Here is a 55,194-nt window from a genome sequence, read left to right on the forward strand (position 1 = left end):
GGCTTGCGATTGTAGAAGCGGGCTCAGGTACCCTTTATGATGCGCGTATTGTCGACGCATTGAAAAGATCGGTTGTACATTATCCGAATGGCTTAATCTTAAAATTATCAGATGGTCGTCGAGGAATAGTCTCAAAACAAAATAATTTGGATTCCTCCTTGCCATGGATTCGAATTTTTGAAGAACAAGATGAATTACTCACAGCGACCTATGAAATCAATTTAGTGGACTATCCAACTGTAACAATCGATAGTATTGAAACCGATTATGTCGTACCATCGAGAGTCGTATAATTTGCTCCTCCTGTTCATACGTTGTAGAACAGGAGGAGATTTTTTTGTTTATCCCTCGAAAAAGGATGAAATTGCGAACGAATAACAAAAGAGGTATACAGCTAAATCGTTTAACCTTACTAATTGTTGCAAGTATCATTTGTATTGTACTTTTTCTTTATTTCTTAAATGAGCGGCTGAAGCCAACCTATTTGGAGTATGCGGAAGTACAAACGAATAAAATTGCATCGTATGTTGTCAGTAAAGCCATTAATTCACGTACTTCTAACGTATTAGACGTTAATGATATAATCGAAGATGTACCATCTGGTACGTCCGTAACGACAAAATTTAATACGGAAATTATCAATAGAGTACGTGCAGAAACATTGGAGCTTGTAAAAATGTATTTAGAGCAGGCTGAACATGGAGAATTGTCCCATTTACCTGACTTAGATAATGTCGAATATGATGTCAATAAAATTCAACAAGGGGATGGTATTGTTTTTTTCGTCCCGCTCGCACAGGCAGCTGATTTACCTTTGCTCGGCAATTTGGGGCCGAAAATACCAATACGTTTTCATGTAATTGGCAATGTCCATAGTAATGTAACTTCTGACATTAGGGAATTTGGTATTAATAGTGCTTATGTGGAAGTAGGAATTCATATAGAAGTGAATGTCCAAATAATCGTCCCATTTGCCAGCAAATCAACGACAGTATCTCAAGATATCCCAGTAGCAATGGGATTAACGAGAGGTCCAGTACCAAATATTTATACAAATGGCGGAGATGCCGTACAGCCATCTATCGAAGTGCCAGTACCTTATCAGTAGAAATGTTAAATTGAGAGTAAATGCTAGTTGTTGCCGTTCGTGTAATATGATACATTGACAACAGTGATGGTAGATAATATTCAACAAAAGATAACTTTGATAGGGGCGAATTTGTATGACATCCTGTAAACCTACTAGCAATGAAAAAGAACAACATGTAAGAAAACCGGATTGGTTAAAAATTAAATTAAACACGAATGATGAATATAAGGGTTTAAAAAAGCTAATGCGTGAGAAAAACCTTCATACAGTATGTGAGGAAGCACGCTGTCCAAATATTCATGAATGCTGGGGTGAGCGCCGTACAGCAACAATGATGATTTTAGGATCGGTTTGTACACGTGCTTGTCGTTTCTGCGCGGTAAAAACAGGTTTACCAAATGAGTTAGATCTTGCAGAACCAGAACGTGTTGCAGATTCTGTCGCAATTATGAATTTAAAGCACGTTGTAATTACAATGGTAGCACGTGATGATTTAAAGGATGGCGGTGCAGAAGTATTAGCTGAAACAGTGCGTGCGATTCGCCGCAAAAGTCCTTTCACGTCTGTCGAAGTTTTACCTTCTGATTTAGGTGGTTTGAAGGAAAATCTTCAACTTTTAATGGATGCTAAACCAGATATTTTAAATCATAATATCGAAACGGTACGCCGTTTAACGCCAAGAGTACGTGCGCGTGCAAAATACGAGCGTTCTTTAGAATTCCTTCGTTTAGCTAAAGAAATGCAACCTGACATTCCAACAAAGTCATCATTAATGATTGGCTTAGGTGAAACGCATGAAGAAATTTTAGAGGTAATGGATGATTTACGTGCGAACAACGTAGATATTATGACAATCGGTCAATATTTACAGCCAACGAAAAAACATTTACCTGTAAAAAAATATTATTCACCAATTGAATTTGGAAAACTGCGCAAAATTGCAATGGAAAAAGGCTTTAAGCATTGTGAGGCGGGCCCACTTGTACGCAGTAGTTATCATGCCGACGAGCAAGTGAATGCTGCAACGAAAGAACGACAATTGCAAGCTGAAGTATAATAGGAAAAGTTAGACGAGAAAGGTGGTGTCACTTTGATAATTATCGATGGATATGAATATGAAGTAGTTGAAGATTACCGCGAAGCTTTTCAAGAAGAAGCATTTAAGGAACGATATTCAGATATTTTAGTCAAATATGATTATATTGTAGGCGACTGGGGCTATAATCAGCTCCGTTTAAAAGGTTTTTTTGATGATAAAAATCAAAAATCTACGTTTGATACGAAAATTAGTACGCTTCAAGATTACCTATATGAGTATTGTAATTTTGGTTGCGCCTATTTTGTATTACGCAAATGCGGTAAAGTGATTTTGCAACCAGACGTTGTAATAAATGAAGCAACCGAAGTGACAGAACCAACTGACAATGAACAGATAATCGAATAACAATTATGACCTGATGCCATGTTTGCATCAGGTTTTTTTATTTTAGAGCGTTTAACTATTTGAGCGTACAAGATTCATGTTTCTAAATGTTCTTTTTCGACTTCATTTTTTCTAGCCCATCAATTAGAATACCGATACTAAATAATATCCATCCTATTGCAAAAGAGTATTTAAAATAAAAAGAGCTACTATAGCCTAGTTGGTAAACTAGACCAATCAAAGTGAGGATAACACCAATAATAAAAAAGCTATTCCCAATTTTCATTCATAGCGCCTCCTTGTTGTTTAATTGTTGAACTTTTCCCTATTTCGTCCATCAATTGAAATCCATAATTTCCTATCTACTGAAGTTTACTATACATGCATTGATAAGTTGAGCCAAAATGGGGAACGATATAAAAGATTTGTATGAAAGAAAGATGTGATGACTATAAAAACAGCCGTATTTTTGGACCGTGATGGGGTTATTAATGAAGTATTGACTAAAAGAGTGAAATTTGTGAATAAGCCTCAGCAACTGTTTTTCTTACCTGGTGTACCGCAAGCGATAAAAAAGTTAAACGAGTTTTTTGATTATGTATTTGTTGTAACCAATCAAGGTGGTGTTGGATTAGGCTTTATGAAAGAAGAACAGCTAAAGAACATCCATGTCCATATGGCAAAAGAATTAAAGAAACAAGGTGCAATCATTGATGAAGTTGTCTATTGTGCGCATAAACCGAAAGCTGGCTGTGCGTGTCGTAAACCAAACAGCAAGTTAATTGTAGACCTCGCTGAAAAATACAATGTGGATTTAGCAAAATCCTATATGGTGGGGGATACAGATACAGATATCATTGCAGGAAAAAGGGCAGGTACAAAGGGCGTTTTTCTAGGTAAACATGATGCGCTAGCAGATGCCGTATTTCCCGACTTATTACGAGCTGTTGACTGGATCATAGAAGATGCACATGGTCCTTATCGTAATCAAGTATAAATCTGTTGAAAAAGGATAATTTAAAAATTGGAGGTGATAATGATGGCTAACGACAAACAGAAGAAAAAAACATTAGACCGTGAAGAATATGGCTACGGCTTTGATATTAGTGTGGATGATTTAGCTGTGATTGGGCAAAATAAACAAGCTAAAAAACAAAATGATAATGAAAACAAAAACAAACCACATAATAAAGACAACCCTTCAACTTTAAATAAATAACGATGTCTGGGTTGTCCTTCTCATACCGATAAGATTTCCACAAAAAAATTTCGCTAAATATTCCAGTGGGCTGCTCATTTCCGTACTTACGACGAACGGATGTCACAAGGAAATAGATAAGCGGAATTTTTTTGTATGGTAATCTTAATTTAGTAATTCTCGTAAGTATTCACGCAGTTCTACCGTATCTTCTTCAGAACGATTGTATACGTGCTCAAGGTAGCCGGGTTCTTCTACATCGTCTGGCCCAATAATCGCGAAGCGGCCAAATTGAATATCCATTACAAGTACTTTGCCGAAAAAGCGGCTAGATTGTAAAATAGCTAAGTCGTAGCGCAATTTTTGTCCTGCGAAACTAACAAAGCGGGTTTTTGTATCTTCTACATCATCATATAAGAAAAAACGTTCCATCTTTTAATCTCCTTCCAGTCCTATAGATATGGTACTATAGAAGAGAAAAGACTATCAACTTTAAATGATTTGAATGGGGGCTTTCCTTGTGTATTTTGTAGATCGTAATAAAATCACAACAAACTTACAGTACTTAGATAAACTATTAGCTATTTTTGAGGCAGAGGATAACTGGCTTCAAAATGATATTTCGAAATTAGCTCTTGAACGAATCGGTCATAATGTGATGGAATCAATGATGGATGTAGGTAACTTGATGATTGATGGCTTTATTATGCGTGATCCAGGTAGCTATGAGGATATTATTGATATTTTAATCGATGAAAAAGTCGTGTCATCTGACATGGAAGCATCGTTAAAAGCCGTTGTAGGCTTGCGTAAAATGCTCGTTCGTGATTTTGTATCTGTAGACATTACTGAAGTTGTGAATGTTCTAACGGCAAGCTTACCTGCTTTAAAGCAGTTTGCACCAGCTGTGAATAGCTACTTAACAAATGAGTTAGGTCCCGTATCAGCATTTTTACCTGAGGATCATCAATGAAAACCTATAAGGCATACTGCTTTGATTTAGATGGTACAGTTTATCGCGGTAAGGAGGGCATTCCTTCTGCGGTTGCTTTTATACAACGTTTACAGCGACAGGGAATTGAGCCGTTTTATGTGACCAATAATTCCTCTAAAACAAAAGAGCAATTACAAGAGGCTTTACGAGCTATTGGCGTAGAGGCACCACTTCATCATATTTATTCCAGTGCTTTAGTAACGGCAAAGTATGTAGCGCTGAATTATCCAGGCAAAAAAGTAGCGATGATGGGATCCGATGGAATTAAGTTGGCGTTGTTAGATGAAGGAATTGATCCTGTAGAAAACGAGCCAGATGTATTTGTAATGGGCATAGATCGCACATTGGATTATATGGCATTAGCAAAGGCTACAATTGCTGTGCAAAATGGCGCTGTATTTATCGCGACAAATCAAGACATTAAATTTCCAACAGAGTACGGATTTTTACCCGGAAATGGCTCCTTTGCACGTTTAGTCGGAGAGGTAGCAGGCGTCGAGCCGATTTACATCGGAAAGCCGTCCCCTGCAATGCTTGACGTTATTGCCAAAGAGCATCGTTTTACAAAAGATGAGATGGTGATGATTGGTGATAACTATGATACAGACATTATGTGTGGAATTCGTTTTGGCTGTGATACAATTCATGTCAACACAGGCGTCACACCGACTAGTGTTGTTCTAGAAAAAGAACAGCAACCAACTTACTTAGTAGAAACGCTAGCTTAACATGAAAATAGCGTTTGTCATAAACAAAGGACGTTATACCAATTTAAGGTATAACGTCCTTTTTTATATGTGTAATGTTTATTCGTTCGGACTCGACATCCATATTACCATAATGGATTTTCTTCGATAAATTGATATATAGCTTTTGTCAGCTCATCAGGAGAAGCCGCTTCTACTAAATCTCCATTTACAATTGCGTAAAAGGATTCGGAACACTTCGTACAGTAGCTGAGGCAGCCATATTCCAAAACGTCGATATTCGGATCGCGTTCGAGTATTTCATACGTTTTTTGTGAGCCATTTGCTAAATTACTTACACAAAATTCAACCATTGGATTCATATGTTCACCTCACCATTGTTATGCTACTCGCTTTTAGTACGTTCGTCAATGTTTTAACGTAAGTCAATAAAGCTAAAAGTAGTTCCTTAGATGTTTGCAATCGCCAGCCATCTTTGATGTGAAATGTTACTGGCAATGTCACATCTATTAAGCAGTACTTTTCATGCATGCTTATAAAAAATCTGGATGCACAAAGCTCGAGGTGTAATCGATCTTGTATGAAATGTTGTTAAAAAACGCAAATAAGGTATCAATATTGTGAAATCCTTCACAAAAAATGCAAACTTATATTGTGAAACTTCTCACAATCGGTTATACTCAATTGTGGATACTTTGTGAACAATTATTATTAGATACATTAAAGGAGACTATTATGGGGAAATTAGTACTTTTAGGTGGCGGCTACGGCAATATGCGTGTCATGCTTCGACTTTTACCAAACAACTTACCTTTGGACACGGAAATTGTGTTAGTAGATAGAGCACCTTTCCATAGTTTAAAAACAGAATTTTATGCATTAGCAGCAGGGACTTCGACAGACAAAGAAATTCGTGTAAGTTTCCCGGAGCATGAGCGTTTAACGGCTGTGTATGGTGAGGCCGTTGGCATTAACCGTGCAGAAAAAGTAGTCATTCTAGAAGATGGGCAACGTATTGAATATGATGATTTAGTAATTGGTCTAGGCTGTGAAGATAAATATCATGGTGTACCAGGTGCAGAAGAGTACACATACAGCATTCAGACGATGGCTAAATCACGTGCAACATTCCAAGCGTTATGTGGTTTACCAGCGGGCTCAACTGTCGGCATTGTTGGTGCTGGTTTAAGTGGTATTGAGCTAGCGAGTGAACTGCGTGAAAGCCGTGCTGATTTAAAAATTAAACTATTCGACCGAGGTTCACGTATTTTAAAAGACTTCCCTGAGAAGCTTAGTAAATATGTGAAAGATTGGTTTACAAAACATAATGTAGATGTCATAGCAAATTCTAATATTACAAAAGTAGAACAAGGTAAAATTTTTAATCATGAAGAGGAAATTCCGCTCGACACAATTGTATGGACTGCAGGGGTACAGCCCGTTAAGCTTGTGCGTGATCTGGATGTTGAAAAAGATCGCCAAGGTCGTCCAATTGTGACACAGTACTTTAATGTGTTGGACGATGAGCATGTCTATGTTGTAGGTGATTGTGCATCTTCAGATTTTTCTCCAAGTGCACAATTGGCAGAGGAACAGGCAGAGCATATCGTTAAAGTATTACGTATGCGTTGGAAAGGTGAGCATTTACCTGAAAAAATGCCTGATATTAAACTTAAAGGTTTCATGGGTTCGTTAGGGAAAAAACAAGGATTCGCTTACCTAGCCGATACAACTGTCACAGGTCGTATTGCTCGTTTAATGAAATCAGGTTTACTATGGATGTATAAATATCAAAATGATTAATATATTGCGCTCATAATGTTAAGCAAACAATAATAAATAAAAAAAAGGGGATTGCTCAAAGCCACAGCTTTTGAACAATCCCTTCCTTCTATCATTAAACAGTTTCGTCTGGTGTAAAGCCAAGGTTTTCAAGTGCAGTGAAAACAGGTTTTAATTGGATATAGCCTTCTCCCACGATTTCATCATTAATTAGTACGAGCGGATAGAAAAATTCATCGTCTTGAATACGTGTAGCATAATTTTGATCACGTTCATTCTCAATTGGACCTTCAATATCGACATAACGAATAGCATAAGCTTGGTCTGGATATTTTCGATCAATGGCAGCTTGTAGCCACTCATATGTATCCTTAGAAGATGGAGCATTGACACAGCTAGCACAGATGACAGCTGTGCCGTAAATTTCGATAATTGGTTTTGATTGACCCATAGTATTTTTTCTCCCCTGTATTCTATATTGGATTTTTTCTGTTGCTAACATTATAATCATTATAAGGAAAGGAGTCGAGACAAATGGCAGAAGCAACAATTAACGACCAAGTTCAAGAAGTATTAGATAAATTACGTCCCTTCTTACTACGTGACGGTGGAGACTGTGAATTAGTAGATGTAGAAGATGGTGTTGTAAAACTACGTTTATTAGGTGCATGTGGTAGTTGCCCTAGTTCTACGATTACACTAAAAGCAGGTATTGAACGTGCATTATTAGAAGAAGTTCCAGGAATTATTGAAGTAGAACAAGTTTTCTAATCATTGCCGATAAAAAGTTCTAGCTGATATTCCGGCTAGAACTTTTTTGTTTACACTTGTCGAGCTTTCTCCTCACGAATTAGGGTCCATTGTTCCTTAGCCATATCGATAATTTTCGCTTCACCACCATGGCTTTGCTTTTCGATAACTTTCGAAAAGAAGCGCGTCGCATTTTCGATATCACCAATTCGACGAGATAATTCAGCAATCATATACATAATGCGAACATCTGACATTTGTGTCGCACTATAATCCTCATTAGAATAGGACTCCATATAAAGATCACGAGACATTTTCATAAAACGCTCCTCTTGACCGGTGTTATTTAAGGAGCGGTATAGCCAAGCAAGTCGTAGCGTCAGACCTGCTGTCGCGACAAATTTTTCTTTTTTAATGGAACCACATAAAAATGCTAATTTATAAGCTTGGATGGCTTGGAAGATAGTACGTTCACCTTTGAAATCATGGTGTATCCATTTTTCAGTAATTTGCGTCTTAATATCTTCTTGTACGCCAGGCGCAAAATATTTTGTGAAATCTTCAGTAAAGGAGAAGCCACAATGCTCACAAACGAAAACATTGTAGTAAAGAGCGTTGACATCGTCTGCATATATCGGCTGAAAATCGGTTTCTGTATGATCTACTTTTATAAATTTAGAGCGTACTTTTAAGGTTGGAAATTCTTTTTTACAATTAAGACATTGAACTTTCTTTTCGTAATACGGTGAAATCTCCATAATATTTACCTCTTTCATCGATGTAATTATAACTATTATACCAACCCGTATTTTTAAAACATGAATAAATTATACTAATTAAGTGAAAAAATCGGGAACTTTACTAATATTCTACTTGGAGCTGAATGTTTGTCATACAATAGTCAAAATTGATATGATAAGTAAGAAGGAAGGTGATTGGGATGACAAGTTTAAAGCAAGTAATAGAAGTAACGGAAGCTGCAGTATTTCATATTAATGAAATGATGGAGCATAATGAAGAACGAGGTTCATTTTTACGTGTAGTTGTCAATGGTGGCGGATGTAGTGGTCTATCGTACGGCATGCATTTTGATAAAGAGAAAAAAGAAGACGATTTTGAAGATGTACAACATGGTTTAACAGTTCTTGTTTCCCGCGAAGATGCGCCTATTTTAATGGGAACAAAAATTGACTATAAACAATCGCTAATGGGCGGTGGCTTCACCATCGATAATCCAAATGCAATTGCATCTTGCGGCTGTGGCACAAGCTTTAAAGCTGCAACACGTGAAGGTACGCCTGAGGTTTGTGACTGATAGAATGAACGGACAGTAGAACGTCATGCTTACGTATTTATACCGACTATGTGTTAGTTGGTTTTTATCGGATATTTGAATATTAACGCTAAATTGCGCTTTCTTACGTATTGAAAAACGATACGGAAGGGAGCGCTTTTTTTATGTCTGAAAACCGTTCTATAAAGCGACGTAGAGCAAGAGTGGAGAATCGTGAAAATGAATCGATTTCGACCGTTCATAGAATCGGACTGTCTGACGCATGGAATTATTTCATTACAGCTAAGATTGGCGAAGGAATCCGAAGAAGGACGCAAGAGGATTACTCGAATACCTGGCGGTATTTTACCGAGTGGCTATTCGAAGCTGACTATAAAGTTAGGTATGTAAACGAAATTACTTCGACAATGTGCCGTGATTACATTCGTTATTTAACGGAAGAAGCACCGCGTTTTAAGAATCATAAATTCATGAGCGGTGATTATGGCAAAGGTTTATCGTCTGCAACTATTAATATGCGGATTAGAGCTTTAAAGGTTGCCTTTAATTTTTGGAAGGCGGAAAACATGGTGCGTATAAGTCCGATGGATAATATCAGATGCCAAAAAGATGATGTAGATAAAATTGAATCGTTTACAGATGAACAAATTGAGGCATTAATAAACGCCTGCGATCAACGTACTTATGTAGGTTTCCGCGATTATGTTTTTCAAATTTGTCTACTGGATACAGGAATGCGAATGAATGAATTGCTTTCGATAACACCCGAATCAATTGACGTTAAGACTCGTTGTATTCATTTGGGTGCGGAATTTAATAAAAACCGCCGATACCGAGTCGTGCCGATTTCGCAGGATACATTAAAACTTCTATTTGAGTTGGTAGACGAGAACAAGCAGCATTTTCCGGAATCAAAACGTATCTTCTTATCTTGTTACGGTGAAGAAGTGCGGGATACGCAGATGAATAAGCGGTTGAAGTATTACGGAGATGTTACCGGAGTTGGTAAAGAAATTAGAAGTACCGCGCATACCTGGAGGCATACGTTTGCCCGCAATTTCATCTTAAATGGTGGTGATCCGTATACGCTAATGCGAATTTTAGGCCACTCAAGTATTACCATGACTCGTAGGTATGTGCAGATGACTGACGGTGATATACAGGTTAAACATTTTGAGTATTCACCTTTAAGGAAATTGAGAACAAAAATACGTAAATAGAAAAGAAAAAGCCTAGCGCTCGCAACGCTAGACCTTAACTTAATACGACTAACACTAAAACGTTTCCCGACGCAAGTGTTTTATTAGGCTTCATTATATCCGAAAAAATCGGTTGATGCAAGTTCTGTTAAATTCGCTCTTTTTCAGTGTTAATCCGTCTTGGTGGCCCACTAACAGACGTTAAAGACACTGGAAAGGTTTGTCGTACCGATGCACAAAAGCGACTATATCACAGGTCAAGCCGTTTCCTTGTTTACGGTTGTGATGAAGGCGCGCATCTGCCAATTGAAAAGGTGCGGTGGATTATCGGCTGTTACGGCAGGGTAATCGCACTCACGCGGACAAGCTTCACGACAACCGCATACGCAGGACGATAATTGCGTAAGAGTGTGACAGACGAAAGTCTGCTACGAAACAAGGCGACGAGCAACCTCAATGATACTCCATGACGTTGAATGATCGCGTAGTTACTTTATGTCTATTCCTCTTTTTTGAGTTTTAGATATAAGGTAACAACTTTCTCCGATTTCCTAATTTCATCAGCCATTCTGTTGAAAAATCGGGCTCGTTTGTCAACCTTATTTTATTAACTATTCTTCAAATAAGAATTAGTTGGTTATTCAACACATTGTAAATGTGTGCTCTCAATATATGAGTTTTTATGGAAGGAAATTCCCGGTATTTGTCGAAATGGTATGTAGGAGTATTTTAGGAGGGGTAAAGTCATGTCTAATTTGACGGAAACATTTATTCGGGAAATAGAACATTCTCTAATCGGAGAACATTTCTTTTTAGAAGATTTTATTATTAAAACGGTAGATTACACTAATTTTGTTGGGTTAGATATACAATATATTTATTTACCGCAGTACAAATTTGAAGGTAGGATTTTTAAAGACCAAGGGAAATTTCACGCGGAATTTATCCCTGGAAAGGTAACTCTTACAGTCAAAAAAGAGAATTTATCAAAATACGAGTTTCTGTCAGCTATACGTGAATGGTTAACTAATACTTATAGTGAAATGACTAGAACGCCAATTGAAAGAAAAGTAAAAAAGCACGATGAAATTTTAAAATCATGGCAAGAAAAAATACATTCAATGGGAGAAGAAGGAGATCACTTTTTCACAAAAGAAGAAGGGGAAGCATTACGAAAAAAGTTAAATGAATTAGAAGATTTGCTGAAAAATGAGATTATTGAAAATCAAGAAAATAAACAATTACAGAAACGAGATTTGGATAAACTTCAAAACGAAGTGAATACGTTAAGAGAACATTCGAAAGTATTATCTAAAAAAAATTGGTTCCTTTCATTTTCAGTAAGGCTTTTTAATTGGATTAAACGCAATCCTGATATGACTAGACGAGTGGCTGGTTTTTCTAGAGAATTGCTCCCGGATGAAGTCAAAAATATTGTTTCTCAAGAAGCATTGGACCAATTATTACCCCCGAGTAATTTAGAAATTGCTGCAGGTTCTGAAAATGAATTATAAATTGTTGTTTTAGTTATTAGCGCAGCCAATTAGATGGTTTGCGCTTTTTCTACGAGGATTAATATTGTTTATAAATTGTATACTTAGAATGACTTCTTCAAATGAAAAAACGCCTCACTGCGAGGGCAGCAAAGCGTAAAATTTCGGAAAAAGCTAATAGCCTGTCGTTGCTATATAGCTTATGAAAAGCATACTGCGTTTTAGAACTAACTTTTGATACTTTTTAAAAAGTCGCGAATCTCGACGGCATGAGCTGCTAGTAAATATCCACAACAACAAGCGATTAATAATTCTATAGCTTTACTTCGGTGGCCTAGCATCCAAGAAGCGCCAGCAAACACGATGACCAATACGACGCCTTGATCGAACAGTGTCATAACTGTATCGTAAATTTTAAAGAACGTGCTTCTTCCGTCATTCGCATACGCAATTCCTGGCGTCAGTAATAAAGGGACCGTTAAATAGGTAATTTTATGAATACTTTTCCAAGGTTTTACTTCCGGCACAATTTCCTTTGGCTTACGGACTATTAACGGACTAAAACTTTCTTTCAATTCCCAAGCAATTTCCACAGTTGCACCTCCGAATATTTTTTACGAATACGGGTTAAAGTAATAAAAAATATAGCGAGGTGTTTTAGATGCTATTTGTGGTTGGAATGGGTCTTGGTGTTGGGGCATATGTAGTGCTACATCACGTAATTCCATCGTTATTTAATTAATAATTGAAAGAGATTGAACACAGGTAAAGACAACCTGTGTTTTTTATTTCTCATACACAAAAATATCCTTTATATCGTAAGTGCGCGTCGTATCTAATTCATTCATTGCGTCTAGGATTTTATTTAATGTTTCAAAAGTGATTCCTTTAGATTTTTCATTTACTATTTCATGAAGTGTTGCTGGTCTGATTCCGGCTTTAACTGCGATTGCATTGCGTGTTAATGTAGTGTTTTCTAATGTCTCTTTTAGTGTAATTTCTATTGTCATAATATCACTCCTCGCTCGTAGTATAGCATGTTTGAAAACATTTTAAAACTTTTCCCGTATTACGCTTGACGTATCATATGCAAGGTGTTATATTTATATTACGGATAAGGTAATACTTTTTAAGTAATAAAAACAAATATTACTTAGTGATGAATTTACAAAATGAGGAGGTTTTACAGATGAATCAAAAGATTGAGCACGTACTATTAGATGTTGACTATTCGGTGAAAATGGTAACAACGCACCTATTTGAAGGGGTGCAGTTAATCGTCTGCGAAGAAGAAGGCGAAGCAACGCTTATGATAAATGACGCAGATATAAACCTCAAATATACAGAGGAATTGGCGTCTATTCTTACGAATTTGAACGACTACACGGCGGAGCATCTACTTATGGTCCTAGCGCAAGTTGATCGTTTAGCTTCGTAATACGTAATATCTAACCGGATACTACGGTATCGGTGGCTGATACAGGAATTTGATACGGTGAATTATACGGAGTTTGTACCGTATAAGCATATTGCAGACGTAAAGGCACGTCTTATTTCCACCAGTTAGCATGATTGGCGCATGACTAACATTACGGTGAAGGCGACTTGAAACGTGATTAGACGGATTTCTGACACGTTTACATACATCATGAGCGTTTGCTGACGTTCGAGAATATACAGCATAGTTGCAGATTGGCGACGGGCGATAGGTAAAGAAGAAAAACCGAACGTTTTGGCGGACGTTCATACACTAGGTTGACACGTATTAAATAGATGAAAAACGGTCTTTGTTGCTGCATGGACCAATGAGGCTAGAGGCGGTTGCAGACGTTTCTAGCCTTTTGTTTTCCCTTCGTAAACAGCGCTCACAGGCGTTCTAATATGTAGGGTGACGTATTTATCATCGAAGGGACAGGAACGCTTAAATTAACGGAATTAGATGCAAGTATTGTACGCTATTAGTTCGTAGGTATTTTGGCTTATTTTGCATAAAAGTGTTAACGGAAAATAATTTAAGTAGGCTACTTAAATTAAGGAGGTCGCAATATGCAAGTAATCGACTATCGCACAACCAAATTCGTAATGATTCCGCAGTTTGAAATAAATTTACGCGAAAGTGTGCGAAACTCATTTTTTCTGTATATAAGTTTAGTAAGAGTAGATACGTTGAAATTTTATTTTTACCAAAGTGCGCTAAACGGAAATTCTATGTATATAAGTCAGTAAGAAATAAATTTTCCGAAGTTGTCCCAAAATAAGACGTTCTAGTGTGCTGTATATAGTAAGAGGCAATTCCGTCGAACAATCGGCGTTCATATATAACAAAACCAAAACAAACAAAAGGGAGAGATTATTATGTCACAAACATTAAACCGCGTATTCAATGAGGAGAAAGAAAGTTACCTATATTTCAACGAGGCTTTATTAAACAACAACGTAATTATCGAACAATCTACATTTGAAACTGACGAAGGTTTTCAAACGATGATCGACGTTCTTCATTATAACGATATGGATGCTATTCAATACACGTTATATTGGGACAATCCATTAACAGCGATTCAAGTTTATCGAATTGTTAAGGATGTTCATGCATTATTCCTCGAGAATACATTAGGTGATTTCTTGCAATTGATGAACGAAATGAGTTTGGTGTCATTAAGCGCGTTGGATCAGTCAAGCCAAGAAAATAGAGCAGAAATCACGGAGAGGATTACGAGTTTATTTGAAGTAGTGGAGGTACACGCATGAAAACGAAAGCTATCCGATCACTACGGCTTGCCAACGAGCTTGCCGCAAGTGGTCACCGTATATTAAAGGTTGAACCAAGTCGAGAGTCACCGGATTACCAGGTATTCATATTCGAAGATACGCCCGCATTACAAGAGGTATTAACACGCGCACGTAGACGATAATTGTCCGCAGCCAAACTATTAAACAGCTAAAGGAGACGATATTATGACGGAAATTAAAAAAGATATACAAAAGGCATTACCATTCAAGAATAAGGTAGGCTTCACTGGACTACCAAATGAAATATTCGATATTTACGTCAGTCATCCCAAATTTACAGGTAATTGCGTATTAGTCTACATGTATTTATTGCACCGATATAACGAGGAGCAAGGTTACGCTTGGCCAACTCAAGACCAAATAGCTGACGCAACCTTTCTAAGTAGACGCCAAGTTATCCGAATCATTTCAGTTTTAGAGTCGGTAGGTTTAATTAGAACACTATACAACGCTGATTATGGTAATAACGCATATGTACCACTAAAGCCGATTAGTTCCCGCGATGTTTTCGAAGCTACTTTTCCGGAAGCAATCGAAAACCGGGCGAAATTTGAGGCGGCTAGAGTTACCGACAAAGAGCCGAGAAGGAAGCGTCAGACAGATTTTAGGGAAACATTAGCACAATTACGAGCGCAGTCACAAAAATAAGTTCCAATGACGTGCCAAAATGTCACCGTATATATATTTACTACCGAGATTTACGTAATAAGATTTACAAAAGATTAACGAGTCTTTATGCTAACGCATAAATCCTCTATTGTATTTTCTATCGAAAATCCAATGTCTATCATTAATGTAAAAGCAATATATCGCTAAAAGAGAATATCGGTAATAACAAATAATAAGAGATACCGATAATACTCGAATACATCTATCGGAATATGTGAACATATAAGCGGAGATATATAAAGAAAGGGGATTCAGCCAATGACGAAAGCAGTCGCAGCCAACAAATTAAAAGCTATGAGAGCCAGCAAAACAACGTTCGCACTAATCGAATATGCCGAAGCAGAATCGAAACTAACAAGTATTCCGGTCACGCTTGAAAATGTTTATCCTGGCTCGATTTTCACGCACAAGATACTGAAAGCGCAACAACAGCCATCGTATAACGAAGATTTCCCGAAGGTAAAGAAACCGTCATTACTAGAACCGTTTGCAAATGTTGCTGACGTTTATCTGAAACGTGCGTCTAAAGGATCGTTGGAATGTGATGCATTACGGCTAATAAAGCAGTCGGAAAGTGAAGAACAAGTTCAAGCACGGTTAAATGCGCCAGTTACGGACCGTACTTATATTGAGCGATCTGACTACACAGTGTCTGACTTGTATAACGACATTCGCTCGCTGATGGAATGGTACACTATCGCCACATATTTAATGCGCTTGATTATCTTTGGTTATCCAGCGTTAAGTACGTATACCGAAAGATTAGATTGGGACTATTATCGAGAAGAACGTAAGAAATTTCGTAGTTGCCGTTATAAATATTGCTTAAATATGATTCCAATAAAAAGCGATAACATTCTGCGTAAAGGTCCTAAGAGGTCAGATAGTCGCTACTGCTGTGAAACTTGCCGGAAATCTTCGTTCGATGCCGAAGAACGATATAGAAAGTACGGTTCATACTTGCCGATTTATTACTACGTCGAACAAACTTCCGAATACATCGCAGATGAAGCGAGGTTGCGAGAAGTGGCAAAGCCGATAGATGTGATTGACAGACGGAACGCTAAAGGGAATGCGACATCGCCAATTACGGGGAATAGAAGGCGTAAACCGTTGAGGCAGCACGAATTTAAACCGTTTTTAACTGTAAATATTGCTACAGGAAAGGTCGACTATGCGTCGGAAAATCACCTTAATTGGTATAAGGGGCATTAAGCCCGTATTTACTTTTGAATGGGTAGTAAGCAAATGATAGCAAAAGGAGGGAATCGACATGACAGGTGAGCAGTTACGAGATTTACGATTAGCTTTATCTATGTCACAGAGAAAGTTTGCTGAAATGGTAGGTGTAGGCGATACCACTATCGCAAGAATCGAGAATGGAACGCAAGAAATGAGTTTGATGACACGTGCGAAAATTGTTCGAAAAATTCAGCTTGATGAAGGTTTATTTATTTTTGCCGACAAATCTCGAAAATTAAATGAATTTATCCATAATTACACAATATCACGTTAATAGTCAAAAGTAAAGCGTTTTGGGAGATGAAAACTAATGATTAATGAAATGATGCGTATATGTCGTATTTGCAAAGTAACTAAGCCCCTAACCGAATTTACTCGCCAGGCAACTGCGCCACAAGGACGACAGGCTCGGTGTAAATCATGTCGCAGCAAAGCTCGATACGAAAGTGGTGATTACTTACGCGAGCGCATCCGAAAGCATGAGTATCGCCATAACGCGGCTAATCACTATACTGATGCGACTATCCGAGAAGTATTGAACGCTACAAATTGCGCTTATTGTGACGGAGAAATGACGCGAGGCATATGTGAATCGTCGGAAGCTACGGTCGATCATGTTTATCTCGGGCACAATATTGACCAAAACGTTGTTGTTTGCTGTCGTAGCTGCAATGCATCAAAAGGACGAATGCACGTTTATGATTTCTATCAATCTAGCGAACAATTTACAGAGGAGTTATGGCACGCATTTGTAAGAAAATTTGCTAGTCGTTTCTTAAAATGCGAGCCTTCGGAGCAGGAAATCGAGGCGTGGAAACAAGGCTTTAAAGAAGAAAGCGAGGAGAGAAAACAATATGGTGCATAAAAAGTACACATCGAATTATCAAGGAGAAGGTAAGCGAGCGAAGCCTAGAAGTGTTAAGAAACAGTTTAACAAGAATGGTATTCGAATCATTGGGGAACGACCATCGCGTCCAAAATTCATCAACGGAGAGGTGTTTTATTAATGCAGATATACTACAGTAACGACCAAGGAGAACACTGCGTTTATATCGACGAAGGTGAGCGACAGCATCGGATATTCTTACCGAAAGATGTGGCCACGCTCGATGCTCGATATTTTGTGCAATCAGAAGCAGCTAATTACGTTATTCAACAACTATTAAAAGGCGGTGATTAAATGCGCTTTGCCTTACTATCAATCGTTAACTTGCGTGATATTCCTTTCATCTCACTATTAATATACGAAACGGATGAACGAGGAGTCTCAAAGCTAATTGGTGAAATAGCAAAGCCTTATGACGATGTAATCAAATTGCTAGACGATTTATATGCGTATGAAATTAACGAATTGCAGACGGATAGTAAAGAGATATATCGCGACTTAATGAGCGTTCAGTATCCGGTGATTTATCGCAGAGAAGTCGAAGGTCCACGCAATCATGTTACTCGTAACGAGGAAATGTTAGTGGAAATATTCGAGTTGGACAAGCAAGACGAGCAGCCAGTGCCAGTTATTCCAAAATGGCGATTATTGTTCATAGACAAGTTAGAAAAAGTTATTCAAATACTAAAAACAAAGGGGATAAAAACACATGACAATTAAAGTACAGGAATATCAACTATTACAAGAATTTAAAAGAGAAGGTGCTGAACGAGCGGCTAAACTCTTACAGTTCCAAAAAGATGCCGAAAGTGCACGCTCACGTTTAAGAGAATTACAGACACAGTATGAGCAAACGTTCACGGAAAGCGTTAAGCATGGGACGGATGCAACTGCTCAACTTGTTAAGATTGACGATGATATTGCGCTACAAAAAGAGGTTGTTGCACGACGCGAGCGTGATTTAACGTTAGCTCATCAATCAATGCCTGAAACTATAATTTCGTCTGTAGAAGTCGTTGAAAAATACAAGCCCGAATATGCTGACGGAATTCGAGCGGAGTTCGAGGACAAAGTTAACCCGAAATTACAACTTGCTCGGGACCTTATTCTTTCATGTATTGATGATCATAAGGAGTACAGTAGCGCATATAACGATATTTACCGTGAAATAACTGACTTAGTGACTGCTAATCATCAAGCTGGTAAAACACCTTATATTATGTCGCAAATTCATCCAACGGACAGCGCTAGGGTTTTTGGTGCAACTGGAACTACAAGCGGAGTTCGTAAACTACTAGAGCAAGTGTCACGATACACATTCGGCAATAAGCCAGGAGATTACAAGTATATTGACGTAGTACCGACAACTACGGAGAAGGTAGGTAAATAATAATGAGTAAATATAACGAACATGTAGAAGCCTTGTTAGCACAACAAGCGAAGGGGAAAGGCATAAACTATCGAATCGTAGAATTAGGATTAAGGCAGAAACTGCAAGAAGGTACAATTGAGCAGCAAGATGTGCAAATCGCATTCCAAACCGCAAAAGCAATCGGCTCAATGGAGTCGCGGGTTTTATACGCAAACATTAAACGTGAGGCGGAGCAACAAAATGAATCAACTGAAACAGACTAGCAGGCGGAGTAATATTCGCTTGCTTTTTATTTTCAAAATAAATTAAACGAATGGAGAAGATTAAATGACACTTTCCATGTTAACAAAAGGCGATGGAACACTAGTAATTAAAGGCGATGGATTTTTAGAGGCGAAGTTGCCCGAAGGATTTGATGTTGCTGAAATTGATGTATCAGACGTCGGAATTAACGCACAAACAGTAGCGCAGGCGTACAATGACGCGGAATGTCGAGGTATCGAGGCAATCAAACGATATTTTGCGATTAAGACTGCTTTTGAACGACAGCAAGAACCAAAGAATGTACACAATGCTTACGTACGATCAACCGTAACCAATACACCTGCAATCACCTCGGCCAGTTTAAAAAATGAATAACGCAAATTTTACGCAAGGCATGACGTTTTTAATCGACGTTGTGCCATTTTTATATGCAAAAAAGGAAAGGAATGATGTACATGAGAGTGACAGCGGAATTACAGCAACAAAATAATTTTATCGTTGAAGTATCACAACACATTTTGGAAGTTGAACGCAACAAAGGGAATGTATCATCTATTTTTATTGCGAAGTTGGAGTCGTATAAGGTGCCTCTACTAAAGATTGTCGCACTAGATAATGACTTTAAATATTACGCATTGCGTACCTTAAACGCGCTAAATGAGTGTATTGATTATGCAAAAGGCGACAAGAGCGCTCGTAAACGTATGATTAGCGAGTATAAAGCTGGGGATCGAATAGTGCACCGTCTAAGGGGCGTGCTTGAATGATGAATTTAGTCGCCCGTCTATCGTTAAAAGACGATATTTCAAGTCCGATGCGTAGTATTTCTGCGCGGATAGGTAGAATGACATCGAGTGTTACGAGTGCAACCAAGGCAATCGGTGCCCAGGCCAATCAACTAAGCGGATTAAAAACACAAATAGCGGGAGTTGCAGGAGCTTACTTGGGGGCAACCGGAGCAGTTAAGGCATTTAACTCAACGATTGGTGCTGCGGCACAATACCAACAATCCGAAGTAGCTGTAAAGGCGATATTTAATGATGAACAAGCATCTAATGCTTATTTAAAATTAGTTGATAAAATGGCAATAGATTCCCCACTTTTAAACTCTACTGATATGCTAGCTTCGTCCAAGACGTTAGTTGCTATGACTAAAAACGTCGATGACTTAGGCAAGGCATGGTCGATTATTGAGCGATTGATGGTACTTGACCCGAGTCAAGGGACTGCTGGAGCAGCGTTTGCCCTTAATTAAGGGGGCATTAAAAGTGGGTTATATGCTGGGACGAACCTTAGAGCCTAACGTACCAAAGTGTAAAAATCGTTAGGATTGGTCAATCAGCAGGGAAGGCGAAAACCAAGCCACCCTCAACGACTATCGGAATATCCGACTGTTATATAGGTGACTATGTAATAGAACCCCACCGTGTATGTCGAGAGATATACTAATGATATAGTCTGTTCTTTACGTGAAAGCGTAGAGAGTGTAGCAGAAATGACTACACCCTAGCCAAATGGTTAGAGTAACAAAAAGCAAGGAGCTTTGGCAAGGTGATGCCATGTCAATGGTCGAGCGGTTCGGTCTTAGTAGAGGTAAACTAAATGAAATTAAAAAGATGGATATTCCACAACAAATAAGCGAACTTAATAAAATGCTCGACGGCATGGGTATCACTCAAAAAACTGTAGATGCAATGGGTTCAACAACACTCGGGTACTGGGCACAAATTAACGAGCGAGTCGAAAAGTTTATGCGGCAAATCGGTAATATGGGTAACTCGAAGATAGGTGATGTCTTAGGAGGGATAGTAGCTAAATTTGATTCGATGGATTTAGATGCACTCGCCGTAAAAATCGACGCAGTTATCGGAAATGGTGTGCAAAAGGTGATCGACTTTACTAAAAAGATATGGTCAACGCGCGAGGCTATTGCGTCAGTTGTGAAAATAGTTGGTACGTTTGGGTTATCCGTCGGTGGAATTGTCTTAGTAGCTAAAACGATTATGAGCATTGGTGCTGCAATTGCATTCTTGGCGTCGCCTATTGGTATGATTGCCGGAGCCATTACTGGACTAGTATTTGGATTTAAGCAACTATATCAACGGAGTGAGACGTTTAAGAAAGTAATAGATGGTATTGGTAGTGCTTTCAAATCCTTATCGGAAATATTTAAAAATGGGTTTAAAGGATACGCTACAGCAAGAAATCTACTAGAAAATGCGGGATTTAAGGAAGAACAGATAAGACCTATTTTAAGGTTTGGATACTCTCTAAAAGATGCATTTGATAAGGTTAAGAGCGTCTTTAAAAGCACATCACTCATTTTTGCAGGAGAACATAAATACGCAATTGACGTTTTAAAAAGCGCAGGATTTACGGAAGATCAAATCGGACTAATTCGTAAATTCGGATACGGTGTAAAAGCTGCATTCGATAAGGTAAAAGCAATATTCGGCGGAATAGGTACAATGGTGACTGGTGGAGGAACAACAAATTTACTTTCCGCATTAGGATTGTCTCCGGAAATCGCGTCAGTAGTAGATAGTTTTATTAGCGGACTTTCATCTAAATTCGCCACATTAAAGGATGCCTTTGCAAACGGTGGAATAAAAGGTTTGTTGACCTCGATATTGCCCCCAGGAATGTACGATAGACTCGCTGGTTTTGTTCAGACGATTAGGACGCAAATAGGCGAAGTCATTCCGTTCATTAAAGAAAAGTTCGAGCAGATACGGCCATCTTTCGAAACGCTACAAAACGCATTTGCTAAAGTACAAGGTGTCGTAATGGAAGTTTTCCCTGCAGTTTGGAGCGTACTAGAGCCGATTTTAACGAATGTATGGTCGAGCATACAACGCGTTGCTGAAATTGCTACATGGGCGTTTAATTTAGTAATCGTTCCTGCTATCGCGTTAATAAGCGCCGCATTTTCGGCATTATGGAACATAGTCGGACCAATACTCGAATATATTGGCGCAGCAATTAAGTTCTCTTTTGGAATGTTGCAGATAGTATGGGACGCAATCATAGCGCCTTTCGCTGTATATCTAATGAGTGGATTTACACAATCAATCAATAGAGTAATCCCTGTTATTGAAGGAATCGGTAACGTATTCGAAACAATTGGCGGATGGATCAGTTTTGCTGCCGGTAAAGTATCCGAATTTGCGGGAATGTTAAAGAGCGTTCAAGTACCCGATTGGGTTAGTAAAATGGGTAGTAGTGCAATGAATCTCGCGACTAATGTGTTCGGCGGAGGCAAAAAGAATGGCTCGCACTATAACGGTATCGACCGTATTCCATTCGATAACTATTCCGCAATTCTTCACGCTGGCGAACGCGTGCTTAACCGATTCGAAGCTGACCAATACGACGCAGTTATGGGCGGAGAAATGCAAGTCGCGGGAGTATCCGACTTTAAATACGATCCAGGTAGCGTAAGTAACACGACGATAAATAATACTATGACGAACAATAACGGAAGTAACGCTACTCCGACGCAAGGTTCAACGAGCATTTCTATCGCTAAACTTGCGGACAGCATTGTAGTACGCGAGGATGCGGATGTAGACCAAATCGTAGATAAAATTGTAGGCAGTATTCTAGAACTTAGAGGGGTGACAGGATGAGCGGAATAGAGTTTTGGTTATCGTATAACAATAACGCGGAGCGTATGCGCTTGCCCGTCAATCCTAACGGCATTAGCGTTACGTAAATAGTATTAATATAACTGGCAGGCATCGGCTATTACAGCGGTGCTTGCCTTTTCTAATGCAACGAAAGAAGGGGATTAGATGGCTTTTAGAACTGACGCACAATTGACGGAAGAACTTGCAGTACTGGATGCGTTACTAGGTGACGAATATGTACCTTTTTCGCCCACAAGTGATTACTTTGCTTACGAGGTATACGAACGATATAGGAGTGAAGCGAATCAGTTTCTATTAGGTTACGCCGGCATTCTTGTTAAGACAGGACGCTACTTTGATATAGATGAAACACCTAAACTTCGTGAGTGGATAGACGCATTCGAAGTAGCAGGAACGTGTCATGACGTATTACTAGCTTGTACATGCGGTATGACTGCGTATCACTTAAAGCAAGCGATTCAAGGTGGTACAGGGTCCGCTATTGCGAGTGCTGCTACGATTCTATCAATCGTAAAAGAAACATATCGTCCGTTTGAAGAAGAAATGGAGCTTCTCGATTACAGCGGTGACTATGACGCATACTTAACGCAAAAAATGGAGGAATATAAACAATGGTGAAACTAACACTAGACGGAATAAAGGCTAAACTATCGACGAATCAATTAAGAGCGGCGGAATTACTACTAGAAAAGGAGTATGCGCCAAAAGGAGAGAAGAAAACTTACGCAGAAATTGCGGAAGAACTTGGCATTGATACATCAACGCTTTATCACTGGCGACAAAATACCGACTTTGTACGATACTTAGCAACAGTCAGCGATACAAAGTTAGATAGCGCTAGAGCAGCAGCAGACGCACAGCTAATGCGCCTGGTGAACGGTACTTCTAATAATGGCAATGCGTCTATAAAGGCGCTTGAGATGTACTATAAATTAATCGGTAAGCTAACGGAGAAACGAGAAATCATACAGACTACGCAAGAGACACAAGTCCTTGACGTTGATGCAATTAAGGCCGATATTGAACGATTACGCGGTACGGTATAAATAAATGACGCAATATTAACGGGCATGCCTTCGGGTGTGTCCCTCTTTTTTATGTCCGAATATCACGATTAATCACGAAATCATCGGGCACACAGGGCTGACGCGCGAGGGTGTCTGAAATCTCCACGGTTCAATATGACGCAGTTTCGACGCAAAATAAACAGCTAATGTTTACATGTAGTCGTGAATCTGCTTATTACCGTTAGAGTACACTTATACGGTAATGAATTAGACTACTTGCAAACGTTGGTGTATTGCGATTCTTGTATTACCGTTTGACTATTACCGTAATTAAAAGTATAATTGCAGTAATAATATTCGAATGAAGGGCGGTAATAGTGTGGCATTAATCGGATATGCTCGAGTAAGTTCGAAAGATCAGAACGACGCAAGACAATTAAAGGCGCTTAAACAGGCTGGGTGTGAACGTATTTATACAGAGAAGGTCAGCGGTAAAGATATGGTAAGACCGGAGTTACAAAACATGCTTGAGGAGTTACAAAAAGGCGACATTATCGTAATACATGAACTAAGCCGACTGTCGCGTTCAACGAAGGACCTACTTGAATTAGTGGACGTCATACAGTCTAAGGGCGCTGGGTTACGCTCCATTAACGATACTTGGCTCGACCTATCCGACGACAATCCTATGAGTGAGTTTATTTTCACGATATTTAGCGGACTTGTTCAATACGAACGGAAGCTCATTAAGCAACGTCAAACAGAAGGAATTGAAATCGCTAAATCAAAAGGAAAGTTTAAAGGACGTAAAACTAAGTTAGTCGAGGGCGGAGAAGAAGAAGTAAGACGCAACGCAATAATTGATGATTATCAAAATGGCGTTTCAATCGCAGATATTCGCAAGACTTATAAAGTTGGAACAGGGACAATTTATCGATTGCTTGAACGCGAAGGAATAAAACGATAACAAAACGATCAATGAACGAATTAAGCCTCGTTTGTTGGTCGTTCTTTTTGCGTTGAAAATGCGGTGCCCCAAGCCCGTCCGCTATAACCCGCGCATCTGATGCTCACGACTTCTACATAATATTTTTAATTTCTCAGGGTAAAAAATTTGATGGAGTTTCTACATATTTAAAAGTAGTAAATTAATTAACGTAAAATCGACGCAAAATGAAAATGTACACCACGCCAATAACACCAATTGATTGAGAGAGAAATTTGTAATTTTTTTGAGCTAGAATGACGCAAGAATCTTAGAGCTACGTAGGGTTGCGTATTTTTGTTAGGTGATGTATAGTTCGTGTTGTTAACGAGAAATTACTGACTATACCGCGCGCGTGTTTCGAAAGAAAGGGACACAATTCATGGATTCAAAACTAATTAATCAAACAGAACTGGCCAAAATGTTAGGCGTTAGTATCGCTGCAATTGGCAGATACAAAGCACCGTTTCATTTCTATCTCGATACATTTACTCAAACTAAAGGAAAAAGTGTTTTATTTAATGAATTAGAAGTAAAAGCGATATCGTATGTTAAACAAAAGACAGATGAAGGTGTTCTAACTATAGACGCAGCTAAAGATGCTATAAAAAAGTTTTACGATATAGACGTTCAAGATGCAAGTTGTGAAAATTGTACGATGTTAGAAAGCGAAATCGCCTATAAAGATGAAGTAATTAGACAGCAACATGCATTACTTTCAACATTAACTGCGAGGTCTATTAAATAGTTACTTGCGGTTCTAGTACGTATACATATATAATGTAAGAAAGTAATCTATCATTTTAATAATACGTAGGTATTGCAAAATACGTCGTATTCAAATATCGATAAAAAGTACGTACAGTAGGCGTTCATGCTTCCGAATAGTATACCGTTCAATTCACCATCGATAATCCAAATGCAATTGCATCTTGCGGCTGTGGCACAAGCTTTAAAGCTGCAACACGTGAAGGTACGCCTGAGGTTTGTGAATAATTAGTATGAAGATATAAAGCCTTTTAATTTGTCTGTTGCGACAAATTAAGAGGTTTTTTTTGTACGACAAAGGAGATTGCGCAATACTATTTACAATCTCCTTTATTACCTTCTTTATATAACTGTTACATTATCAATAATGGTTGATTTGCCATTAATTCGAACATCGATCGTACTAATGGAATTTATTATATATCGTCTTCAATATCACGATTTGGTCTCTTCAAGCTTAACGCCTGCTTCGATATAGCTTCTTACTAATTTCCAATCATTGTTATTGTATTTTTTAAATGTTTGAAAAAATAAATTGCCTGTTTCTAAAGCTTTGCCATTAATAGACAAAGTAGCTGATATGATGGCCATCGTTTCATGTTCTCGTAAAGGGAGAATCAAAACTACCTTTATTATCCATATAGCGGTGTTTTCTTTAGCAAAATGAAAACCTTGTTCCCATCCTTCTATAGATTCCTCGTAACCAAAGTCTACTATCTTACCAGCGGTTATTTCTCTTGCTTTATATTCTAGTGCTATAATTTTTTTAAAGTTAACAAAGGAGGATGTTCTCCACACGTCTAAATAAGTATCTAAAAACAATGAAAAAGAGTTGTCCATGAAAAGCCTCCTGTTACATTCTTTAAACTGCTCGACATAATAAATCATAGTACTAATATATCTACATAAGGCTCTATAAAACCTCTATAAACTGGTGAAAGCTCCTGCGGTAAATTATGAAAATTGAAATATTGCAGACCTGCAGATTCAGTGTAGTCGATTTGCATTTCTCCAGTAACATTCTTTGTGAAATAAACGGCCGTTACGGCAAACAGCTCATCCCCATTGGCAACTTTTAAATAATAGTCAGAGCCTGAAAATACATTTAATAATGTTAAGTTGTCAACAAGTAATCCCGTTTCTTCGAAAACTTCACGCTTGGCTACTTCTTCAAAACTCTCTCCTAAATCCATTAAGCCTCCAGGTAATCCCCAAGTGCCATCATGTCTTTGTTGCAGTAATACCTCATTATTATCGTTTAAAATAATGACCACTGAACCTGGCAAAATAATCGGTTGATGACCTACATATTGTCTAAGATATTTAAAATACTCCATGTATTTGCCGCCTTTCAACTGGTATGTGTAAAGCAGATAGCTGATTAGCTTTGCTTATAATAAAAGAGACATATAATATTCATCTACAAAATCGTTATCAATCAATAAAGAATGCCTTTTAACACCCTCTATTTCAAAGCCCATTTTTTTATATAAATGTACGGCTACATCATTTGAAGCAATAACGGTTAAATCTAAACGGTGTAAGCCCACTTGTTTTGCCCATGCTATTACATACGTGAAAAGGGCCTTACCTACGCCTTGACCACGCCAATTACTATGTATGCCAATCACTACGTACGCTCGATGCGCTATACGCTGAGGTTTTTCATTTTGAACAATTAAATAACCGACTATTTGTTCACCTTCGTATGCAATAAAAATACCAGATTTCGCATTGCTATGAATTGCATCAATATATTTAGCAAACTTTTCGGGATTCACTGCTCTTTCTTGAGGAGCAAATAACATAAATCCTGATTGCTCGGCATCTGTCATCACATTAACGATTTTTTCTGCATCACCGGAAACAGCTTTTCTTACTTTAATCATTTATTATACCTCTCTTCTTTCGCTATTTTTTTCCTTGCTTAAGAAATTGTTGAAATATGGATTAGCGTATTGTTTTGGAAACCACATTTAATAATTGCGGGCATTTGTAGGTCCTTCCAAAATTCGTATCCAATGTGGTTGTCAAAGTAATTTAATAGAAGTGTTAGGATATTACCGTGTGTAGCAATAATAATTTGCTTGTCCGTATGGTCGTTGAGTAAGAATAAAAATGCTTCGATTGCACGTTGTTGGGCGGCATTATTGGATTCTCCACTTTCAAATGAGAATTCGGGATAATGCCAAACTTTTTTAACCGCCTGGTGAAAATCATTATCTTGTATAAATCCTAGCGTGCGCTCTTTTAACGCCTCAATAGTTTTAATAGGTAAGCCTTTCATATTAGCAATCCCTTCAATCGTTTGAATTGCTCTTTTATAAGGACTTGAGTAAATAGCATGAATGTCTATTTGCTTAAACCGCTGTGTGATGTTGTATGCGTCAAGAAAGCCTTTTTCAGATAATGGTCGATTATATTCATCATTTGAATAGACAGAATGTGCATGCCTGACAAAATATACGACGGTCATGATCACGTACCTCCTAGCAATTAGGGGAGAGACAGAGGATGAAATCTTCAGTATTTACCTCTGTTACTTTCCCAGTCAGCGTCTTTTTTCCAATGATATGTATCCTTAAAAATATTTAATTGGTGACCATTAATTTCAATTGTTTCTGTATCTAACCAGTGAATATGGGCAGTGCTTTCATCATAATTCCAATAGATTGTTTTGGCTTTATTGCCATCATCTATTGCTACTCTAATAGCGGCTCTGACGGTAGCGCCACCTTCGTCTAGTAGATAGGCTTTTGCTCGATAGGCATTGTTAGGTGACGGATATTCTGCGAGAAATTCTCCTGCGGAAAGCTCATCTAATTCCACTACGAGAAAATCATACATAGCGTAAAGGGCAATAGCTATAGCAACTAGACAAGTGACTATGGCAACTATTTTTTTCATGTTATCAAACCTTTATTTTTGACTGAATATTATTAATTTTACAATTTTTAGTAGTATAATACAAATGCATTATAAAATGGCAAGGGAATTGGTTAAAGGAAGAAAAATGTAGATAAAAAGAAAGAAGCCTCGTTGATAATCCCTGTGGCTTCTTTATGTAACTTTGAAAGATGTTAGCTAAGTTTTGCTACAACATCATCGTAAATTTCTTCTGAAGGTTTATTGAGTGCAACGGAGAATTCTGAAAAGATGGTTTCTTGTAAAGAGTGCAATAATTTTTCTTCTTGATTTGGGAATTTTTTTTCGTTTGCTTCATATTCTAGCTTTTTGCGGAGCAATGTATTTAAGAGGTTCGCTTGTTTTTGGCGATCGCCGGTTTTAACAATTTCAACGTGAAATCTCATACGGTGTGTGTTTTGTTCAATCCATTCCACACCAGGAGACGTAAAGGAGTGTAAAATTTTTAAAGCATCGTCCTTTTTTATAATATCTCGAAGCTGTTTTTTGGCATTATCGATAGGGGTACGAATTGTTAATTTTGAATCGTTTAGTGGTTGTAAAACGTAGTAAGTTTTCGTAATGTCGCTAAAGGTTTGTTCACAAATATCCTCAACCGAACAAAGTCCATGTGATGAATAAATGACTACATCGCCAACATTGTACATGTATATTCCCTCCATCAAACATTATTGTCAACTTGGTTGACTAAATTAATTGTAAACAATAAAAAGTGTTTTGTCAACTTAGTTGACGATTTAGTCGTTTTTTTGTATAGTAATTACGAAAATTACAGAATGAAGGTGAACGAGTTGAAGGACGAATTGCAAAATCTAGATGTCATTGATTTGTTGAGCGAACGTCATGAAATACTTCGACGACTTGCTGAAGAGAAGTGGAATACACATAATACGCTCCATATATCGAATTCAGAATGGCATATTTTAAATAAAATATATAAAAACCAACCTACTATTTCCGAGGTAACAAAAGTTGTTGATTTCTCTCGCCAAGCCACACACAAGTTTATTAAAAGTTTAGAAGCAAAAGGCTTGGTAGAGGTGAGCAATGCTGAGCATAGTAAAAAGCATAAAGTAATCCGAATGACGAATTTCGGTGTAGTTTGCTATGAGCAAAACGAGCGTAATAAAGCAGAAATTGAGCAGCAACTAGTTCGCACAATCGGTGAAGAGCAAGTAATGAAATTAAAAAATATATTACAACTGAATTGGGATATTGAGCGCTTAGATGCGTAAATCGAGTAGTTTTACACTGGAATGGAAACTACTATTGTTTTGCTTTAGAATTTGATAAAAGGAATCAAGACGATCTTCTTGATTCCTTTTGTTATTTTATTCTTTTGAGATCGTAAAAAGAATGCAACGGTGCTAGCGCAGTGTTCAGTTGAGTGGAGTGAAGGGCTGTGACTCATGCCTGAACAGCATAGCGGCGTACACTATGCCCACGTAAAGCGTCCCCGTAGCGGAAATCAACGGCTACAGTATTGTTGCCATTTAATCTTCTCCATTTCCCAAATTAATGCTTCTAAGAACGGAAAGCAAAAAGCTATAATATGGATATAGAGGTGAATGGATATGAAAAAAGATCGAGGGCAAGTATGGTTAGGTGTAGCGGGTTGTACTGTCAATGAACAAGGGCAATGGCTCGTTGTAAAAAAGGCTTATAGTGGTTTAAAGGGGCGCTGGTCATTACCAGCAGGCTTTGTGAATGCTGGGGAAACAGTGGATGAAGCAGTGATACGCGAATTGAAAGAGGAAACGGGCATCGATTGCTATGTCTCCGGCTTAATAGGCTTTCGTACAGGTGTTATTCGCGGTGAAATTAGCGATAACATGGCCATTTTTTATTGTAAGATGAAGGACGAACAACAGCAGCTTTTTATTCAAGAAAATGAAATATTAGAGGCAAAATGGCTGTATCCCAGTGAACTGGCACAAGATGACATGACATCAGTGATGTTAAAGGAAATGGTAACTAATCCATTTGAACAACATCAATTAGATGCGATTGAGGGCATCGATCCGGGAGAGATATTCGGATACACATCCTATCGTTTGTTCTTTAAAAAGTAATGGAAGAAATATAGAGGCTTTTACTAGAAGTTGGTTTTTTACTAAAATATGACGAACATGCGAAATCAAGGATATGTTCATTGAAAGCACTCTCATAATCATGTAAACTAATGAGAGGAAAACGGAGGTTATACATACATGGATGGTCCAGTTTCAATTGTGCAGTTAATCATTTCAATTGTGTTATTTTTCGTCATGTTTTTTGGTATCGGATTTCTTTTGAATATGTTGCTGCGAATGACGTGGTTAATGGCAGTTATATATCCAATTGTAGTAGTCTTTATTATCGATAAAGTTAGCTTTTTAGATTATTTTTTTAAACCAGGCACAGCTTTCCCAGCATTGCTTGATAAATTTCAGGCACTCCATGTTGTAGATATTGCTATTTTATCTGGAGGGTTTGCAGGGGCAATTGTCGCAGGAATTGTTATGATTTATTTACGAAAAAGTGGATACCGCATGTTTTAACATGTCAAAGACAAAAAGGAGCTGGTTCGGGGATGTGAACCAACTCTTTTTTTTATAGAAGGAATTGATAAGTGACAATGGCGATAAAAATACCTGTCAGTGCTCCAAAAAACACCTCACTACGTTTATGACCAAGCAATGTTTTCAGCTCTTCCATTTTTTCCTGACCATCCATTTGCGGCCAATCTTTAATATCGCGTAGCAATGTTTGAAAATCTTTCCGCAGTTGATTTAATACAACAGCATGTTGCCCTGCTTGGAAACGAACTCCACTTGCATCGTACATAACAATAAAAGAAAACATGGCGGCTATAGCAAAAACAGGTGAATCTAATCCTGTTTCATAAGCGATTGATGTTGTTAAACCTGTAACAGAAGCAGAGTGTGAGCTCGGCATACCTCCAGTCGAAGTAAACAGTCCCCACTTTACTTGTTTTGTCATTAAAAAATGAATAGGAATTTTTACAAACTGTGCAAAGACAACGGAAAAGAGGGCGACGAGTAGAGGGGTATTTTGAAGTATCGCCAAGTGCATCACAACCTTCACGTATAATTGGTTTTATTATAACATTCATTATTTTCGAAAAGAAGGAATAGCTAAATATTACGCGCTTTTTTGAAAGTTAGGTATAATGGAAATATTGAATGGAGGAATAATTATGCATATTGTTAAAGAAGCAAAAACATTTGAATCGATTTCTACTGAAGTATTAGTGGTAGGAGTTACAAAACATCGTGAACAAATGCAAGATTGGGCAAGTTTCTCGACTTTTTATGGAGAGTCTCTAAATGCTTGGCTAAGTGCAGGGGATGTATCAACAGAACTGAAAGCAATTACGAAATTGCCATTTGTAAAGGACCATGCCAATTTAAAACGAATTTTGTTTGTTGGCTTAGATGAGCGTAAAAACTTAACAGAAGGTGATTTGCGTGCTGCCTTTGGTTTAGTCGGCAAAGAGCTAAAAGCTTTAAGAGTAAAAGACTATTCTATTTGGCTTGAATCATTTACAACAGAAGCAATAACTGAAGATGATGTTGCTTTTTTAGCGGGTGAGGGTACAACGCTTGGCTATTATACAATTCCACACTATAAAACAACTTCAAATGAAGTAGATAAACGTATAGAAGCTGTACACTTAGTGACGACAGCTGAAGATTTAGATAAAGTGGTGGCTAGCTTTGAAGTCGGTATTATTTATGCAGAGGCAGTTAATGAAGCACGTAGTTTAATTAATTTACCTCCAAATCTATTAACTGCGACAGACTTAGCGAATTATGCCCAGTCTCTTGCAATCGACTATGATTTTGAAGTGGAAATTTTAAATAAAGCACAGCTAGAGGAACTTGGAATGGGCGGTATTCTTAGTGTAAATCAAGGCTCTTATGAAGAACCACGTCTTATTACATTAAAATATAAAGCTACTGAAGATTTCGCTGATCCAATTGGTCTAGTTGGTAAAGGCGTAACCTATGATACAGGTGGTTATTCATTAAAACCTAAAGATTCAATGGTTGGCATGAAGGGCGATATGGGTGGTGCTGCAGCGGTGCTTGGTGCTATGAAAATTATCGGTGAATTACGCCCTAATAAAAATGTCATAGCCGTTATTGGTTCTACGGATAATATGGTTTCTGATACTGCCTTTAAACCAGATGATGTGATTACAACATATAGTGGTAAAACAGTAGAAATTTTAAATACAGATGCTGAAGGCCGTTTAGTATTAGCGGATGCAACTACATATGCTAAACAGCAAGGGGCTACAGCATTGATTGATGTAGCCACATTAACAGGTGGTGTAATTACAGCACTTGGCTTTGATAAGACCGGTGTCCTTTCAAATAACGATGCATTTTATGCTAGCTTTTTGGAAGCGGCACAGGAAACAGATGAATTTATTTGGCGTATGCCGTTAACAGAAAGCGATAAAAAACGTATTCGTAAATCGGATATTGCAGATTTAAACAACTCTCCTGGCCGCGACGGTCATATGATTTTTGGTGGAGGCTTTGTCGGTGAATTCGTAGGCGATTTACCGTGGATTCATTTAGATATAGCAGGTACATCGGATGCAGCTGCTGCACATGATTTAGGTCCAAAAGGTGGTACAGGTGTTATGGTACGTACATTAGCAAACTTTGTGCAACGTTTAGGTGAAGAAAAATAGAGTAGGCAAAGGACTCGCGGGATATGTATCTCCCTTCATACGATAGAGAAGAAGGGAGGTAGCCTATCTATGCGAAATTTTGGAGGTTATCCAGGAGGCTTTGGTGGCGGTGGCTTCTTTTGGCCAATAGGTGTACCATTTTTTGGAGGGTTATTAGGAGGTTTTCTTGGGTCACAGTTTAACCGATATCCATACTATCCGTATTATCCAAACTATCGACCATACCCACCTTACCGACCAGGTCGACCATATCAGTGGAATCGTAGACCTTATTAAAGTCGATTAAAAAAAGCTAGGAGCAAGTGCTCCTAGCTTTTTTTTGTTTCTAGAAGAATGGATTTTTGATTCTTATATTGATGATTCTTTTTAAGAACTTAAAAAATGAATAAAACAACGGTTGACAGAATATACTAAATTATTTATTATTCTTATTATATTACTAAGAATTAAAAATGGAAGCTGACTAGTTAACTAGAGGCTCTTATTATTCCTAGGGTTTTTACGCCTATGGATAGTGGGAGTCTCTTTTTTTATCTACAGAAGGGAGTGAAACGATGTGGGGAAGGTTTACATAGTGGGGGCCGGGCCAGGTGATATTGATCTCATTACAGTAAGAGGTTTACGGTGTATTGAACAAGCAGATGTTATCTTATACGACAGACTGATTAATAAGGAGTTATTAGCGTATGCGAAAAAAAGTGCCAAGCTCATATTTTGTGGGAAATTACCGAATCGACATGCCATGATTCAGGATCATATTAATCATTCCCTTGTTCACTATGCGCAACAAGGGTTTATTGTCACAAGGTTAAAAGGAGGTGACCCATTCGTATTTGGTAGAGGTGCGGAAGAAGCAGAGGTACTAGCGCAACACCAAATACCTTTTGAAATCGTTCCTGGCATCACCTCAGGTATAGCTGCACCTGCCTATGCAGGTATTCCCGTGACACATCGTGATTTGAGTTCAAGCTTTGCGATGGTCACAGGTCATATGCGAGAGGGCAAAGATGATGTTATTCAATGGGAAAGTTTAGCTAAAGGCATTGATACGCTTGCCATTTATATGGGGGTTGGCAACTTGCCTTATATCCAACAGCAGTTATTGAAGTACGGCCGAGACGAACAGACACCTGTCGCAGTCATTCATTGGGGAACGAGTGCACAACAAAAAACGGTTGTCGGTACATTAGGTACGATTGTCAATGTCGTACAGCAAGAAAATATTCAAAATCCGAGCATGATTGTTATTGGCGAAGTAGTGACATTAAGGGAAAAAATCCAATGGTTTGAGGAGGCTTGTCCTGAAATGCCTTTAAAAGAAATTTCAGTATAAGGAAGTGTTGAGATGCAGGCAATTTTATATGTAGCACATGGTAGTCGTGTAAAAGCTGGCGTGGAGCAAGCTGTTGCATTTCTACAGCGCGTGCAACAGGACATTCATTTACCGATTCAGGAAATTTGTTTTTTAGAGTTAGCACAGCCAACGATAGCTGAAGGTATTGACAACTGTGTACGGCAAGGAGCAACAGCCATTGCCATCATGCCAATTTTGTTATTAGCTGCTCAACATGCAAAGCACGATATTCCGGAGGAAATTGACAAGGCACGAAGCCAATATCCAGCAATACGCTTTACATATGGTGAGCCACTCGGCGTACATGAGCTATTAATTGACACACTACAAACACGTATATTAGAAACGGAGCACCAGACTACCGATGCAAGCGTATTACTAATTGGACGTGGTAGTAGTGATTCAGCAGTTAAGGAAGATCTAGCTAAAATTGCCTTTAGATTACGTGAAAAATACGGTTATTCAGCAGTCGAAACGTGCTTTTTATATGGCGCAGGTCCGAGTTTGGAAGACTGGCTACAGCATAGGAAAGATAACAGTCATCGTGTGTTTATCGTGCCGTATTTATTGTTTACGGGCATTTTACGTCAAAGCATTGCCAAGCGTTTGCAAGGTTATGAAGTAAACAACATGATTTTATGTAATAGCTTGGGATACGACGATAATGTCAGAAAAGTATTAGTGGAACGTATTGCTACATTAGTACAACCAAATTATTTGGAGGAAGGGTGTTTTTCGTAATGGTAGATAAGAGAAAAGAAAATATCAATCTAGCATTAGATAATGTCCGACAAATTTTAACGACAGTAAACCATGGCTCGATTACTTTAGTTGTACAAAATTATTACGTAGTACAAATCGAGAAAAAAGAAAAAATACGTCTTCGATAATGATTAAAATGATACGCGAGGTGGCATAGTTTGAATTTACAAGTCATGAATAGTCCTTTTAATGAGGAACAGGTAAAGCTATTAAATGCGCTTCTACCTAACATAACAAGAGAACAAAAAATTTGGTTGAGCGGTTACTTAAGTGCACCGTTAGCAGCTAACGATACAAAGGCAGTAGAAGAAACAAAAGTCCCCGTTGTACCAACAACGAAAACGGTCACATTGTTATATGGGTCCCAAACAGGAAATAGTCAAAGCTTAGCTGAAAAATATGCAATAGCATTGCAAGCAAATGATGTGGATGTAACAGTTACATCTTTAGCAAAGTTTAAGCCGAATAATTTAAAGAAAATAACGAATTTATTGCTCGTAGTTAGTACACATGGTGAAGGGGAACCACCCGATCAAGCAATCCAATTTTATGAATTTTTGCACAGTAAACGTGCACCTAACTTAGAGCATTTGCATTTTTCGGTATTGGCATTAGGTGATAGTTCGTATGAATTTTTCTGTAAAACTGGTCAAGATTTTGACGCGCAATTTGAAAAGCTAGGCGCAACGCGTATTGTGCCACGTACAGACTGTGATGTCGATTACGACGATGCTGCTGCACAATGGTTTACAGCGGTGCAACAGGCATTATTACAACATACAGCTCCGGTAACGATTTCGAATACTAAGCCAATAACAGAAGGAGAGGCTACATATACCCGTAAAAATCCGTATTACGCTGAAGTATTAGAAAACATTAATTTAAATGGTCGCGGTTCTAATAAGGAAACGCGCCATATCGAGTTGTCGATTGAAGGGGCTAATTTGGCATTTGAGCCTGGAGATAGTATTGGCATACTCCCAGAGAATGACGAACAGTTAGTCAATGCACTAATAACAGCATTACAGTTTAATCCGCAAGCACAAGTAACGGTATTGGATGAAGCGATGCCATTAAAAGATGCTCTTTTAAAAAAGGTAGAAATAACGGTTTTATCGAAACCTCTTTTACAAAAGATTAGTGCATTTACAGTGCATCCGAAATTTGCTGAACTATGTGACAGTGCGTCAGCTTGGAAAGACTATGCACGAGGAAGAGATTTACTTGATATTGCTGAAGATTTTGGTCCTTTTACTTGGGATGCACAACAGTTTGTAGCACTGCTACGTAAAATACCAGCTAGACTTTATTCCATTGCAAGTAGCCAATTAGCCAATAGCGATGAGGTCCATTTAACAATTGGCAAAGTAAGCTATGAAACGAATGGTCGACTGCGTTTGGGCGTGTGTTCGGGTAGCATTGCAGAGCGCATACAAGTAGGTGATACGATACCGATTTATGTTCATAAAAATCCGAACTTCAGATTGCCAGAGCAAGTTGACACGCCAATTATTATGATTGGGGCTGGCACAGGTGTTGCGCCATATCGGGCCTTTTTAGAGGAGCGAGAGGAATTAGGGATAACGGGCAAATCGTGGTTAATTTTTGGCGATCAGCATTTTATGACAGATTTCCTCTATCAAACGGATTGGCAGCGTTGGCTTGCTGCAGGCACATTAACACAAATGGATGTTGCCTTCTCTCGTGATACGGAGAAAAAAATATATGTCCAACATAAAATCGAAGAAAAAGCACAGATGTTTTATCAATGGCTGGAGCAAGGGGCTGTTATTTACGTCTGTGGCGATGAAAAATCGATGGCAGCCGATGTTGATCAAACAATTCGGCGCATTATTGAGCAACAAGGGCACAAAACACAAGAGGAAGCGCAATCTTATATTAATGAGTTAAAACAACATAAGCGCTATCAACGAGACGTTTATTAGTAAAGGAGCGAAAAAGATGACTGGAAAAATAATTTTACCCCCACAACCGGGAACACCTAGTGATGTAGAACGCATTAAAAGCGATAGTAATTACTTACGGGGAACACTTGAACGGACGATGAATGATCCATTAAGCTCGGGAATTCCAGAAGATGATAACCGTTTAATGAAATTCCATGGCAGTTACTTACAGGATGATCGAGATTTGCGAAATGAGCGCCAACGTCAAAAGCTAGAACCGGCCTTTCAGTTTATGGTGCGCGTACGCACACCTGGTGGAGCAGCAACACCAGCTCAATGGCTTGTCATGGATGAAATGGCTAGAAAATACGGCAATGGTTCATTAAAATTAACGACACGTCAAGCATTCCAAGTACATGGTATTTTAAAATGGAATGTCAAAAAATATATGCAAGAAATTAATGAAGTATTGTTAGATTCACTTGCTGCCTGTGGGGATGTGAACCGCAATGTAATGTGTAATGTCAATCCAAACCAATCGGCATTACATGAAGAGATTTACAACTGGTCAGCAAAGTTAAGTGAGCATTTATTGCCAAGGACACGTGCTTATCACGAGTTATGGCTTGATGGTGAAAAAGTAGTGGATAGCCAAGAGGAAGAAATTGAGCCTATTTACGGTGCGCAATATTTACCACGTAAATTTAAAATAGGCATGGCCATACCCCCGAGTAATGATGTCGATGTCTTTTCTCAAGATATTGGTTTTATTGCCATTGTTGAAGAAGGTCAGCTAATAGGCTTTAACGTAGCCGTTGGTGGAGGCATGGGGATGACACATGGTGACCAGGAAACATATCCACAGCTTGCTCGTATTATAGGCTTTATAACACCTGATAAATTGCTGGAAACAGCAGAGAAAATTATTACGATACAGCGTGATTATGGCAATCGTTCAGTGCGTAAAAATGCACGTTTTAAATATACCATTGATGCGCGAGGGCTCGACTGGTTTAAAGTAGAATTACATCGCCGTTTAGGATGGGAGCTGCAAGAGGAGCGTCCATATACATTTGAACGTACTGGTGATGAGTTTGGCTGGATTAAAGGTACTGAGGGCAAATGGCATTACACATTATTTATTCAAAATGGGCGCATAAAAGATTTTGAGGATTATGAACTTTTAACGGGTTTACGAGAAATTGCTAAAGTGCATACGGGAGATTTTCGTTTAACACCCAATCAAAACTTAATGATTAGCAATGTAACGCAACAGAACAAAGGTCAAATTACTGCGCTTATTGAACAGTATAAGCTAACAGATGGCGCACATTACTCAGCGTTACGCCGCAATTCCATTGCTTGTGTATCGTTGCCAACTTGTGGCTTAGCAATGGCTGAGGCGGAGCGTTACTTACCTTCACTCATTACAAAAATTGATACGATTATCGATGAAGCGGGTTTACATGATACTGAAATTGTTATTCGTATGTCGGGCTGCCCAAATGGTTGCTCACGTGCCGCAATGGGTGAAATCGGCTTTATCGGCAAAGGACCAGGAAAATACAACTTATATCTTGGCGCAAGCTTTACGGGCAATCGTTTAAATAAAATTTATCGTGAAAATATTGGAGAAGAAGAAATTTTAGCAGAGCTACGTCCAATATTACTGCACTACGCAAAGGATCGTTTAGAAGGGGAGCATTTCGGCGACTTTGTTATTCGTGCAGGCTATGTAACAGCTGTCTTTGATGGACGCGAATTTCATAACTAAAAGACGGTGCCAGGCACTGGAACGATTCTGAATTCTTACATTTAATAATCAAGTAAAATTCCGCGTAGACTACTGTGGAAACAGCAAGCTGTATAAGACACAGGCATTCTCGCGCTAGCGAGGGTTGCGGCTTACGGTGTGCCCGCGGAAAGCACCGCCGAAGCGGAAAGCAAAGACATAGAAAAGTAGAGTTAATTGATGGCTTTTCCCTTTGAAAGAAAAATGAAGCTTTAGCTCCTTATACCTTTGCAATAATAAAAAAATAGGAGTGAGCACTAGATGATGGTAGCGAAGGCGGTGACTCCTGCGGGAACAGCACACATTGTAAGACGCAACGGCCCGCGCGCTAGCGAGGGTTGCGACTTACGGTGTGCCCGCGGAAAGCACCGCCGAAGCGGACAGCAACGACATAGAAAAAAAGAGTTAGATTGATGGCCATCAATCTAACTCTTTTCTCTTTTTATTAGTATTTTAAATAGAAAAATCATCTGGGATAAATACTTTTAATTGCTTTGGTTTTACAAACACATTGTCGCCTACTTTTAATTGAAGTTTTGTCAACTGATCTTTAGTTAGCTCTGCCTCTAAAAATTCATCGATATCAAGACGGCGCAGTTCAATTTGGACAATGGGTCCTAGCAAATGGATATGGCTTATTTGAGCAGCAACAGTGCCAGGCACTGCTGTTTTTTCAATTTGTATATCATGTGGTCGAACATATCCTACAGCATCGTCCTGCGAATGCGCCTGTGTGTCTGGTACATCAATGGTAAATTCGCCATGTGTCAGCTTTCCATTATATAAACGCCCTCTGAAAAGATTGACATTACCTAAGAAATCATAAACGAATGGGCTTTTAGGATTAGTGTAAACTTCATCTGGACTACCAATTTGTTCTATTTTACCGTTGTTCATAACGACAATACGATCCGCCACATCGAGTGCTTCCTCTTGGTCATGCGTTACGAATATACTCGTTATATGAAAATCATCATGCAACTTCCGTAACCATCGCCGTAATTCCTTACGCACTTTTGCATCAAGTGCCCCGAATGGTTCATCTAACAAAAGTACTTTCGGTTCGACAGCAAGGGCACGAGCGAGGGCGACACGTTGCCGTTGCCCACCAGATAGCTGTGTTGGATAACGATCCGCGAAGTTCTCTAGTTTAACTAGTTGCAGTAACGTCATTACTTTCTCTGTTATTTCTGCTTTAGATGGTCGTGTTTTACGTGGCCGTACTTTAAGTCCATAAGCGACATTATCAAAGACAGTCATATGACGGAAAAGTGCATAGTGCTGGAACACAAAGCCTACATTGCGTTCCTTTGGATGACGATTAGTAATCGTTTGACCGTCAAATAAAATTTCGCCAACATCGGATGCTTCGAGACCTGCAATGACACGCAGTAATGACGTTTTGCCAGAGCCAGAAGGACCAAGTAGCGCTACCAATTCACCTGATTGGATATCGATAGATATGTCTTGTAAAGCTTGAAAGGAACCGAATTTTTTTGAGATATTTTTAATTTGAATACTCAAGCAAGTATTCCTCCTTTATAGTGATTTTGATTTCCAAGCAACAATATCTTTTATAATAAGAGTGACAATAGCGAGCACACTCATTAATGACGCAACAGCAAAGGCTGCTGAAAATTGATATTCATTGTATAAAATTTCAATGTGCAGCGGCATCGTATTTGTCATGCCTCGAATATGACCCGAAACAACAGAAACTGCGCCGAATTCGCCTATGGCACGCGCATTACATAAAATCAAACCATAAAATAATCCCCATTTAATGTTGGGCAATGTGACGTAGAAAAAGGTTTTAAAGCCATTAGCACCAAGAGAAATAGAAGCTTCTTCTTCAGATATCCCTTGGGCCTGCATTAACGGGATAAGCTCACGTGCAACAAAGGGCAGAGTGACAAAAATAGTAGCAAGCACAATGCCTGGCAAAGCGAAAACAATTTTAATATCATTGGCAAAAAGCCATTCTCCAAATAGCCCTTGTGCCCCGAAAAGCAAGATAAACACTAAACCTGCGATAACGGGCGATACAGCAAAGGGTAGGTCAATTACTGTTAATAGTAGATTTTTTCCCTTATAGTTGAATTTCGTTAATGCCCAAGCCGCCATAATGCCGAAAATGGCGTTTAAAGGAACGACAATCGCTATTACTGTTAAGGTCAACCGAATAGCAGCTAAAGCATCTGGATGAGTAATCGCTGCAACATAAACATCTGCGCCTTTTTGAAAGGCTGTTATAAAAATGGAGACAAGGGGAAGCACGATAAAAAATGCTAAAAATGCGAGCGCAATAAATGTTAATAGATAACGAATGAAACGGGGCTCCTGCAAGGCAGCAGGCTGTGCTGCTACAATGGGTGTTTGAGGAGCAATAGGTTCGATAAGCGTAGACTGTTCCATACATACCTCCTAATGTACAAAGCGACGATTTGCCAGCCACTGTATTAAATTGATGGTGAACAATAAGACAAAGGATGTAATAAGCATGACAGCCGCAATAGACGTAGCCCCTGCATAGTCATATTGTTCAAGCTTTGTCATAATAATTAACGGTGTAATTTCCGTCTTCATCGGCATATTGCCTGCGATAAAGACAACCGATCCATATTCCCCTAAGGCACGTGCAAATGCTAATGAGAAGCCTGTTAAAATAGCCGGTAGCAGTTCAGGTAAAATGATTTTAATGACAGTTTGCAAACGTGTGGCTCCAAGACTTGCAGAAGCTTCTTCCACTTCCGCACTTATATTTTGTAAAACGGGCTGCACCGTACGCACTACAAACGGAAGACCAATAAAAGTTAGGGCAATAATGATGCCTAATGGTGTAAAAGCAATTTTAAAATTAAAAAATTGCCCAATCCAGCCATTCGGTGCATAGAGGGAAGTTAACGCAATACCAGCTACAGCAGTAGGTAAGGCAAATGGTAAATCGACAAGACCGTCAATAATGCGCTTGAACGGAAAATGGTAACGCACAAGCACCCAAGCAATAATAGTGCCAAAGACGACATTCAGTAAACCTGCAGCAAGCGCAGTGCCAAAGCTTAGCTTGTAGGAGGCAACTGCACGAGGATCGGTGACAATATTGCTAAACTCAGCCCAAGATAATGACATTGTTTGAATAAAAATCATGGCTAACGGTAAGAGCACAAGCAAACTAACATAGAGCATTGTATAACCTAGAGTAAGATGGAAGCCGGGAATAACACGCGCCGGCTTTTTGTTAAATGGTAAGCTAGTCATTAGATGCCCCCTTTATTGTGGAATATAAATTTCATCGAATGTGCCACCGTCCTTAAAGTGCTTAGCTTGTGCTTCTGCCCAACCACCAAAGTCTTCAATTGTAATAAGCTCGAGCTTTGGAAATTGGTCTTGATATTTTGCTAATATTTCTTCATTACGTGGTCGATAGTAGTTTTTAGCTGCAATTTCTTGCCCAATATCGCTATATAAATGTTGTAAATATGCTTCTGCCACTTTACGCGTCCCTTTTTTATCTACAATTTTGTCCACCACTGCGACTGGGGGCTCTGCTAGAATACTTAATGAAGGGGTAACAATTTCAAATTCATCTTCCCCTAATTCATTGCGTGATAAATAAGCTTCATTTTCCCAAGCGATTAACACATCACCTATTTTTCGTTCAACGAAGGTAGTCGTTGCGCCTCGTGCGCCAGAATCAAGTACTTCTACATTGCTATACAATGCCTTCATAAAAGCCTTTATTTGTTTGTCGTCATTGTTATACATCTTAGCTGCATAGCCCCATGCAGCTAAGTAGTTCCAACGTGCACCGCCTGAAGTTTTTGGGTTAGGTGTGATAACCGAAACATCGTCCTTTATTAAATCACGCCAATCTTGTATTCCCTTTGGGTTGCCTTTTCGTACTAAAAAAACAATGGTAGAGGTGTAGGGTGTAGAATTATTGTCAAATTCCGTTTGCCAGTCTTTGTTTAGTAAATCACGAGCTTGTGCAATTTCATCAATATCGTAGGCAAGTGCTAATGTCACGACATCGGCTTCTTGCCCATCAATAACTGCTCTTCCTTGTTTCCCAGAGCCACCATGTGACTGATGAATCTTCACATCTTGCCCTGTGTCGTTTTTCCACTTTGCGATAAAGTCTTTATTAAATTCATCGTAGAGCTCCCGTGTTGGATCATAAGAAACATTCAATAATTCAACAGGCTTTTTAGTGTCATCTGTGATTGTATCGTTATCTGTGGATTTACTATTACAGCCTATTAACATAATGGTTAATCCACATAACAGTAGTAATGGCTGTAAAATATGTTTGCCTTTTTTCATAAAAAACTCCCCTTTCATCGAAAGAACGCAAAAGACCATCTCTCACAACGTGTGTATACACATTGTGAGAAGATGGCCTTCAGATCCTCTGATCAGCATTATTTGCTTTTAGTATATTACCACATTAAACATATATTTCCTATTAGTCAACAAGGAATTAAAAAATTATTTTTTGACAGTAGGTAATGCACTGCCCTGAGCAGTAGTAACATATCGAAAGACCATATTTTTTAATTGCAGGTGCGTTTCAAAAGAGGAGCAGAAAAAATGGCGTTGCAAATAAATTTTTATTTTTTACAAAACCTAGTTGACTACTAGGTGTAATTTAGTATATATTTGGTAATAAGAAGAATGATTGTTGAATGAGGTACAAGAATACTAGTTTACAATCGTCTATAGAAGCTGGCTAGTCAAACTAGAGGCGTTTTAACGAAGGCACATGCATCCATGTGTCTGTTGTTAAAACGCCTTTTTCTATATCCGAAATGCGGAGGGGGATTTATATGTTAACGTATGCAAATTGGCAGGAGCCAACGATTAATTTTGAGGTAGATGAAACCTTTAAAGGGGCACTTGAGGTTTTACGCTGGAGCTATGGACAATATGGAGAAGACATCGTCTACGCTTGTAGCTTTGGTATTGAGGGAATTGTGTTAATTGACCTGATTTCAAAGGTAAAGCCAAACGCTACAATCGTGTTTTTAGATACGGATGTTCATTTTAAGGAAACATATGAAACGATTGAGCGAGTAAAGGAGAAATATCCGCAGTTAACGATTAACATGCAAAAGCCTAAGCTTACGCTTGAGGAACAAAAGGCTCAATTTGGAGATAAATTATGGAAATCCAACCCTAATCAATGCTGTGATATACGAAAAATAAAGCCATTACACGAGGCGTTATCAGGAGCAAAAGCTTGGATTTCAGGGCTGCGCAGAGAACAATCACCAAGTCGCCAACATACAAATTTCATTAATCGTGATGATAAATTTAAATCGATTAAAATATGTCCGCTTATTCACTGGTCATGGAAGGATATATGGCGTTATGTTTCAAAGCATGATTTAACATACAATCCGTTACACGATCAAGGCTATCCGAGCATTGGCTGTGAACATTGTACACAACCAGCATTTACGGTAGATGATTTACGAGCAGGTAGATGGCAAGGTACTGGTAAAACTGAGTGTGGGTTACATGAATAGGGGCGAATAAAGCATGTTGGAATATATAGCGTTAGCCATTAGTTTATTTTTTGCCATGAATATAGGTGCAAGTGGTGCAGCAGCTTCAATGGGCGTTGCTTACGGGGCAGGGGCTATTACAAAAGCATGGCACGCATTACTCATATGTGCGCTTGGCGTTTTTGCAGGCGCCATATTAGGTGGCGGTGAAGTTGTAAAGACGATAAGCTCAGGCATTATGCCACAACAGTATATTACTGTGAAAATCGTCATGATTATATTAATTTCGGCGACAAGTTCCTTATTTCTTGCCAATCTTTTAGGTATTCCATTATCGACAAGTGAAGTAACGGTAGGAGCAGTCGTTGGGGTAGGAATTGCCTACCGTGTGTTATATGTCAAATCATTGCTCGTTATTATGTCCTTTTGGGTCATCGTGCCAGTTGTAGCATTTGTTATTGCACTAATAGCTGGCAAGATACTGAATAAATTTAAAGGGAAAGGATTTTTGGCAAATCATCCGATGTTAACTGTACTGCTCGTCCTTGCCGGTTTTTTTGAAGCTTTTTCAGCAGGTATGAATAATGTCGCCAATGCAGTTGGTCCACTTGTCGGTGCGGGCATGATTAGTGTGACAAATGGCATTTGGCTTGGTGGAGCGTTTGTTGCATTAGGAGCGATATTGTTAGGCAGACGTGTACTTGAGACGAATGGCAAAAAGATTGTGCGTTTTAAAAAAGCAGAGGGCATTGTTATTTCAACTACCGGTGCTGTACTTGTCGGTATTAGCTCGTTGTTTGGATTACCTGTACCGTTAACGCAGGTCACTTCCTCATCCATTATTGGTATTGGGATGGCGAAAAACGGTAAACAAATTTTTCATAAAAATATCGTTAAAAAAATTATGTGTATTTGGATTGTGTCACCTATTTTTTCATTAGCAATTTCTTATAGTCTCATTCAGTTATTTATGAAAAAAGATTTATATGCCATCGTCATTATTGGTAGCGTCATTATTGGAACGCTTGGTGCAATTAGTTTAATGCGAACAATGCGTGAAGAAGAACGCTCGATATACGATGCAGGCGAAGGCATTTAACTATAAAACATACTATATATATAAACTTAGGGGGGAATATAAATGAGTCTACAACCGCATGGTGGTGCTTTAGTGCAAGCATATCAACCACAAAAATCAGTAGTACATATTACAAAGGAGATTGAATTGGACGTCATAGCCTTAAGCGATTTAGAGTTAATCGCAATCGGTGGATATAGCCCAATTGATGGTTTTTTAACTAAAAAAGATTATGAATCTGTTATCGAACATACAAGGTTAGCCTCTGGTGTTGTGTGGAGTATACCTATCACGCTTCCGGTTGACAAAAAGCTAGCGGCAACATTACAAGTTGGCGATGAAGCAACATTAGTGTATGGCAACAATGTGTATGGTGTAATAGAAATAAGCGATATATATGAGCCAGATAAACAAAAAGAGGCACTACTCGTTTACGGTACACAAGACTTAGCCCATCCTGGTGTGAAAAAGCTCCATGAGCGACCAGGGGTATATGTTGGAGGGAAAATCACGTTAATTAAGCGTCTGGAGCAACAATTCCCTACGTATTCATTTGATCCGCAGGAAACACGTCAATTGTTTAAAGAAAAGGGCTGGCAAACAGTAGTGGGCTTCCAAACACGTAATCCTGTTCATCGTGCGCATGAATATATTCAAAAGGCGGCATTAGAAACAATCGATGGCTTATTTTTAAATCCACTTGTTGGTGAAACGAAGTCGGATGATGTATCGGCTGCCATCCGGATGGAGAGTTATGAGGTACTTTTAGAAAATTATTATCCTCACAATCGTGTGCAATTAGGTGTCTTTCCAGCCGCAATGCGCTATGCAGGACCGAAAGAAGCCATTTTCCATGCACTTGTTCGTAAAAACTACGGCTGTACCCATTTTATTGTCGGCCGTGATCATGCAGGGGTAGGTGATTATTATGGAACATATGATGCGCAAAAAATCTTTGAACAATTTACTGAAGATGAGCTAGGCATTGTGCCATTAAAATTTGAACATAGTTTTTACTGCACGAAATGTGAAGGGATGGCAACAACTAAAACATGCCCGCATGATGCTGCATCACATGTTATTTTATCGGGAACGAAAGTCCGGGAAATGTTGCGGAATGGAGTTGTTCCTCCAAGTACATTTAGCCGTAAAGAGGTAGTCGAGGTCCTAATAAATGGGATGCGTCAGGAGGTCGTAAAATGAGTTCCAATATTGTATGGCATGAAGCATCTATTACCAAAGATGAGCGTCGAACGCAAAATAAACACCAAAGCTTTATAGTATGGTTTACAGGGCTTTCGGCATCAGGAAAATCATCCGTCGCTAATGCGCTAGCGCGTAAACTATTCGAACGGCAGAACCAAGTATTTGTTCTAGATGGCGATAACGTGCGCCATGGATTAAATAATGATTTAGGCTTTGACGAAACAAGCCGCAAGGAAAATATAAGACGTATCGGCGAAGTTTCCAAGCTTTTTGTGGAAAGTGGTCAAATTGTGCTTACGGCTTTTATTTCTCCATATAGAGAAGATCGCCAAGTTGTTCGTCAGCTAGTGGAAGAGGGCGAGTTTTTAGAGGTATATGTAAGTTGTTCTGTCGATACTTGTGAACAGCGTGATCCAAAAGGTCTTTATAAAAAAGCGCGCAATGCGGAGATTGCTAATTTTACAGGCATTAGTGCACCATATGAAGAACCTGAACATCCGGAATTTATTTTAGATACTGAACGTTACTCGATTGAGGAATGTGTTGAGCAGCTAATAACATTCTTAACAGATAAAGGCTATATTTAAAGAGAGGGGCCTGCGAATCGCCGGTAAGGCGGGAGAAATCGCTGATAGAAGCTTGCGAATCGCCGGTAAGCCCGGGGAAATCGCCGATAGAAGCTTGTGAATCGCCGGTAAGACGATGGAACAACTGCTGTGAGAAGAGCACCATGGCAAAGCAAAAAGTGTTAGACTGATAGACATCAATCTAACACTTTTTCTTGTTTACTTAATACCTTGTTCTTTTTTCATTTTGTCAATTTCAGGTCCTAACTCGTCGCGCACTGTTCCTTTCCAAGGTTTAACACCTGCTATATAGGAAGAACGGGTCATAATATGTCCGCCGACAGGGCCTGTAATAAAGAGAAATAATATACCTAATAAAATACGTGGGTTAAAATGATCCTCGATAAGCCAAAAATGAAAGAATACACCGATTAATACACACATTACGCCGAGCGTTGCACTTTTCGATGCGGCATGTGCACGTGTATACAAATCAGGTAAGCGAATAAGCCCTATCGCTGTTACGACGATAAATAACACACCAATAGATATGAACAAAATAACTAAAGTATTAGCGAGAATTGTCACGTTTAATGATATCTCCTTTCTCTATAAATTTAGAGAAAGCAACTGTACCGATAAACGATAAAATCGCTAACAATAATACAATCTCAAGAAAGAAGCTCGTTTCCACTAAAATTGAAAATAAAGCGATTAATGAAATGAGGGACACACCTAAGGAATCTAGGGCTACGACACGGTCAGATGCAGATGGCCCTTTCACCATACGATAAATGACGGCAATCATCGATAAGCAAATCACTACGATCGCTGCAATAATAAACGTCATCATGATCTACTCACCTCCAAAATAGCTTTTTCAAAAGAATCTCGAATCGATGCAATGGCATCATCCACATCGCTAATATCAATGGCATGGACAAACAATGTTTTGGCATCATCTGAAACATGCACGACAACAGTTCCTGGTGTTAATGTAATGAGACTCGATAATAATGTAATTTCCCAATCTTCCTTAAGTACCGTAGGATAAGCAAAGAAGGCAGGTTGCATATCTAGCTTCGGCTTTAGTACAACTTTCAGTACTTGAATATTTGCTAATATTAACTCTTTAAAAAAGAGAACGGTTAGCTTAATAATTGCCCATACACGGAATACATAGAGCCGGGCAAAGAAAAATCTTCTCATAATGACAAGTAAGACAATACCAAGAATGAAGCCTACTATAAAGCCTGTCGCTGTGTAATTAGAAGAAAGAAACATCCAAACGAAGGCAAGAGCAAAGTTTAAAATAATTTGAAATGCCATAGCTCTAATCTCCCTTCATTACAGCATCTATATAAATAGATGGGTCATTTAATAGTTTGGCAGCATCATTCATAAATGGTGTCATCCACTCCGAACCAACACCATAGGCTACTGTAATAAGTACTAATAGGACAGTTGGTGCAAAAAGCGTTGTATACACTTTTTTGTCGACAGTACCTGTTGTCTCTTTTTCCTCTCCCCAGAAGGCATAAAGGAAAATACGAATAACCGAAAGTAAGACAAGTAAAGATGAGGCTAAAATAAAGATGCTGCTCCACATGCTACCAGCCTCAAAGCCCCCTTGCACGATTAACAGCTTGCCGACGAAACCGCTAAGTGGGGGAATACCTGCTAAACCGAAGGCTGCAATGAGATAGAACCAACCTAGGACAGGATACTTTTTCATAAGACCGCCCATTTTTCGTAAATCAGATGTACCAGTAATGTAAATCACAATACCAATCAACATAAAGAGGGCAGCTTTGATCAGCATATCATGAACTAAATAGAACATTGCGCCCTTGAGTGCCATTTCATTCATTTGAGAGACACCAAACAAAATAACACCAACTGCAATGACAATATTGTAAATAATGATGAGCTTGACATCAAAATAAGCAAGCGCCCCGATACAGCCTGCAATGATGGAGCCAATTGCTAATACCATTAGTAAATCATGGGTATACGATAAATCATGTACGAAAAATAATGTGTACGTGCGCATAATCGCATAAACGCCAACCTTTGTTAACAGTGCTCCAAATAGTGTTAATACAGGAATTGGAGCTGCTGCGTAAGAAGTAGGAAGCCAGAAGTAAAGCGGGAATATAGCCGCTTTTAATCCAAATACCATTAAGAATAAAACAGCGATAACTGTGATAATTCCTGGCTGATTAATGTCGCTAATTTTTACGGCGATATCTGCCATATTCAGTGTACCGACAACCGAGTAAAGATAAGCTACTGTAATAACAAACAAAGCAGAAGATATAACATTGATTAATATATATTTAATGGAGCCTTTAAGTTGCCCCTTTTCTCCTCCGAGTACAATGAGTAAATACGACGCCATTAATAGTACTTCGAAGAAGACGAATAAGTTGAAAATATCCCCTGTCGTAAAGGCGCCATTGACACCGGTTAAAATAAACATAATCCCTGGATAGTAGAAGAAGCGCTCACGCTCCTTTGTAATAGAGCCAAAGCCGTACCATACAACAAAAAAGGCAATAAGTAATGTTGTTGTGACTAACAGTGCAGACATCATATCAGACACCATTGTAATACCATACGGAACAGGCCAATCTCCGAACGTTACTTTCTGAATGCCATCATTCTTTACCTTTAGTAATAGTGAAACAGCTGATGCAAAAGCAAGGACAATCCCTAATAATGCGAATGAACGCTGGTATTTTAAATTTTTTTGTCCAAACATTAAAATTATGCCGAAGAAGAAAGGAATGATAATAGGTAGTAAAAGGAAGTTATTCATCTTCATCACTTCCTCTCATTAAACTAATATCATCTGTCTCCAGCTCCTGATAGGAACGATAGGCAAGTACTAGGAAGAAAGCCGTTACACCAAAGCTAATGACAATAGCAGTTAATATTAATGCTTGTGGTAATGGGTCAGCAAACGTTTTCGCGCCTTCTTTTAGCACAGGCGGAGCCTCTCCTGTTAGACCACCCATAGTTAAAATGAGTAAATGTGCCCCGTGACTTAAAAGCCCGGTACCAATAATAATGCGTAATAAGCTTTTTGATAATATTAAATAAACCGCTGCCATAAACAAAAAGCCAATGACAAACGCCATAATTATTTCCATTATTCATCCTCTCCAATCGTTTGAATAATGGTCATCGTAACGCCAACAACAACCAAGTAAACACCGCTGTCAAAAAGCATTGCTGTGTGTAAAGACTGCTTCCCTAGAAGCGGTAATTCGAAATAGTCAAAGAAATGTGTGAAAAACGGTTTCCCTAAAAACATCGGGAATGCCGCAGTAGCAAGTGCCAATAATAGGCCTGTTGCAGTTAAATACGTATAGTTGATTGGTAAAACATTACGTACTGTATTTAAATCAAAGGCCAGCACTAACAGCACGATGGCACTGGATGTTAAAAGACCACCAACAAAGCCCCCACCGGGTGTGTAATGACCAGCTAAAAAAATATGAATGGAGAAGAAGAAAATAATGAAGAATACAATTTTAGCTGTAAATTGTATAATCACATCATTTGTTTTCATGTGCTTTCTCCTTTCTATTCATACGCAGCTTGATCATCGCTAAAATCGCCATTCCTGCAATACCTAACACTGTAATTTCAAATAATGTATCAAAGCCACGGTAGTCTACTAAAATCACATTGACAATGTTCCCGCCACCAGCTAAATCATAGACAGTATCTTCATAATATTTCGAGATGGACGGAATAAGCTTTTGCGAATGTGCCGATAAAGCGATTAACGTCACCATCACACCAACTGCGATTGAAATGATTGCACGATTTAATTGAAAGCGCATGCGTTCTTCGCGTTTGCCCAGCTTCGGAAGATGATAAAACGCTAATAAAAATAATGCAACGGATATTGTTTCAATAACGAGTTGTGTTAATGCTAAATCGGGTGCATTAAAAATAACGAAGAATAGTGCAACTGTGTAACCGACAGCGCCAAGTCCGATAATGGCTGTTAGGCGTGATTTCGCTAAAATGGTAATTGCCGTTCCAATTATTAATACGACAATTAAAATTAATTGGTAGGAGCGGATAGGTGCTGCTCCTTCAAAGGAAATTGAAAAGGCATCCTTTACAAATAAGGTTCCAATTGAAATAGCGGCAATGCCACTAAACATATAAAGTAGATAGTGGCGCATAGAACCCGTCATATATAGACGTGATAGACGATTTAATCCTACATCTAAACCAAGCATCATTTTGTCATAGGCATTATTAAATGTAAGCGCACGTGGGAATAGTTTGTAAATGCCTTGCCATTTCGGTAGGGCAACAAATAATAAGACACCTATAATAACAATACCAATGGTCATAATTAATTCAGGTGTAAAACCACCATGCCAGGCAGCCACATGAATGTTGATATCTTCAGGTAAATCATATAAAAATGGCTGAATAGCTTGTACAGCCGGCTTAACAAAAGTATCACCAATCAGATTAGGGACGAAGAAAATAATAACCACCAAAGATGCTAAAATCATTGGTGAAATGAGCATCCCAATTGGAGCCTCATGTGGTTTATGAGCGTAAAGCTCTGGTTTATAAGTTCCTGTAAATGTTCTAAATACAAAGTAGAAACTATAAATAAACGTAAAAATACTAGCAATCCAAGCAACGATTGGGAATAGCACGCCCCAAGTCTCAAAACCGAAAAATTCGAAATTTTGCAGTGCTAACATGGCAGATAAAAACATTTCCTTACTTAGGAAGCCATTAAATGGTGGTAAGCCTGCCATTGAGAAGCTGCCAATAGCAGCAACGGTAAAGCTTAAAGGCATAATACTCATTAATCCACCAAGTTTACGTATATCACGTGTACCTGTTTCGTGATCAATAATCCCTGCAATCATAAATAAACTACCTTTAAATGTCGCGTGGTTGATCAGGTGGAAAATGGCTGCGAACGCCGCATATTTAAAAACAGAGTCAGCTGCACCGTTGACGTGAAATGCCACTGCTCCCGCCCCTAATAATGACATAATAAGACCAAGCTGACTGACAGTTGAAAACGCAAGAATACCTTTTAAATCCGTTTGTTTGAGAGCAAAGAACGAACCCCAGAAGAGAGTCAACAGTCCTACGCCTGTAACAAGCCAAATCCATAATTCAGAAGCTGCAAAAATAGGTGTAAAGCGAGCAACTAAGTATATACCTGCTTTTACCATTGTTGCGGAGTGGAGATATGCACTAACAGGTGTTGGTGCCTCCATCGCATCTGGTAACCAAATATAGAATGGAAATTGAGCAGACTTCGTAAATGCCCCTAGCAGTAATAACACAAGTGCCCATGTGAACAATGGATGCTGCACTAAGTTTGGCGCCATTGCAATCAGTTCACGAATGGAATATGTTCCACCCATTAAATAAAGAAGGATAAATCCTCCTAACATCATTAAGCCGCCGAAAACTGTAATCATCATCGATTTTAGAGCACCGAAGCGAGAAGCATCACGTGTGTACCAATAACCAATGAGTAGGAACGACGAAATCGACGTTAATTCCCAGAAGAAGTACAACGAAATTAAATGATCTGATTGAACAACACCAAGCATTGCGGACATAAATAATAATAAGTAAACATAAAAATTATGTAATTTTTCTTTATGTTTATCTAAGTAAAAAATGGAGTAAAGTACGACGAGTGAGCCGATTCCTGTAATGAGTAACGAGAACAGTAAGCTAAGTCCGTCCAAATACGATACGACAGAAATATCGAGCGAGGGAATCCATGGTATCCCATCAAGAAATACTTCTCCATGTGCTACTCTCGCGATATATGTAGCATAAATAACGACGAGTGTAGCAGGTACTGCAAGAACAAACCAGCCTGTGTGAATATTTTTAATGCTTTTATATATAAAAGGCACAAATATTGCAGCAAGCATCGGGATGAAAATATAGAGTACTTGTAACAAAAAAATCCTCCTTTATGCACGTAAGTGTAATAATTATAACGTACTTTCGTTGCGAATGCATATGCACTAGTAGGATTTAGCTTGGATAGCCGAGGATTTTTAGCTATATTATAAATAGGAAGTTATCAAAAAAAACAGAGGAAAAAATTTTTTATGAAGAACCCTTATATATATGGTTTTTTACCATTAATTACAATTTTATTATTTAGTTTAACGTTTGGCATGTATGCAGTAGGCGAAGCGTTACAACTATTTCGAGCAATCGGTGTTTATTCTGGTATGCGAGAATTTTTATCAGATTTTGAATTACGTGTACTGTTGCTCATTGTATTTGCGCTTATTTTTTTTATGGCGTTTTCAGCGCTTAAATTGGTCGGAGAAACCATTCATGAATTAGGGATGCTATTTTTCTCGAAGGATAATGAAGGGGCGGCGGTCAGCCAAGCACGTGGAGGCTATGTCATACTTTTTATTGGTGCTATGTGTTCAGCCTTTGCCATTCAATCGATTTATGCATTAGCGGGTATATTTGTGCTAACAGTTTTTATCTATTTTATCTACTTAATCTATAAAATGAGCCTTTTTATGTCCATGGGTGGAACGATAGGATTACTAATATTTGAGCTTTTCATGTGGACATTATTAATCTCGTTATTAGTTTATGTAATGCTAAAACTCTATAACGGTATATTAGCCAGTCTCCCCTTTGCAAAATAAAGTGCCAGGCACCGAAACAATTCTGAAATTTAAGGATATTAAATCAAAAACCCACCTAGCCTCAAGCGGGACACGAAACATAAGTCACAACAGCGATGCTGCGACTTACAGTGCGCCCGCGGCAAGCGAAGTGGGTTTTAAAATGCGGTTTTAAAGTGCCAGGCACCGAAACAATTTTGAAAATTGCTAGTTGTTTTTGCATTATTCTAGTAAAACATTAAACAGTTTGTGATGAATTTTATACGATTCTAATTTTTCCATAGTTTGTGGTTTATCATAACCAAGCCATACCGCTGCAGTATAGTGGTCATTTAAACCTGCTAGCCAGTAATCACGGTAATCATTGGTTGTACCTGTTTTAGCTCCAACATAGTTACTATTACTATAAACACCTTGCCCCGTACCATTTGCTACAACATCTGCAAGTAGCTCTCGCATATATTTTACCGTTTTCGGTGACCATATTTGATCACGTTCTTTGTCCCAGCTATATAACTCAGTACCATCGTTAGCTGTCACTTTACGAATACTATGTGCAAGAACATAGGAACCATCAATAAAGCTTGTATAAGCATCTGCAAGCTCAAGCGCTGTGACGCCATAAGTTAATCCACCCAATGAAGCAGCATACGTATGATCTTTAGCAACGATGGAGCGGAAATGGAAGCGGTTAAGATAAGCGAATGCCGTTTCGACTCCGACCGCATTAAATAGACGCAGTGCGGACGTATTAAAGCTATTGCGGAATGCTGTGCGAATTGACACATCTCCATATTGATAACCGCCATAATTTTCAGGGCAAAACGAACCGACACAATAGCTACCCCCGTTTACAATCGAATCGGGTGTATGTGTTGTTGTTTCAAAAAAGGGTGCATAGACGGCAAGCGGTTTAAATGCTGAGCCGGGCTGGCGTGGTCCTTGATAAGCGCGATGATAATCAAATTTTTCGTAGTTTTTACCTGCATAAAGGCTGACGATTTCACGAGATGAATTATTAATAACAGCACCAGCTGCCTGTAATTCGCCTTTTCCTAAAATAGCAGTCATGCGTTCTTCATCATGAGCTTGTTTTATTGGGTCAAGCGCGGTATATACAGTTAAACCGTTTTGAAATAATGTACT

General features: G+C 38.7%; 73 protein-coding genes and 1 pseudogene (2 of these 74 cut by a window edge). 48 read left to right on the plus strand and 26 right to left on the minus strand.

The features are described 5' to 3' along the window. The 4 genes from ACIQXI_RS14850 to ACIQXI_RS14865 all read left to right on the plus strand — a co-directional run. Positions 1–293, plus strand: partial view of an HD-GYP domain-containing protein gene (locus tag ACIQXI_RS14850; RefSeq protein ID WP_402926316.1) — the 3' portion only. Its footprint begins 817 nt before the window's first position; only the last 293 of its 1,110 coding nucleotides appear in the window; its start codon lies beyond the left edge, outside the window; it ends in the stop codon at positions 291–293. A 65-nt stretch (positions 294–358) separates the two neighbouring features. Next, positions 359–1,108, plus strand: a complete 750-nt coding sequence (gene yunB, locus ACIQXI_RS14855) for a sporulation protein YunB (protein ID WP_402926512.1) — start codon at positions 359–361, stop codon at positions 1,106–1,108. 115 nt (positions 1,109–1,223) lie between these two features. After that, positions 1,224–2,147, plus strand: coding sequence for a lipoyl synthase (lipA, locus tag ACIQXI_RS14860; protein ID WP_402926318.1), 924 nt, complete (start codon positions 1,224–1,226; stop codon positions 2,145–2,147). 33 nt (positions 2,148–2,180) lie between these two features. Next, complete coding sequence (locus ACIQXI_RS14865; protein WP_402926320.1) at positions 2,181–2,534, plus strand: YutD family protein; 354 nt, start codon at positions 2,181–2,183, stop codon at positions 2,532–2,534. Between the two features lie 82 nt (positions 2,535–2,616). On the opposite strand, the gene ACIQXI_RS14870 is transcribed toward ACIQXI_RS14865, so the two are convergent. After that, positions 2,617–2,799 carry a hypothetical protein gene (locus tag ACIQXI_RS14870; RefSeq protein WP_402926322.1) on the minus strand — a complete coding sequence of 61 codons (183 nt, stop codon included), beginning with the start codon at positions 2,797–2,799 and terminating at the stop codon, positions 2,617–2,619. A 165-nt stretch (positions 2,800–2,964) separates the two neighbouring features. On the opposite strand from ACIQXI_RS14870, the gene ACIQXI_RS14875 reads away from it, so the two are divergent. Both ACIQXI_RS14875 and ACIQXI_RS14880 read left to right on the plus strand, forming a co-directional pair. Further along, positions 2,965–3,510: a D-glycero-alpha-D-manno-heptose-1,7-bisphosphate 7-phosphatase gene (locus ACIQXI_RS14875; RefSeq protein ID WP_402926515.1), complete on the plus strand. Its 546-nt coding sequence runs from the start codon at positions 2,965–2,967 to the stop codon at positions 3,508–3,510. A gap of 42 nt (positions 3,511–3,552) precedes the next feature. Further along, complete coding sequence (locus tag ACIQXI_RS14880) at positions 3,553–3,732, plus strand: hypothetical protein (protein WP_402926325.1); 180 nt, start codon at positions 3,553–3,555, stop codon at positions 3,730–3,732. 144 nt (positions 3,733–3,876) lie between these two features. Here ACIQXI_RS14880 and ACIQXI_RS14885 read toward each other — a convergent pair whose 3' ends face one another. Next, a complete protein-coding gene (locus ACIQXI_RS14885; protein ID WP_402926329.1) occupies positions 3,877–4,143 on the minus strand; it encodes a DUF3055 domain-containing protein in 267 nt (88 codons plus the stop codon). Between the two features lie 88 nt (positions 4,144–4,231). Between ACIQXI_RS14885 and ACIQXI_RS14890 the strand changes: the two genes are divergently transcribed. Both ACIQXI_RS14890 and ACIQXI_RS14895 read left to right on the plus strand, forming a co-directional pair. Next, positions 4,232–4,684, plus strand: a complete 453-nt coding sequence (locus ACIQXI_RS14890; protein ID WP_402926331.1) for a DUF86 domain-containing protein — start codon at positions 4,232–4,234, stop codon at positions 4,682–4,684. Further along, positions 4,681–5,433, plus strand: a complete 753-nt coding sequence (locus ACIQXI_RS14895) for a TIGR01457 family HAD-type hydrolase (RefSeq protein WP_402926333.1) — start codon at positions 4,681–4,683, stop codon at positions 5,431–5,433. The genes ACIQXI_RS14890 and ACIQXI_RS14895 overlap by 4 nt, the downstream gene beginning before the upstream one ends. A gap of 104 nt (positions 5,434–5,537) precedes the next feature. Here ACIQXI_RS14895 and ACIQXI_RS14900 read toward each other — a convergent pair whose 3' ends face one another. Continuing rightward, positions 5,538–5,774 (minus strand): YuzB family protein, encoded by a 237-nt coding sequence (locus ACIQXI_RS14900; protein WP_337980526.1) that lies wholly within the window; start codon positions 5,772–5,774, stop codon positions 5,538–5,540. A gap of 373 nt (positions 5,775–6,147) precedes the next feature. Between ACIQXI_RS14900 and ACIQXI_RS14905 the strand changes: the two genes are divergently transcribed. Further along, positions 6,148–7,215, plus strand: a complete 1,068-nt coding sequence (locus tag ACIQXI_RS14905; RefSeq protein ID WP_402926335.1) for an NAD(P)/FAD-dependent oxidoreductase — start codon at positions 6,148–6,150, stop codon at positions 7,213–7,215. 94 nt (positions 7,216–7,309) lie between these two features. Here ACIQXI_RS14905 and ACIQXI_RS14910 read toward each other — a convergent pair whose 3' ends face one another. After that, positions 7,310–7,645, minus strand: coding sequence for a YuzD family protein (locus ACIQXI_RS14910; protein ID WP_402926337.1), 336 nt, complete (start codon positions 7,643–7,645; stop codon positions 7,310–7,312). A gap of 83 nt (positions 7,646–7,728) precedes the next feature. Here ACIQXI_RS14910 and ACIQXI_RS14915 point away from each other — a divergent pair, with 83 nt between their 5' ends. Next, positions 7,729–7,965 (plus strand): NifU family protein, encoded by a 237-nt coding sequence (locus ACIQXI_RS14915; protein ID WP_024364841.1) that lies wholly within the window; start codon positions 7,729–7,731, stop codon positions 7,963–7,965. Positions 7,966–8,015: 50 nt separating this feature from the next. Here the strand turns inward: ACIQXI_RS14915 and ACIQXI_RS14920 are convergent, their stop codons facing one another. Then, a complete protein-coding gene (locus tag ACIQXI_RS14920) occupies positions 8,016–8,702 on the minus strand; it encodes a DUF2225 domain-containing protein (RefSeq protein ID WP_402926339.1) in 687 nt (228 codons plus the stop codon). 182 nt (positions 8,703–8,884) lie between these two features. On the opposite strand from ACIQXI_RS14920, the gene ACIQXI_RS14925 reads away from it, so the two are divergent. The 3 genes from ACIQXI_RS14925 (at position 8,885) to ACIQXI_RS14935 (ending at position 11,951) form a co-directional block, all read left to right on the plus strand. Next, positions 8,885–9,259: a HesB/IscA family protein gene (locus tag ACIQXI_RS14925; protein WP_402926342.1), complete on the plus strand. Its 375-nt coding sequence runs from the start codon at positions 8,885–8,887 to the stop codon at positions 9,257–9,259. 143 nt (positions 9,260–9,402) lie between these two features. Then, positions 9,403–10,458 (plus strand): tyrosine-type recombinase/integrase, encoded by a 1,056-nt coding sequence (locus ACIQXI_RS14930; protein WP_402926344.1) that lies wholly within the window; start codon positions 9,403–9,405, stop codon positions 10,456–10,458. A 725-nt stretch (positions 10,459–11,183) separates the two neighbouring features. Further along, positions 11,184–11,951, plus strand: a complete 768-nt coding sequence (locus ACIQXI_RS14935) for a hypothetical protein (RefSeq protein WP_402926346.1) — start codon at positions 11,184–11,186, stop codon at positions 11,949–11,951. A gap of 206 nt (positions 11,952–12,157) precedes the next feature. On the opposite strand, the gene ACIQXI_RS14940 is transcribed toward ACIQXI_RS14935, so the two are convergent. Together ACIQXI_RS14940 and ACIQXI_RS14945 are read right to left on the minus strand one after the other, a co-directional pair. Beyond that, a complete protein-coding gene (locus tag ACIQXI_RS14940) occupies positions 12,158–12,523 on the minus strand; it encodes a hypothetical protein (RefSeq protein WP_402926348.1) in 366 nt (121 codons plus the stop codon). Between the two features lie 192 nt (positions 12,524–12,715). Then, positions 12,716–12,940, minus strand: a complete 225-nt coding sequence (locus tag ACIQXI_RS14945; RefSeq protein ID WP_402926350.1) for a helix-turn-helix domain-containing protein — start codon at positions 12,938–12,940, stop codon at positions 12,716–12,718. Between the two features lie 179 nt (positions 12,941–13,119). Here ACIQXI_RS14945 and ACIQXI_RS14950 point away from each other — a divergent pair, with 179 nt between their 5' ends. From ACIQXI_RS14950 to ACIQXI_RS15045, 20 genes and pseudogenes are all read left to right on the plus strand, one after another. Continuing rightward, positions 13,120–13,368: a hypothetical protein gene (locus tag ACIQXI_RS14950; RefSeq protein WP_402926352.1), complete on the plus strand. Its 249-nt coding sequence runs from the start codon at positions 13,120–13,122 to the stop codon at positions 13,366–13,368. 917 nt (positions 13,369–14,285) lie between these two features. Further along, positions 14,286–14,681, plus strand: a complete 396-nt coding sequence (locus ACIQXI_RS14955) for a hypothetical protein (RefSeq protein ID WP_402926354.1) — start codon at positions 14,286–14,288, stop codon at positions 14,679–14,681. Beyond that, positions 14,678–14,845, plus strand: coding sequence for a DUF5659 domain-containing protein (locus ACIQXI_RS14960; RefSeq protein ID WP_402926357.1), 168 nt, complete (start codon positions 14,678–14,680; stop codon positions 14,843–14,845). The genes ACIQXI_RS14955 and ACIQXI_RS14960 overlap by 4 nt, the downstream gene beginning before the upstream one ends. A gap of 43 nt (positions 14,846–14,888) precedes the next feature. Then, on the plus strand, positions 14,889–15,371 hold the full coding sequence (locus ACIQXI_RS14965) for a helix-turn-helix domain-containing protein (RefSeq protein ID WP_402926360.1): 483 nt from the start codon (positions 14,889–14,891) through the stop codon (positions 15,369–15,371). Positions 15,372–15,686: 315 nt separating this feature from the next. Then, positions 15,687–16,607 carry a hypothetical protein gene (locus ACIQXI_RS14970; protein WP_402926362.1) on the plus strand — a complete coding sequence of 307 codons (921 nt, stop codon included), beginning with the start codon at positions 15,687–15,689 and terminating at the stop codon, positions 16,605–16,607. 58 nt (positions 16,608–16,665) lie between these two features. Then, positions 16,666–16,908 (plus strand): helix-turn-helix domain-containing protein, encoded by a 243-nt coding sequence (locus tag ACIQXI_RS14975; RefSeq protein WP_402926364.1) that lies wholly within the window; start codon positions 16,666–16,668, stop codon positions 16,906–16,908. Positions 16,909–16,956: 48 nt separating this feature from the next. Beyond that, a complete protein-coding gene (locus ACIQXI_RS14980) occupies positions 16,957–17,499 on the plus strand; it encodes a hypothetical protein (RefSeq protein WP_402926365.1) in 543 nt (180 codons plus the stop codon). A 141-nt stretch (positions 17,500–17,640) separates the two neighbouring features. Then, complete coding sequence (locus tag ACIQXI_RS14985) at positions 17,641–17,814, plus strand: hypothetical protein (protein ID WP_402926367.1); 174 nt, start codon at positions 17,641–17,643, stop codon at positions 17,812–17,814. Then, on the plus strand, positions 17,815–18,240 hold the full coding sequence (locus tag ACIQXI_RS14990) for a hypothetical protein (RefSeq protein ID WP_402926369.1): 426 nt from the start codon (positions 17,815–17,817) through the stop codon (positions 18,238–18,240). Then, positions 18,230–18,910 (plus strand): hypothetical protein, encoded by a 681-nt coding sequence (locus ACIQXI_RS14995; RefSeq protein WP_402926371.1) that lies wholly within the window; start codon positions 18,230–18,232, stop codon positions 18,908–18,910. The genes ACIQXI_RS14990 and ACIQXI_RS14995 overlap by 11 nt, the downstream gene beginning before the upstream one ends. 2 nt (positions 18,911–18,912) lie before the next feature. After that, a complete protein-coding gene (locus ACIQXI_RS15000) occupies positions 18,913–19,155 on the plus strand; it encodes a hypothetical protein (protein ID WP_402926373.1) in 243 nt (80 codons plus the stop codon). 64 nt (positions 19,156–19,219) lie between these two features. Continuing rightward, positions 19,220–19,531: a hypothetical protein gene (locus ACIQXI_RS15005; protein WP_402926375.1), complete on the plus strand. Its 312-nt coding sequence runs from the start codon at positions 19,220–19,222 to the stop codon at positions 19,529–19,531. A gap of 71 nt (positions 19,532–19,602) precedes the next feature. After that, on the plus strand, positions 19,603–19,923 hold the full coding sequence (locus tag ACIQXI_RS15010; RefSeq protein ID WP_402926378.1) for a hypothetical protein: 321 nt from the start codon (positions 19,603–19,605) through the stop codon (positions 19,921–19,923). Then, positions 19,920–20,411 carry a hypothetical protein gene (locus ACIQXI_RS15015; RefSeq protein ID WP_402926380.1) on the plus strand — a complete coding sequence of 164 codons (492 nt, stop codon included), beginning with the start codon at positions 19,920–19,922 and terminating at the stop codon, positions 20,409–20,411. The genes ACIQXI_RS15010 and ACIQXI_RS15015 overlap by 4 nt, the downstream gene beginning before the upstream one ends. 310 nt (positions 20,412–20,721) lie before the next feature. After that, positions 20,722–22,785: a phage tail tape measure protein gene (locus ACIQXI_RS15020; RefSeq protein ID WP_402926383.1), complete on the plus strand. Its 2,064-nt coding sequence runs from the start codon at positions 20,722–20,724 to the stop codon at positions 22,783–22,785. Positions 22,786–22,950: 165 nt separating this feature from the next. Beyond that, positions 22,951–23,424, plus strand: coding sequence for a hypothetical protein (locus ACIQXI_RS15025; protein WP_402926385.1), 474 nt, complete (start codon positions 22,951–22,953; stop codon positions 23,422–23,424). Next, positions 23,418–23,852, plus strand: a complete 435-nt coding sequence (locus tag ACIQXI_RS15030; protein ID WP_402926387.1) for a phBC6A51 family helix-turn-helix protein — start codon at positions 23,418–23,420, stop codon at positions 23,850–23,852. The genes ACIQXI_RS15025 and ACIQXI_RS15030 overlap by 7 nt, the downstream gene beginning before the upstream one ends. A gap of 340 nt (positions 23,853–24,192) precedes the next feature. Next, complete coding sequence (locus ACIQXI_RS15035) at positions 24,193–24,780, plus strand: recombinase family protein (RefSeq protein WP_402926388.1); 588 nt, start codon at positions 24,193–24,195, stop codon at positions 24,778–24,780. Positions 24,781–25,180: 400 nt separating this feature from the next. Next, the gene (locus ACIQXI_RS15040) at positions 25,181–25,546 is read left to right on the plus strand and encodes a hypothetical protein (RefSeq protein ID WP_402926390.1); all 366 of its coding nucleotides are present in this window, start codon (positions 25,181–25,183) and stop codon (positions 25,544–25,546) included. Positions 25,547–25,698: 152 nt separating this feature from the next. Next, positions 25,699–25,794 (plus strand): annotated as a pseudogene (locus ACIQXI_RS15045) (iron-sulfur cluster assembly accessory protein); the annotation flags it as partial. 207 nt (positions 25,795–26,001) lie between these two features. Here ACIQXI_RS15045 and ACIQXI_RS15050 read toward each other — a convergent pair. The 6 genes from ACIQXI_RS15050 to ACIQXI_RS15075 form a co-directional block, all read right to left on the minus strand. Next, positions 26,002–26,406 carry a flavoprotein gene (locus tag ACIQXI_RS15050; protein WP_402926393.1) on the minus strand — a complete coding sequence of 135 codons (405 nt, stop codon included), beginning with the start codon at positions 26,404–26,406 and terminating at the stop codon, positions 26,002–26,004. A 44-nt stretch (positions 26,407–26,450) separates the two neighbouring features. Beyond that, positions 26,451–26,903: an NUDIX hydrolase gene (locus ACIQXI_RS15055; protein WP_402926396.1), complete on the minus strand. Its 453-nt coding sequence runs from the start codon at positions 26,901–26,903 to the stop codon at positions 26,451–26,453. A gap of 54 nt (positions 26,904–26,957) precedes the next feature. Beyond that, complete coding sequence (locus ACIQXI_RS15060) at positions 26,958–27,455, minus strand: GNAT family N-acetyltransferase (RefSeq protein ID WP_402926398.1); 498 nt, start codon at positions 27,453–27,455, stop codon at positions 26,958–26,960. 38 nt (positions 27,456–27,493) lie between these two features. Continuing rightward, positions 27,494–28,042, minus strand: coding sequence for a histidine phosphatase family protein (locus ACIQXI_RS15065; protein WP_402926401.1), 549 nt, complete (start codon positions 28,040–28,042; stop codon positions 27,494–27,496). A gap of 47 nt (positions 28,043–28,089) precedes the next feature. Then, positions 28,090–28,473, minus strand: a complete 384-nt coding sequence (locus ACIQXI_RS15070; protein WP_402926403.1) for a DUF5412 family protein — start codon at positions 28,471–28,473, stop codon at positions 28,090–28,092. A 173-nt stretch (positions 28,474–28,646) separates the two neighbouring features. Beyond that, positions 28,647–29,138: a CarD family transcriptional regulator gene (locus ACIQXI_RS15075; RefSeq protein ID WP_402926406.1), complete on the minus strand. Its 492-nt coding sequence runs from the start codon at positions 29,136–29,138 to the stop codon at positions 28,647–28,649. 135 nt (positions 29,139–29,273) lie between these two features. On the opposite strand from ACIQXI_RS15075, the gene ACIQXI_RS15080 reads away from it, so the two are divergent. From ACIQXI_RS15080 to ACIQXI_RS15090, 3 genes are all read left to right on the plus strand, one after another. After that, on the plus strand, positions 29,274–29,726 hold the full coding sequence (locus ACIQXI_RS15080) for a MarR family winged helix-turn-helix transcriptional regulator (RefSeq protein WP_402926517.1): 453 nt from the start codon (positions 29,274–29,276) through the stop codon (positions 29,724–29,726). Positions 29,727–30,065: 339 nt separating this feature from the next. Further along, positions 30,066–30,563, plus strand: coding sequence for an NUDIX hydrolase (locus tag ACIQXI_RS15085; protein WP_402926409.1), 498 nt, complete (start codon positions 30,066–30,068; stop codon positions 30,561–30,563). Positions 30,564–30,701: 138 nt separating this feature from the next. Continuing rightward, entirely contained in the window at positions 30,702–31,031 is a 330-nt protein-coding gene (locus tag ACIQXI_RS15090; RefSeq protein WP_402926412.1) for a YuiB family protein, read from the plus strand. 52 nt (positions 31,032–31,083) lie between these two features. On the opposite strand, the gene ACIQXI_RS15095 is transcribed toward ACIQXI_RS15090, so the two are convergent. Then, positions 31,084–31,566 (minus strand): divergent PAP2 family protein, encoded by a 483-nt coding sequence (locus tag ACIQXI_RS15095; RefSeq protein ID WP_402926414.1) that lies wholly within the window; start codon positions 31,564–31,566, stop codon positions 31,084–31,086. 124 nt (positions 31,567–31,690) lie between these two features. Between ACIQXI_RS15095 and ACIQXI_RS15100 the strand changes: the two genes are divergently transcribed. The 7 genes from ACIQXI_RS15100 to cysI all read left to right on the plus strand — a co-directional run bounded on the left by ACIQXI_RS15100 (position 31,691) and on the right by cysI (position 38,996). After that, positions 31,691–33,199, plus strand: coding sequence for a leucyl aminopeptidase (locus ACIQXI_RS15100; protein ID WP_402926416.1), 1,509 nt, complete (start codon positions 31,691–31,693; stop codon positions 33,197–33,199). Between the two features lie 69 nt (positions 33,200–33,268). Further along, on the plus strand, positions 33,269–33,475 hold the full coding sequence (locus tag ACIQXI_RS15105; RefSeq protein WP_402926419.1) for a uroporphyrin-III methyltransferase: 207 nt from the start codon (positions 33,269–33,271) through the stop codon (positions 33,473–33,475). A gap of 280 nt (positions 33,476–33,755) precedes the next feature. Continuing rightward, entirely contained in the window at positions 33,756–34,532 is a 777-nt protein-coding gene (gene cobA, locus ACIQXI_RS15110) for a uroporphyrinogen-III C-methyltransferase (RefSeq protein WP_402926422.1), read from the plus strand. Positions 34,533–34,544: 12 nt separating this feature from the next. Then, positions 34,545–35,294 (plus strand): sirohydrochlorin chelatase, encoded by a 750-nt coding sequence (locus ACIQXI_RS15115; protein ID WP_402926425.1) that lies wholly within the window; start codon positions 34,545–34,547, stop codon positions 35,292–35,294. Then, positions 35,294–35,443: a DUF2292 domain-containing protein gene (locus ACIQXI_RS15120; protein ID WP_402926427.1), complete on the plus strand. Its 150-nt coding sequence runs from the start codon at positions 35,294–35,296 to the stop codon at positions 35,441–35,443. The genes ACIQXI_RS15115 and ACIQXI_RS15120 overlap by 1 nt, the downstream gene beginning before the upstream one ends. Positions 35,444–35,473: 30 nt before the next feature. Next, positions 35,474–37,261: an assimilatory sulfite reductase (NADPH) flavoprotein subunit gene (locus ACIQXI_RS15125; RefSeq protein WP_402926429.1), complete on the plus strand. Its 1,788-nt coding sequence runs from the start codon at positions 35,474–35,476 to the stop codon at positions 37,259–37,261. Positions 37,262–37,277: 16 nt separating this feature from the next. Continuing rightward, positions 37,278–38,996, plus strand: a complete 1,719-nt coding sequence (gene cysI / locus ACIQXI_RS15130) for an assimilatory sulfite reductase (NADPH) hemoprotein subunit (protein WP_402926431.1) — start codon at positions 37,278–37,280, stop codon at positions 38,994–38,996. Positions 38,997–39,467: 471 nt separating this feature from the next. On the opposite strand, the gene ACIQXI_RS15135 is transcribed toward cysI, so the two are convergent. The 4 genes from ACIQXI_RS15135 to ACIQXI_RS15150 are packed head-to-tail and all read right to left on the minus strand — an operon-like array spanning position 39,468 to position 43,337. Further along, positions 39,468–40,538 (minus strand): sulfate/molybdate ABC transporter ATP-binding protein, encoded by a 1,071-nt coding sequence (locus tag ACIQXI_RS15135; protein WP_402926433.1) that lies wholly within the window; start codon positions 40,536–40,538, stop codon positions 39,468–39,470. A 15-nt stretch (positions 40,539–40,553) separates the two neighbouring features. After that, complete coding sequence (gene cysW, locus ACIQXI_RS15140; RefSeq protein WP_402926435.1) at positions 40,554–41,429, minus strand: sulfate ABC transporter permease subunit CysW; 876 nt, start codon at positions 41,427–41,429, stop codon at positions 40,554–40,556. A 9-nt stretch (positions 41,430–41,438) separates the two neighbouring features. Continuing rightward, positions 41,439–42,272, minus strand: a complete 834-nt coding sequence (cysT, locus tag ACIQXI_RS15145) for a sulfate ABC transporter permease subunit CysT (RefSeq protein ID WP_402926437.1) — start codon at positions 42,270–42,272, stop codon at positions 41,439–41,441. Positions 42,273–42,284: 12 nt separating this feature from the next. Then, positions 42,285–43,337 (minus strand): sulfate ABC transporter substrate-binding protein, encoded by a 1,053-nt coding sequence (locus tag ACIQXI_RS15150; protein WP_402926438.1) that lies wholly within the window; start codon positions 43,335–43,337, stop codon positions 42,285–42,287. Positions 43,338–43,840: 503 nt separating this feature from the next. Here ACIQXI_RS15150 and ACIQXI_RS15155 point away from each other — a divergent pair. From ACIQXI_RS15155 to cysC, 4 genes are read left to right on the plus strand one after another with little or no spacing between them, the layout of a single operon-like run. Beyond that, positions 43,841–44,542, plus strand: a complete 702-nt coding sequence (locus ACIQXI_RS15155; protein ID WP_402926440.1) for a phosphoadenylyl-sulfate reductase — start codon at positions 43,841–43,843, stop codon at positions 44,540–44,542. Positions 44,543–44,558: 16 nt separating this feature from the next. Next, entirely contained in the window at positions 44,559–45,620 is a 1,062-nt protein-coding gene (locus tag ACIQXI_RS15160; protein WP_402926520.1) for a sulfate permease, read from the plus strand. Positions 45,621–45,662: 42 nt separating this feature from the next. Continuing rightward, the gene (gene sat / locus ACIQXI_RS15165; protein ID WP_402926442.1) at positions 45,663–46,802 is read left to right on the plus strand and encodes a sulfate adenylyltransferase; all 1,140 of its coding nucleotides are present in this window, start codon (positions 45,663–45,665) and stop codon (positions 46,800–46,802) included. Next, positions 46,799–47,392 (plus strand): adenylyl-sulfate kinase, encoded by a 594-nt coding sequence (cysC, locus tag ACIQXI_RS15170; protein ID WP_402926445.1) that lies wholly within the window; start codon positions 46,799–46,801, stop codon positions 47,390–47,392. The genes sat and cysC overlap by 4 nt, the downstream gene beginning before the upstream one ends. Before the next feature lie 198 nt (positions 47,393–47,590). Here cysC and mnhG read toward each other — a convergent pair whose 3' ends face one another. Genes mnhG through ACIQXI_RS15205 form a run of 7 tightly spaced genes read right to left on the minus strand, consistent with a single transcriptional unit; the run spans position 47,591 to position 53,352 of the window. Beyond that, complete coding sequence (gene mnhG / locus ACIQXI_RS15175; RefSeq protein ID WP_139860683.1) at positions 47,591–47,959, minus strand: monovalent cation/H(+) antiporter subunit G; 369 nt, start codon at positions 47,957–47,959, stop codon at positions 47,591–47,593. Beyond that, on the minus strand, positions 47,943–48,224 hold the full coding sequence (locus tag ACIQXI_RS15180) for a Na(+)/H(+) antiporter subunit F1 (protein WP_402926447.1): 282 nt from the start codon (positions 48,222–48,224) through the stop codon (positions 47,943–47,945). The genes mnhG and ACIQXI_RS15180 overlap by 17 nt, the downstream gene beginning before the upstream one ends. Further along, positions 48,221–48,700 carry a Na+/H+ antiporter subunit E gene (locus ACIQXI_RS15185; RefSeq protein WP_402926448.1) on the minus strand — a complete coding sequence of 160 codons (480 nt, stop codon included), beginning with the start codon at positions 48,698–48,700 and terminating at the stop codon, positions 48,221–48,223. The genes ACIQXI_RS15180 and ACIQXI_RS15185 overlap by 4 nt, the downstream gene beginning before the upstream one ends. 4 nt (positions 48,701–48,704) lie before the next feature. Then, positions 48,705–50,192, minus strand: coding sequence for a Na+/H+ antiporter subunit D (locus tag ACIQXI_RS15190; protein ID WP_402926451.1), 1,488 nt, complete (start codon positions 50,190–50,192; stop codon positions 48,705–48,707). Next, positions 50,185–50,526 carry a Na(+)/H(+) antiporter subunit C gene (locus ACIQXI_RS15195; protein WP_024364871.1) on the minus strand — a complete coding sequence of 114 codons (342 nt, stop codon included), beginning with the start codon at positions 50,524–50,526 and terminating at the stop codon, positions 50,185–50,187. Before ACIQXI_RS15195 ends, ACIQXI_RS15190 begins: the two co-directional genes overlap by 8 nt. Further along, positions 50,526–50,948, minus strand: a complete 423-nt coding sequence (locus ACIQXI_RS15200) for a Na(+)/H(+) antiporter subunit B (protein ID WP_340822856.1) — start codon at positions 50,946–50,948, stop codon at positions 50,526–50,528. The genes ACIQXI_RS15195 and ACIQXI_RS15200 overlap by 1 nt, the downstream gene beginning before the upstream one ends. Further along, positions 50,935–53,352 carry a Na+/H+ antiporter subunit A gene (locus ACIQXI_RS15205; RefSeq protein WP_402926454.1) on the minus strand — a complete coding sequence of 806 codons (2,418 nt, stop codon included), beginning with the start codon at positions 53,350–53,352 and terminating at the stop codon, positions 50,935–50,937. The genes ACIQXI_RS15200 and ACIQXI_RS15205 overlap by 14 nt, the downstream gene beginning before the upstream one ends. Positions 53,353–53,505: 153 nt before the next feature. Here ACIQXI_RS15205 and ACIQXI_RS15210 point away from each other — a divergent pair, with 153 nt between their 5' ends. Next, the gene (locus tag ACIQXI_RS15210; protein ID WP_402926456.1) at positions 53,506–54,069 is read left to right on the plus strand and encodes a DUF5366 family protein; all 564 of its coding nucleotides are present in this window, start codon (positions 53,506–53,508) and stop codon (positions 54,067–54,069) included. A gap of 201 nt (positions 54,070–54,270) precedes the next feature. On the opposite strand, the gene ACIQXI_RS15215 is transcribed toward ACIQXI_RS15210, so the two are convergent. Beyond that, on the minus strand, positions 54,271–55,194 hold the 3' end of the coding sequence (locus tag ACIQXI_RS15215; protein WP_402926458.1) for a transglycosylase domain-containing protein. 927 nt of this gene lie beyond the right edge of the window; the window shows 924 of its 1,851 coding nt (coding positions 928–1,851); its start codon lies off the right edge, out of view; it ends in the stop codon at positions 54,271–54,273.

This window comes from Lysinibacillus sp. NPDC097195 (genome assembly GCF_044762075.1).
Taxonomy (GTDB): Bacteria; Bacillota; Bacilli; order Bacillales_A; family Planococcaceae; genus Lysinibacillus.

Coding starts and splice junctions, on each gene's coding strand:
- yunB (WP_402926512.1), top strand. CDS start 359: ATGAAATTGCGAACGAATAACAAAAGAGGTATACAGCTAAATCGTTTA.
- lipA (WP_402926318.1), top strand. CDS start 1,224: ATGACATCCTGTAAACCTACTAGCAATGAAAAAGAACAACATGTAAGA.
- ACIQXI_RS14870 (WP_402926322.1), bottom strand. CDS start 2,799: ATGAAAATTGGGAATAGCTTTTTTATTATTGGTGTTATCCTCACTTTG.
- ACIQXI_RS14880 (WP_402926325.1), top strand. CDS start 3,553: ATGGCTAACGACAAACAGAAGAAAAAAACATTAGACCGTGAAGAATAT.
- ACIQXI_RS14885 (WP_402926329.1), bottom strand. CDS start 4,143: ATGGAACGTTTTTTCTTATATGATGATGTAGAAGATACAAAAACCCGC.
- ACIQXI_RS14895 (WP_402926333.1), top strand. CDS start 4,681: ATGAAAACCTATAAGGCATACTGCTTTGATTTAGATGGTACAGTTTAT.
- ACIQXI_RS14900 (WP_337980526.1), bottom strand. CDS start 5,774: ATGAATCCAATGGTTGAATTTTGTGTAAGTAATTTAGCAAATGGCTCA.
- ACIQXI_RS14905 (WP_402926335.1), top strand. CDS start 6,148: ATGGGGAAATTAGTACTTTTAGGTGGCGGCTACGGCAATATGCGTGTC.
- ACIQXI_RS14910 (WP_402926337.1), bottom strand. CDS start 7,645: ATGGGTCAATCAAAACCAATTATCGAAATTTACGGCACAGCTGTCATC.
- ACIQXI_RS14915 (WP_024364841.1), top strand. CDS start 7,729: ATGGCAGAAGCAACAATTAACGACCAAGTTCAAGAAGTATTAGATAAA.
- ACIQXI_RS14920 (WP_402926339.1), bottom strand. CDS start 8,702: ATGGAGATTTCACCGTATTACGAAAAGAAAGTTCAATGTCTTAATTGT.
- ACIQXI_RS14925 (WP_402926342.1), top strand. CDS start 8,885: ATGACAAGTTTAAAGCAAGTAATAGAAGTAACGGAAGCTGCAGTATTT.
- ACIQXI_RS14930 (WP_402926344.1), top strand. CDS start 9,403: ATGTCTGAAAACCGTTCTATAAAGCGACGTAGAGCAAGAGTGGAGAAT.
- ACIQXI_RS14935 (WP_402926346.1), top strand. CDS start 11,184: ATGTCTAATTTGACGGAAACATTTATTCGGGAAATAGAACATTCTCTA.
- ACIQXI_RS14945 (WP_402926350.1), bottom strand. CDS start 12,940: ATGACAATAGAAATTACACTAAAAGAGACATTAGAAAACACTACATTA.
- ACIQXI_RS14950 (WP_402926352.1), top strand. CDS start 13,120: ATGAATCAAAAGATTGAGCACGTACTATTAGATGTTGACTATTCGGTG.
- ACIQXI_RS14955 (WP_402926354.1), top strand. CDS start 14,286: ATGTCACAAACATTAAACCGCGTATTCAATGAGGAGAAAGAAAGTTAC.
- ACIQXI_RS14960 (WP_402926357.1), top strand. CDS start 14,678: ATGAAAACGAAAGCTATCCGATCACTACGGCTTGCCAACGAGCTTGCC.
- ACIQXI_RS14965 (WP_402926360.1), top strand. CDS start 14,889: ATGACGGAAATTAAAAAAGATATACAAAAGGCATTACCATTCAAGAAT.
- ACIQXI_RS14970 (WP_402926362.1), top strand. CDS start 15,687: ATGAGAGCCAGCAAAACAACGTTCGCACTAATCGAATATGCCGAAGCA.
- ACIQXI_RS14975 (WP_402926364.1), top strand. CDS start 16,666: ATGACAGGTGAGCAGTTACGAGATTTACGATTAGCTTTATCTATGTCA.
- ACIQXI_RS14980 (WP_402926365.1), top strand. CDS start 16,957: ATGATGCGTATATGTCGTATTTGCAAAGTAACTAAGCCCCTAACCGAA.
- ACIQXI_RS14985 (WP_402926367.1), top strand. CDS start 17,641: ATGCAGATATACTACAGTAACGACCAAGGAGAACACTGCGTTTATATC.
- ACIQXI_RS14990 (WP_402926369.1), top strand. CDS start 17,815: ATGCGCTTTGCCTTACTATCAATCGTTAACTTGCGTGATATTCCTTTC.
- ACIQXI_RS14995 (WP_402926371.1), top strand. CDS start 18,230: ATGACAATTAAAGTACAGGAATATCAACTATTACAAGAATTTAAAAGA.
- ACIQXI_RS15000 (WP_402926373.1), top strand. CDS start 18,913: ATGAGTAAATATAACGAACATGTAGAAGCCTTGTTAGCACAACAAGCG.
- ACIQXI_RS15005 (WP_402926375.1), top strand. CDS start 19,220: ATGACACTTTCCATGTTAACAAAAGGCGATGGAACACTAGTAATTAAA.
- ACIQXI_RS15010 (WP_402926378.1), top strand. CDS start 19,603: ATGATGTACATGAGAGTGACAGCGGAATTACAGCAACAAAATAATTTT.
- ACIQXI_RS15015 (WP_402926380.1), top strand. CDS start 19,920: ATGATGAATTTAGTCGCCCGTCTATCGTTAAAAGACGATATTTCAAGT.
- ACIQXI_RS15020 (WP_402926383.1), top strand. CDS start 20,722: ATGGTCGAGCGGTTCGGTCTTAGTAGAGGTAAACTAAATGAAATTAAA.
- ACIQXI_RS15025 (WP_402926385.1), top strand. CDS start 22,951: ATGGCTTTTAGAACTGACGCACAATTGACGGAAGAACTTGCAGTACTG.
- ACIQXI_RS15030 (WP_402926387.1), top strand. CDS start 23,418: ATGGTGAAACTAACACTAGACGGAATAAAGGCTAAACTATCGACGAAT.
- ACIQXI_RS15040 (WP_402926390.1), top strand. CDS start 25,181: ATGGATTCAAAACTAATTAATCAAACAGAACTGGCCAAAATGTTAGGC.
- ACIQXI_RS15050 (WP_402926393.1), bottom strand. CDS start 26,406: ATGGACAACTCTTTTTCATTGTTTTTAGATACTTATTTAGACGTGTGG.
- ACIQXI_RS15055 (WP_402926396.1), bottom strand. CDS start 26,903: ATGGAGTATTTTAAATATCTTAGACAATATGTAGGTCATCAACCGATT.
- ACIQXI_RS15060 (WP_402926398.1), bottom strand. CDS start 27,455: ATGATTAAAGTAAGAAAAGCTGTTTCCGGTGATGCAGAAAAAATCGTT.
- ACIQXI_RS15065 (WP_402926401.1), bottom strand. CDS start 28,042: ATGACCGTCGTATATTTTGTCAGGCATGCACATTCTGTCTATTCAAAT.
- ACIQXI_RS15070 (WP_402926403.1), bottom strand. CDS start 28,473: ATGAAAAAAATAGTTGCCATAGTCACTTGTCTAGTTGCTATAGCTATT.
- ACIQXI_RS15075 (WP_402926406.1), bottom strand. CDS start 29,138: ATGTACAATGTTGGCGATGTAGTCATTTATTCATCACATGGACTTTGT.
- ACIQXI_RS15085 (WP_402926409.1), top strand. CDS start 30,066: ATGAAAAAAGATCGAGGGCAAGTATGGTTAGGTGTAGCGGGTTGTACT.
- ACIQXI_RS15090 (WP_402926412.1), top strand. CDS start 30,702: ATGGATGGTCCAGTTTCAATTGTGCAGTTAATCATTTCAATTGTGTTA.
- ACIQXI_RS15095 (WP_402926414.1), bottom strand. CDS start 31,566: ATGCACTTGGCGATACTTCAAAATACCCCTCTACTCGTCGCCCTCTTT.
- ACIQXI_RS15100 (WP_402926416.1), top strand. CDS start 31,691: ATGCATATTGTTAAAGAAGCAAAAACATTTGAATCGATTTCTACTGAA.
- ACIQXI_RS15105 (WP_402926419.1), top strand. CDS start 33,269: ATGCGAAATTTTGGAGGTTATCCAGGAGGCTTTGGTGGCGGTGGCTTC.
- ACIQXI_RS15115 (WP_402926425.1), top strand. CDS start 34,545: ATGCAGGCAATTTTATATGTAGCACATGGTAGTCGTGTAAAAGCTGGC.
- ACIQXI_RS15120 (WP_402926427.1), top strand. CDS start 35,294: ATGGTAGATAAGAGAAAAGAAAATATCAATCTAGCATTAGATAATGTC.
- cysI (WP_402926431.1), top strand. CDS start 37,278: ATGACTGGAAAAATAATTTTACCCCCACAACCGGGAACACCTAGTGAT.
- cysW (WP_402926435.1), bottom strand. CDS start 41,429: ATGGAACAGTCTACGCTTATCGAACCTATTGCTCCTCAAACACCCATT.
- cysT (WP_402926437.1), bottom strand. CDS start 42,272: ATGACTAGCTTACCATTTAACAAAAAGCCGGCGCGTGTTATTCCCGGC.
- ACIQXI_RS15150 (WP_402926438.1), bottom strand. CDS start 43,337: ATGAAAAAAGGCAAACATATTTTACAGCCATTACTACTGTTATGTGGA.
- ACIQXI_RS15155 (WP_402926440.1), top strand. CDS start 43,841: ATGTTAACGTATGCAAATTGGCAGGAGCCAACGATTAATTTTGAGGTA.
- sat (WP_402926442.1), top strand. CDS start 45,663: ATGAGTCTACAACCGCATGGTGGTGCTTTAGTGCAAGCATATCAACCA.
- cysC (WP_402926445.1), top strand. CDS start 46,799: ATGAGTTCCAATATTGTATGGCATGAAGCATCTATTACCAAAGATGAG.
- ACIQXI_RS15180 (WP_402926447.1), bottom strand. CDS start 48,224: ATGATGACGTTTATTATTGCAGCGATCGTAGTGATTTGCTTATCGATG.
- ACIQXI_RS15185 (WP_402926448.1), bottom strand. CDS start 48,700: ATGGCATTTCAAATTATTTTAAACTTTGCTCTTGCCTTCGTTTGGATG.
- ACIQXI_RS15190 (WP_402926451.1), bottom strand. CDS start 50,192: ATGAATAACTTCCTTTTACTACCTATTATCATTCCTTTCTTCTTCGGC.
- ACIQXI_RS15195 (WP_024364871.1), bottom strand. CDS start 50,526: ATGGAAATAATTATGGCGTTTGTCATTGGCTTTTTGTTTATGGCAGCG.
- ACIQXI_RS15200 (WP_340822856.1), bottom strand. CDS start 50,948: ATGAAAACAAATGATGTGATTATACAATTTACAGCTAAAATTGTATTC.
- ACIQXI_RS15210 (WP_402926456.1), top strand. CDS start 53,506: ATGAAGAACCCTTATATATATGGTTTTTTACCATTAATTACAATTTTA.